This is a genomic window from Roseateles sp. P2_H4 (genome assembly GCF_056403315.1).
Window position 1 is genome coordinate 1 of the sequence record NZ_JBFUFR010000004.1, and the last position, 56,740, is coordinate 56,740.

The 56,740-nt window shown below is 65.1% G+C and carries 50 protein-coding genes (1 of these 50 cut by a window edge); 25 read left to right on the forward strand and 25 right to left on the reverse strand.

Features of this window, described 5'->3' with window-relative positions:
* Window positions 1-134: 134 nt before the first annotated feature.
* Both AC1DW3_RS03950 and pbpC read right to left on the reverse strand, forming a co-directional pair.
* Window positions 135-353, reverse strand: coding sequence for a SlyX family protein (locus AC1DW3_RS03950; protein ID WP_477928783.1), 219 nt, complete (start codon window positions 351-353; stop codon window positions 135-137).
* A 4-nt stretch (window positions 354-357) separates the two neighbouring features.
* Window positions 358-2,688: a penicillin-binding protein 1C gene (pbpC, locus tag AC1DW3_RS03955; RefSeq protein ID WP_477928785.1), complete on the reverse strand. Its 2,331-nt coding sequence runs from the start codon at window positions 2,686-2,688 to the stop codon at window positions 358-360.
* A gap of 158 nt (window positions 2,689-2,846) precedes the next feature.
* Here pbpC and fic point away from each other — a divergent pair, with 158 nt between their 5' ends.
* The 3 genes from fic to AC1DW3_RS03970 all read left to right on the forward strand — a co-directional run bounded on the left by fic (window position 2,847) and on the right by AC1DW3_RS03970 (window position 6,186).
* Window positions 2,847-3,941, forward strand: coding sequence for a protein adenylyltransferase Fic (gene fic / locus AC1DW3_RS03960; RefSeq protein ID WP_477928787.1), 1,095 nt, complete (start codon window positions 2,847-2,849; stop codon window positions 3,939-3,941).
* 134 nt (window positions 3,942-4,075) lie between these two features.
* Window positions 4,076-5,632, forward strand: a complete 1,557-nt coding sequence (locus tag AC1DW3_RS03965; protein ID WP_477928789.1) for a DUF4331 domain-containing protein — start codon at window positions 4,076-4,078, stop codon at window positions 5,630-5,632.
* Between the two features lie 20 nt (window positions 5,633-5,652).
* The gene (locus AC1DW3_RS03970; RefSeq protein WP_477928791.1) at window positions 5,653-6,186 is read left to right on the forward strand and encodes a PEP-CTERM sorting domain-containing protein; all 534 of its coding nucleotides are present in this window, start codon (window positions 5,653-5,655) and stop codon (window positions 6,184-6,186) included.
* Between the two features lie 18 nt (window positions 6,187-6,204).
* On the opposite strand, the gene AC1DW3_RS03975 is transcribed toward AC1DW3_RS03970, so the two are convergent.
* Window positions 6,205-6,588 (reverse strand): DUF5329 family protein, encoded by a 384-nt coding sequence (locus AC1DW3_RS03975; RefSeq protein WP_477928793.1) that lies wholly within the window; start codon window positions 6,586-6,588, stop codon window positions 6,205-6,207.
* A gap of 95 nt (window positions 6,589-6,683) precedes the next feature.
* On the opposite strand from AC1DW3_RS03975, the gene AC1DW3_RS03980 reads away from it, so the two are divergent.
* The 5 genes from AC1DW3_RS03980 (at window position 6,684) to AC1DW3_RS04000 (ending at window position 13,860) form a co-directional block, all read left to right on the forward strand.
* Window positions 6,684-7,274, forward strand: coding sequence for a TIGR02466 family protein (locus AC1DW3_RS03980; protein ID WP_477928795.1), 591 nt, complete (start codon window positions 6,684-6,686; stop codon window positions 7,272-7,274).
* A gap of 7 nt (window positions 7,275-7,281) precedes the next feature.
* Window positions 7,282-8,409: an aromatic ring-hydroxylating oxygenase subunit alpha gene (locus tag AC1DW3_RS03985; protein ID WP_477928797.1), complete on the forward strand. Its 1,128-nt coding sequence runs from the start codon at window positions 7,282-7,284 to the stop codon at window positions 8,407-8,409.
* A gap of 120 nt (window positions 8,410-8,529) precedes the next feature.
* Window positions 8,530-9,645, forward strand: a complete 1,116-nt coding sequence (gene dnaN, locus AC1DW3_RS03990) for a DNA polymerase III subunit beta (protein WP_477928799.1) — start codon at window positions 8,530-8,532, stop codon at window positions 9,643-9,645.
* A 94-nt stretch (window positions 9,646-9,739) separates the two neighbouring features.
* The gene (gene gyrB, locus AC1DW3_RS03995; RefSeq protein WP_477928801.1) at window positions 9,740-12,289 is read left to right on the forward strand and encodes a DNA topoisomerase (ATP-hydrolyzing) subunit B; all 2,550 of its coding nucleotides are present in this window, start codon (window positions 9,740-9,742) and stop codon (window positions 12,287-12,289) included.
* 461 nt (window positions 12,290-12,750) lie between these two features.
* Complete coding sequence (locus AC1DW3_RS04000) at window positions 12,751-13,860, forward strand: DNA cytosine methyltransferase (protein WP_477929161.1); 1,110 nt, start codon at window positions 12,751-12,753, stop codon at window positions 13,858-13,860.
* Between the two features lie 3 nt (window positions 13,861-13,863).
* Here AC1DW3_RS04000 and AC1DW3_RS04005 read toward each other — a convergent pair whose 3' ends face one another.
* Window positions 13,864-15,081: a PP_RS20740 family protein gene (locus AC1DW3_RS04005; RefSeq protein WP_477928803.1), complete on the reverse strand. Its 1,218-nt coding sequence runs from the start codon at window positions 15,079-15,081 to the stop codon at window positions 13,864-13,866.
* Window positions 15,078-17,087, reverse strand: coding sequence for an ATP-binding protein (locus AC1DW3_RS04010; RefSeq protein WP_477928805.1), 2,010 nt, complete (start codon window positions 17,085-17,087; stop codon window positions 15,078-15,080). The genes AC1DW3_RS04005 and AC1DW3_RS04010 overlap by 4 nt, the downstream gene beginning before the upstream one ends.
* Before the next feature lie 462 nt (window positions 17,088-17,549).
* Between AC1DW3_RS04010 and AC1DW3_RS04015 the strand changes: the two genes are divergently transcribed.
* The 3 genes from AC1DW3_RS04015 to tnpB all read left to right on the forward strand — a co-directional run bounded on the left by AC1DW3_RS04015 (window position 17,550) and on the right by tnpB (window position 18,858).
* The gene (locus tag AC1DW3_RS04015; protein ID WP_477928807.1) at window positions 17,550-17,984 is read left to right on the forward strand and encodes a hypothetical protein; all 435 of its coding nucleotides are present in this window, start codon (window positions 17,550-17,552) and stop codon (window positions 17,982-17,984) included.
* 140 nt (window positions 17,985-18,124) lie between these two features.
* On the forward strand, window positions 18,125-18,529 hold the full coding sequence (tnpA, locus tag AC1DW3_RS04020; RefSeq protein WP_477928809.1) for an IS66-like element accessory protein TnpA: 405 nt from the start codon (window positions 18,125-18,127) through the stop codon (window positions 18,527-18,529).
* Window positions 18,526-18,858, forward strand: a complete 333-nt coding sequence (gene tnpB / locus AC1DW3_RS04025; protein ID WP_057295914.1) for an IS66 family insertion sequence element accessory protein TnpB — start codon at window positions 18,526-18,528, stop codon at window positions 18,856-18,858. The genes tnpA and tnpB overlap by 4 nt, the downstream gene beginning before the upstream one ends.
* Window positions 18,859-19,442: 584 nt before the next feature.
* Here tnpB and AC1DW3_RS04030 read toward each other — a convergent pair.
* The 9 genes from AC1DW3_RS04030 to AC1DW3_RS04070 form a co-directional block, all read right to left on the reverse strand.
* Window positions 19,443-21,767 (reverse strand): NACHT domain-containing protein, encoded by a 2,325-nt coding sequence (locus AC1DW3_RS04030; RefSeq protein WP_477928811.1) that lies wholly within the window; start codon window positions 21,765-21,767, stop codon window positions 19,443-19,445.
* An 876-nt stretch (window positions 21,768-22,643) separates the two neighbouring features.
* Complete coding sequence (locus AC1DW3_RS04035) at window positions 22,644-25,841, reverse strand: type I restriction endonuclease subunit R (protein WP_477928814.1); 3,198 nt, start codon at window positions 25,839-25,841, stop codon at window positions 22,644-22,646.
* A 36-nt stretch (window positions 25,842-25,877) separates the two neighbouring features.
* Complete coding sequence (locus AC1DW3_RS04040) at window positions 25,878-27,053, reverse strand: McrC family protein (RefSeq protein WP_477928816.1); 1,176 nt, start codon at window positions 27,051-27,053, stop codon at window positions 25,878-25,880.
* Between the two features lie 116 nt (window positions 27,054-27,169).
* A complete protein-coding gene (locus AC1DW3_RS04045) occupies window positions 27,170-30,448 on the reverse strand; it encodes an AAA family ATPase (protein ID WP_477928818.1) in 3,279 nt (1,092 codons plus the stop codon).
* Complete coding sequence (locus AC1DW3_RS04050) at window positions 30,445-31,821, reverse strand: restriction endonuclease subunit S (protein ID WP_477928820.1); 1,377 nt, start codon at window positions 31,819-31,821, stop codon at window positions 30,445-30,447. Before AC1DW3_RS04050 ends, AC1DW3_RS04045 begins: the two co-directional genes overlap by 4 nt.
* Entirely contained in the window at window positions 31,811-33,379 is a 1,569-nt protein-coding gene (locus tag AC1DW3_RS04055; RefSeq protein WP_477928822.1) for a class I SAM-dependent DNA methyltransferase, read from the reverse strand. Before AC1DW3_RS04055 ends, AC1DW3_RS04050 begins: the two co-directional genes overlap by 11 nt.
* A 27-nt stretch (window positions 33,380-33,406) precedes the next feature.
* The gene (locus AC1DW3_RS04060) at window positions 33,407-34,195 is read right to left on the reverse strand and encodes an NYN domain-containing protein (RefSeq protein WP_477928824.1); all 789 of its coding nucleotides are present in this window, start codon (window positions 34,193-34,195) and stop codon (window positions 33,407-33,409) included.
* A 161-nt stretch (window positions 34,196-34,356) separates the two neighbouring features.
* Entirely contained in the window at window positions 34,357-34,542 is a 186-nt protein-coding gene (locus tag AC1DW3_RS04065; RefSeq protein WP_477929168.1) for a hypothetical protein, read from the reverse strand.
* A gap of 171 nt (window positions 34,543-34,713) precedes the next feature.
* Window positions 34,714-34,971, reverse strand: coding sequence for a helix-turn-helix domain-containing protein (locus tag AC1DW3_RS04070; RefSeq protein ID WP_477928826.1), 258 nt, complete (start codon window positions 34,969-34,971; stop codon window positions 34,714-34,716).
* Between the two features lie 112 nt (window positions 34,972-35,083).
* Here AC1DW3_RS04070 and AC1DW3_RS04075 point away from each other — a divergent pair, with 112 nt between their 5' ends.
* The 7 genes from AC1DW3_RS04075 (at window position 35,084) to AC1DW3_RS04105 (ending at window position 40,361) form a co-directional block, all read left to right on the forward strand.
* A complete protein-coding gene (locus AC1DW3_RS04075) occupies window positions 35,084-35,689 on the forward strand; it encodes a transposase (RefSeq protein WP_477928827.1) in 606 nt (201 codons plus the stop codon).
* A 24-nt stretch (window positions 35,690-35,713) separates the two neighbouring features.
* Window positions 35,714-36,187, forward strand: coding sequence for an RNA polymerase sigma factor (locus AC1DW3_RS04080; protein WP_477928829.1), 474 nt, complete (start codon window positions 35,714-35,716; stop codon window positions 36,185-36,187).
* A 190-nt stretch (window positions 36,188-36,377) separates the two neighbouring features.
* Complete coding sequence (locus AC1DW3_RS04085) at window positions 36,378-36,710, forward strand: FecR family protein (protein ID WP_477928830.1); 333 nt, start codon at window positions 36,378-36,380, stop codon at window positions 36,708-36,710.
* 467 nt (window positions 36,711-37,177) lie between these two features.
* Window positions 37,178-37,864, forward strand: a complete 687-nt coding sequence (locus tag AC1DW3_RS04090; RefSeq protein WP_477928832.1) for a hypothetical protein — start codon at window positions 37,178-37,180, stop codon at window positions 37,862-37,864.
* A complete protein-coding gene (locus AC1DW3_RS04095) occupies window positions 37,861-38,865 on the forward strand; it encodes a relaxase/mobilization nuclease domain-containing protein (RefSeq protein WP_477928834.1) in 1,005 nt (334 codons plus the stop codon). Before AC1DW3_RS04090 ends, AC1DW3_RS04095 begins: the two co-directional genes overlap by 4 nt.
* Window positions 38,866-39,203: 338 nt before the next feature.
* On the forward strand, window positions 39,204-39,572 hold the full coding sequence (locus tag AC1DW3_RS04100) for a hypothetical protein (protein WP_477928835.1): 369 nt from the start codon (window positions 39,204-39,206) through the stop codon (window positions 39,570-39,572).
* Between the two features lie 81 nt (window positions 39,573-39,653).
* Complete coding sequence (locus AC1DW3_RS04105; RefSeq protein ID WP_477929163.1) at window positions 39,654-40,361, forward strand: S1C family serine protease; 708 nt, start codon at window positions 39,654-39,656, stop codon at window positions 40,359-40,361.
* Here the strand turns inward: AC1DW3_RS04105 and AC1DW3_RS04110 are convergent.
* The 3 genes from AC1DW3_RS04110 to AC1DW3_RS04120 form a co-directional block, all read right to left on the reverse strand.
* Window positions 40,330-42,342, reverse strand: coding sequence for a hypothetical protein (locus AC1DW3_RS04110; protein WP_477928837.1), 2,013 nt, complete (start codon window positions 42,340-42,342; stop codon window positions 40,330-40,332). The two genes, AC1DW3_RS04105 and AC1DW3_RS04110, sit on opposite strands and share 32 nt — an antisense overlap.
* A complete protein-coding gene (locus tag AC1DW3_RS04115) occupies window positions 42,339-42,890 on the reverse strand; it encodes a PEP-CTERM sorting domain-containing protein (RefSeq protein WP_477928839.1) in 552 nt (183 codons plus the stop codon). The genes AC1DW3_RS04110 and AC1DW3_RS04115 overlap by 4 nt, the downstream gene beginning before the upstream one ends.
* Window positions 42,891-43,168: 278 nt before the next feature.
* Window positions 43,169-44,125, reverse strand: coding sequence for an alpha/beta hydrolase (locus AC1DW3_RS04120; protein WP_477928841.1), 957 nt, complete (start codon window positions 44,123-44,125; stop codon window positions 43,169-43,171).
* A 373-nt stretch (window positions 44,126-44,498) separates the two neighbouring features.
* Here AC1DW3_RS04120 and AC1DW3_RS04125 point away from each other — a divergent pair, with 373 nt between their 5' ends.
* The gene (locus AC1DW3_RS04125; RefSeq protein WP_477928843.1) at window positions 44,499-45,755 is read left to right on the forward strand and encodes a D-alanyl-D-alanine carboxypeptidase family protein; all 1,257 of its coding nucleotides are present in this window, start codon (window positions 44,499-44,501) and stop codon (window positions 45,753-45,755) included.
* Window positions 45,756-45,880: 125 nt separating this feature from the next.
* On the opposite strand, the gene AC1DW3_RS04130 is transcribed toward AC1DW3_RS04125, so the two are convergent.
* Complete coding sequence (locus AC1DW3_RS04130; protein ID WP_477928845.1) at window positions 45,881-46,144, reverse strand: helix-turn-helix domain-containing protein; 264 nt, start codon at window positions 46,142-46,144, stop codon at window positions 45,881-45,883.
* A 102-nt stretch (window positions 46,145-46,246) separates the two neighbouring features.
* The gene (locus tag AC1DW3_RS04135) at window positions 46,247-47,026 is read right to left on the reverse strand and encodes a ThuA domain-containing protein (protein WP_477928847.1); all 780 of its coding nucleotides are present in this window, start codon (window positions 47,024-47,026) and stop codon (window positions 46,247-46,249) included.
* A 133-nt stretch (window positions 47,027-47,159) separates the two neighbouring features.
* Here AC1DW3_RS04135 and AC1DW3_RS04140 point away from each other — a divergent pair, with 133 nt between their 5' ends.
* Window positions 47,160-48,023, forward strand: a complete 864-nt coding sequence (locus AC1DW3_RS04140; protein ID WP_477928849.1) for a GNAT family N-acetyltransferase — start codon at window positions 47,160-47,162, stop codon at window positions 48,021-48,023.
* Here AC1DW3_RS04140 and AC1DW3_RS04145 read toward each other — a convergent pair.
* Window positions 47,989-48,864: an alpha/beta hydrolase family protein gene (locus AC1DW3_RS04145; protein ID WP_477928851.1), complete on the reverse strand. Its 876-nt coding sequence runs from the start codon at window positions 48,862-48,864 to the stop codon at window positions 47,989-47,991. The two genes, AC1DW3_RS04140 and AC1DW3_RS04145, sit on opposite strands and share 35 nt — an antisense overlap.
* 58 nt (window positions 48,865-48,922) lie before the next feature.
* Window positions 48,923-49,873, reverse strand: coding sequence for a DMT family transporter (locus AC1DW3_RS04150; RefSeq protein ID WP_477928853.1), 951 nt, complete (start codon window positions 49,871-49,873; stop codon window positions 48,923-48,925).
* A 133-nt stretch (window positions 49,874-50,006) separates the two neighbouring features.
* Here AC1DW3_RS04150 and AC1DW3_RS04155 point away from each other — a divergent pair, with 133 nt between their 5' ends.
* Window positions 50,007-50,888, forward strand: coding sequence for a LysR family transcriptional regulator (locus AC1DW3_RS04155; RefSeq protein ID WP_477928854.1), 882 nt, complete (start codon window positions 50,007-50,009; stop codon window positions 50,886-50,888).
* On the opposite strand, the gene AC1DW3_RS04160 is transcribed toward AC1DW3_RS04155, so the two are convergent.
* Entirely contained in the window at window positions 50,889-51,911 is a 1,023-nt protein-coding gene (locus AC1DW3_RS04160) for a hypothetical protein (protein WP_477928856.1), read from the reverse strand.
* Between the two features lie 90 nt (window positions 51,912-52,001).
* Complete coding sequence (locus AC1DW3_RS04165; protein ID WP_477928858.1) at window positions 52,002-52,685, reverse strand: hypothetical protein; 684 nt, start codon at window positions 52,683-52,685, stop codon at window positions 52,002-52,004.
* 183 nt (window positions 52,686-52,868) lie between these two features.
* Here AC1DW3_RS04165 and AC1DW3_RS04170 point away from each other — a divergent pair, with 183 nt between their 5' ends.
* Both AC1DW3_RS04170 and eutC read left to right on the forward strand, forming a co-directional pair.
* The gene (locus AC1DW3_RS04170) at window positions 52,869-54,251 is read left to right on the forward strand and encodes an ethanolamine ammonia-lyase subunit EutB (protein ID WP_477928860.1); all 1,383 of its coding nucleotides are present in this window, start codon (window positions 52,869-52,871) and stop codon (window positions 54,249-54,251) included.
* Window positions 54,252-54,324: 73 nt separating this feature from the next.
* Window positions 54,325-55,113 carry an ethanolamine ammonia-lyase subunit EutC gene (gene eutC, locus AC1DW3_RS04175; RefSeq protein WP_477928862.1) on the forward strand — a complete coding sequence of 263 codons (789 nt, stop codon included), beginning with the start codon at window positions 54,325-54,327 and terminating at the stop codon, window positions 55,111-55,113.
* Here eutC and AC1DW3_RS04180 read toward each other — a convergent pair.
* Window positions 55,110-55,307, reverse strand: coding sequence for a hypothetical protein (locus tag AC1DW3_RS04180; protein ID WP_477928864.1), 198 nt, complete (start codon window positions 55,305-55,307; stop codon window positions 55,110-55,112). The genes eutC and AC1DW3_RS04180 overlap by 4 nt on opposite strands.
* 70 nt (window positions 55,308-55,377) lie before the next feature.
* Complete coding sequence (locus tag AC1DW3_RS04185; RefSeq protein WP_477928866.1) at window positions 55,378-55,728, reverse strand: PRC-barrel domain-containing protein; 351 nt, start codon at window positions 55,726-55,728, stop codon at window positions 55,378-55,380.
* 277 nt (window positions 55,729-56,005) lie between these two features.
* Between AC1DW3_RS04185 and AC1DW3_RS04190 the strand changes: the two genes are divergently transcribed.
* Both AC1DW3_RS04190 and AC1DW3_RS04195 read left to right on the forward strand, forming a co-directional pair.
* Window positions 56,006-56,683: a helix-turn-helix transcriptional regulator gene (locus AC1DW3_RS04190; RefSeq protein WP_477928868.1), complete on the forward strand. Its 678-nt coding sequence runs from the start codon at window positions 56,006-56,008 to the stop codon at window positions 56,681-56,683.
* Window positions 56,680-56,740: the 5' portion of a DUF6036 family nucleotidyltransferase gene (locus tag AC1DW3_RS04195; RefSeq protein ID WP_477928870.1), read on the forward strand. The gene runs 500 nt beyond the window's last position; 61 of the gene's 561 nt are visible here — the first part of the coding sequence; the start codon lies at window positions 56,680-56,682; its stop codon lies off the right edge, out of view. Before AC1DW3_RS04190 ends, AC1DW3_RS04195 begins: the two co-directional genes overlap by 4 nt.

Here is a 56,740-nt window from a genome sequence, read left to right on the forward strand (position 1 = left end):
AGTGCTCGAGCTTGCAGCACGACGCGGCGGCTATCCTCATGGCGGGCTCCCTGTTCCCGAATCCTGTCGGGACAGCGGCAGTGGAGCGCGAGGCGGGTCGCGGCGCCTCACCAAATGTGGGGAGGCCGCCGGCATCAGTAGTGCGGCGGCAATTCGTCGCGCGGGCCGCGCACGCCGTCCGGCTCGGCCGCCGTGGCCCGGTTGCGCAGCTCGACCAGCTCGCGCACCAGCCGGTCGATCTGCTCCTGCTGGCGCACGACGACCTGGTTGAGCTGCTCGACCGTGTCCTCGGCGAAGCTAGCCTTGATCTCGAGATCGGTGATGCGTTGTTCGAGCGCTTGCAGGGTGTCCATGTCGCTATGGTGCCGCAAGCCGGAACTCCACCCGCGCCCAACGTCCCAATCCGTCCATGACCGTCAGGCGATGAGGGCCGGCGCGGTCGACGCGCAGCGTCTGGGCGGCGCCCGCCCTCGGGCTGTCGGCCAGCCACTGCCCATCCAGCAGCCAGGTCGTGCCCTGCTGGGCGCCGACGGCCTGCAGCTTGAGTACGACGTCGCGCTGGCCAGGCGTCGGCCGCAGCACCGTGCCCGGCTCCAGGCCGACGACGCGCAAGCGGTTCGCCACCGGCTGGTTGCCGCCGCAGTCGGCGCGCCAGGGCAGGCGCTCCAGCGGATGCTGCTGCTCGGCGTCGAGGAAGGGCCCCAGCAGGGCCGGCCAGCGCACGGCTTCATGGCGCTCGGCATTGGGCGCGCAGCCGGGCTGCACGCGCTGGCCCGCGGCCACCCAGACGGGCTCCGCCAACGGCCCCGGGCGCAGCCGGTCGGGCAGCGTCGGCGGCACGGCGCCGTCCAGCGTCCAGGCGGTGCGGCGTTGCAGGCAGAGCTCGGGCGCCGTCGCTGCTTCGGCCGTCCCCATGGGCCAGCAGATGGGCACGGCCACGACGCTGTCGGGTCGGCGGCGCGGCGCGAGCTGCTGGCGGGCCTCGCTGGGGCCGAGTGCGGCGGCCAGGTCGCGCAGCAGCGGCGCGGCCGAGTTGGCGCCGAAGTGGCCGGGGTTGGGCGTGCCATCGGGCCGGCCTATCCAGACGCCGAACGTGTAGCGGTCCGTCACGCCCAGCGCCCAGGCGTCGCGAAAGCCGAAGGACGTGCCCGTCTTCCAGGCCACGCGCTGGCCGCTCTCGCGAAACGGCGAACCAGGCCGGCCGCCGTTCTCCAGGATTTCTCTGACGATGAAGGCGGCGCCCGCGCTCATCAGCCGCGCTTCCGTCAAGGGCTCGTCGGGCGTCAACCGCGGGCGGGCGGCGACGCCCTCGCGCGCCAGCGCCGTGTAGGCGCCCACCAGCTCCTCCAGCGTCGTGCTGCCGCCGCCGAGGATGAGGCTGAGGTTGGGCGTCGCATTGGCTGGCATGCGCAGCCGCAGGCCCGCATGGCGCAGCCGGCCGGCGAAGCGCTCGGGCCCGAGCCGGTCCAGCAGGTCCACGGCCGGCACGTTGAGCGAACGCTGCAGCGCCTCGGCCACGCTGACCGGGCCCGAGAAATCGGCCTGGAAGTTGCCCGGCGCATAGCCGCCGAAGTTCTGCGGCGCGTCGATGAGCAGGCTCTCGGAATGGATGAGCCCTTCGTCCAGCGCCATGCCGTAGAGGAAGGGCTTGAGCGTGGACCCGGGCGAGCGCTTGGCGCGCACCATGTCCACATGGGCGCCACGATGTGAATCCGTGAAGTCGGCCGAACCGACATAGCCGCGCACTTCCAGCGTGCGGTTGTCGACGACGAGGGCCGCCAGCGACACGGTGTCGGGCAGGCTGTTGAGCCGGTCCGTCAGCAGCTGCTCCAGCCGCGCCTGCAGGCCGGCGTCCAGCGTGGTCTGGATGACGGCGGCCGTCTGACCCTTGCGTTTGGCCTCCTGCCGCAGCCGCTCGGCCGCCAGCGGCGCCAGCCAGCGCGCGCGCAGCGGCGGCGCGAAGACGCGTTCCAGCTTGGCGTCGGCCACGTCCGCCGCACTCCAGATGCCAAGGGTCTGCATGCGCGTCAGCACCTTGTCGCGCGCCGTTTGCGCAGCGGCCACGGCGCGGTCGGGCCGCAAGCGCGTGGGTGACTGCGGCAGCGCCACGAGCAGCGCCGCCTCGGCCTTGGACAGGTCGGCCGCGCCCTTGCCGAGGTAGGCGCGGCTGGCCGTCTCCACACCCTCCAGCGGCCCGCCCATCGGCGCCAGGTTCAGGTAGAGCGACAGGATCTCGTGCTTGCTGCAGTGCAGCTCCAGCTGCAGCGCGCGGGCGATCTGGCGCAACTTGGCCGGCACGCTGCGGCCGGCGGCGCGCTCGTCCACCAGCCGCGCCACCTGCATGGTCAACGTCGACCCGCCCGACACGATGCGGCCACGCCGCGCCCACTGCCAGGCTGCACGCGCGAGCGCGAAGGGGTTCACGCCCGGATGCCAGCGGAACCAGCGGTCCTCGTAGTGCAGCAGCGCCTGCACATAGTTGGGCGACACGGCCTCGGGCGTCGTCGGGTGGCGCTGCGCGCCGTCGTCGCCCGGCCAGGAACGCAGCGGCGTGCCGTCGACGGCCAGCACGGTCAGCGTGGGCGACTGCGCGGCCGGCTGCGGCAGCGGGCAGGCGAGGTCCAGCACCAGCACGGCGGTGAGCAGGCCGGCGAGCGTGAGTTCGAGGTGGCGGCGAGTGAGGCGCATCGGGGCGAAGACGATAGCCGACCACCTTTGTGGCGCCCGAATCGACGTCATCAGCCAATATGTCGATTGGATTATCAAAAATCGACATGTCGTGACATCATGTCGATTAGACAGACATGTCTTCCAAACAGGTCGATTCTTCCGCACGAGATCTACACATGCCCTTCGACCCCGCCAAGCCTCACAACGCGCTGCCGGCCCTGCCGCCGCCCGTCGAGCTGGAGTCGCGTGCCGTGCTGAAAGCCTGCATCTCGGCGCGCGCCGTGGTGGCCGAACTGAAGGCGGCGGGACAGCTGATTCCAAACCAGGGCGTCCTGATCAACACCATCCCGCTGCTGGAAGCACAGGCCAGCAGCGAGATCGAGAACATCGTGACGACGACGGACCAGATGTTCCTGTTCGACGGCGCGAGCGAGGGGGAGGCCGACCCGGCCACCAAGGAAGCGCTTCGCTACCGCACGGCCCTGTGGGAGGGCTTCCAGGCGCTCAAGGCGCGACCACTGTCCACCAACACCGCGGTGCAGATCTGCCGCGCCATCAAGGGTGTGGACATGGACGTGCGGCGCACGCCGGGCACGACCCTGACAAACGACCGAACGCGGGAAGTCATCTACACGCCTCCCGAAGGCGAAGCGCTGCTGCGGGAGAAGCTGGCGAACTGGGAACTGTGGATGCACGGCGCACTGCCAGGCAGCGACAAGATCGACCCGCTGGTGCGCATGGCCGTCGCCCACTACCAGTTCGAGGCCATCCACCCCTTCACCGATGGCAACGGCCGCACGGGACGCGTCATCAACCTGCTCTACATGGTGGAGCAGGGTTTGATGGACAGCCCGGTGCTCTACCTGAGCCGGCACATCCTGCGCAACCGCGCCGAGTACTACCGCGGCCTGCAGGCCGTCACGCAGCAAGGCGCATGGGAACCCTGGCTTCTCTACATGCTGCACGGCGTGACCGAGACGGCCCGCTGGACCGTGGACAAGATCCACGCGGTTCGCGAGTTGCTGGCGGTCACCACCGAGCGTCTGCGCAAGGAGGCACCCCAGATCTACTCACGGGAACTGGCCGAACTCGTCTTCGAGCGCCCCTATTGCCGCATCGCGCATGTGGTGGATGCCGGGCTCGCAAAACGCCAGACGGCCAGCGTCTACCTGAAGCAACTGGCCGAGATAGGCATCCTGCGCGAACACAAGCTGGGGCGCGAAAAGATCTTCCTGAACCCGGCCTTCATTGCTCTGCTCAAGCAGGATTGACGACCGGCACTCCACCCTCCCCCTAGCTTGATCCGGCTGCCATTGCATCCAGCGCCCACGCGCTGCGTATGAGGTGAGCCGCAGCGCTGGTTGTGTCCATCTGTTTGCGGTTCCACCCACAAACAGGAGCCTTCATGAAACTTGCATCTCGCGCGCCCACCGTAGCGCTCATCACCGCGGCTGTGCTCGCCAGCCTGGCCGCGCTACCTGCCCAGGCCTCCAGCCACCGCGAGGCCCCCTCCATCGGCGGCATGCCGCGCGTCGACGGCACCGATTTCTATATGTTCAACAGCTACGAAGGCGCGGCCGCCAACGGCACCGGCGGGCGCGCCGGCTATGTGACGCTGATCGCCAACTACCTGCCGCTGCAGGATGCCTACGGTGGCCCCAACTACTTCAAGCTGGACCCGAACGCGATCTACGAGATCCACGTCGACAACAACGGCGACGCCAAGGAAGACCTGACCTTCCAGTTCAAGTTCATGAACACGCTCAAGGGCATCGCCCTGCCCATCGGCAACCAGGTCGTGCCCATCCCGCTGACCCAGGCCGGCACGGTCAGCGCGCCCAATGCCGCGGCGCTGAACGTCAACGAGAAGTTCGCACTGACGCTGATCCGCGGCGATCGCCGCACCGGCACGGCCACCGCAATAGCCAACCCGGCCGGCGGCACCTGGTTCGACAAGCCGGTGGACAACATCGGCACCAAGACGATCGCCGACTACCCGGCCTATGCCGCCCAGCACATCTACAGCGTCAACCTGCCCGGCTGCGCCTTCCCGGCCAAGGTCTTCGTCGGCCAGCGCCAGGAGGCTTTCGCGGTCAACCTCGGCCCCATCTTCGACCTGGTCAATGCCGACGTCGGCGTCATCACCAACCGCAGCCTCATCAACGCTGCGGCCGTCAATTCCATCCAGGACAAGAACGTCACCTCGATGGCGCTGGAGGTGCACAAGAGCTGCCTCACGCAGGGCAACGAAACCGTCATCGGCGGCTGGACGACGGCCAGCGTGCGCCAGAGCCAGATCGTCAACGCCGCGCCGCCCAGCGGCTACGACACGGCCGTCAAGACCGGTGGCGCCTGGGTGCAGGTCTCGCGCCTGGGTAACCCGCTGGTCAACGAGGTCGTCATCGGCCTGCCCGACAAGGACAAGTTCAACGCCTCGGTGCCGACGGGCGACGGCCAGTTCGCCACCTACGTGACCAACCCGACGCTGCCGGCCCTGCTGTCGGCCGTGCTGCCGATCGGCAACGCCGCCCCCACCAACCTGCCGCGCCTGGACCTGGTCACCACCTTCCTGACCGGCATCCCCGGCGTGAACCAGCCGGCCAATGTGGTGGGCTCGGAGATGCTGCGCCTGAACACGGCAATAGCGCCGCGGCCGTTTGCGATGCAGAACCGCCTGGGCATCGTCGGCACGCTGCGTGACGGCGAGAACCCGCCCGACCTGGCCGGCTTCCCGAATGGCCGCCGGCCCAAGGACGACGTCGTCGACGTGTCGCTCGCCGCCGTCATGGGCGGCCTGTGCTGGCTGAACAACGGCGGCGCCCTGTTCGGCCCCGCCTGCACCCGCGCCGCGGTGCCGCTGGGCGCCACCTCGCTGGAACTGCACGACGCCGTCGACCAGGCCGTCGTGCCGCTGCTGCCCGGCTTCCCCTATCTCAACACGCCCAAGCCGGGCGCCAAGTGAAACCCCACAGGAGCACAGCCATGAATCGTTTCCTCGGCGCCGTGGCCCTTGCGGCCGCGCTCTGCAGCAGCGGGGCGGCACAGGCCGGCCTCGTCAACTTCGACAACCCTGGTGTCATTGACATCGACAACAACACCGGCATCGCCAGCTACACCGAAGCGGGCTTTGTCATCAGCGGCCCGGCAGCCAGCTTCCTGCCCCTGGACGGCGCCATGGTGGGCGGCTTCGACACCACGCCCTTCAGCTTGAGCCTGCTGAACGGCGGCGTGTTCGGGCTGCAGTCGCTCGACATCGCGGCCTATGACCTGGGCTTCGGCCCCGGCATGCTGGCCCTGGTCGGCCTGCTGGGGGGTGCGCAGGTGGCTTCGCTGAACATCGACCTGGCCAGCGCGGGCTCGGTGCTCTTCGACAGCAGCTGGGCCCAGCTGACCTCGGTCAGCTTCTCGGCCACCAGCGGTTTTGCGCTCGACAACATCGCCAGCGTGCCCGAACCGGGCAGCTTCGCGCTGGCGGGGGCGGCGCTGCTGATGGCGGCAACGCGCCGGCGGCGCTGAGGCGCGTGACCCGGCGCCTCAGCGCGCCGGGCTCGATGCCGCACTCGCGGCTCGCAGCAGCTGCAGCTCCGCCTTCAGCCAATGCGCACTCTCCACCGGCGCCTTGCCGGCGCAGCGCACCAGATAGGCCTTGCCGCTGCTGCTGCTGGCCGACGCGCCGCGTTCGATGAACTGCTCGGCCGTCTTCACCATGTCCTTGCCCTCCAGGTAGTCCAGCTTCTTCAGCAGATGCGCCCGGGCCTCGGCGCCGGCGTACCAGCTGCCGTTGCGGTTGAACTCGCAGCCCGAGGCCTGCAGGCGGGACAGCAGCGCATCGACCTCGGCGCGGGCGGCGGGCGGCAGGGGGTTGGCAAGGGCGGCGGCCGCGGCGAAGGCGAGCAGCAGGGCGAGGGGCGTGCGCATGGCCCGGATGCTAAGGGTTGCACAGGCGGACAAACACGCGGCCGGCACCCCCGGCGCCACCCGCAGAATGGCCGCCAGACGCCACCAAGACCCCCATGCAGAAAGAAGCCTGGAAGCTCTTCCCCACCCTCGTGCACCGCTACACCGAGGTGCTGAGCCCCGACCAACTCGCCACCATCCTCGCGCACTGCCTGCAGCTCGACACGGCCCGCCACGACGCCCTGCTCGGTGACGCGCTGTCGTCCTTCGACCGGCGCGCCCACGTCGTTGCCCAGCTGGAGGAAAACCACGCCAATCTGAAGGGCCTGACCTCGGGCCTGGCGCGGCTGATGGACGCCTACGCCCAGGAGCTGGGCTTCGACGGCGCGCGGCTGTCCAACTCCTGGTTCAATGTGCAGCGACCCGGCAGCCTGCTCAAGCACCACACCCACCCCGACTCGCGCGTCTCGGCCGCGCTGTGCATCGCCAGCGACGAGCGCAGCAGCCAGCTCCACTTCGAGAACCCCAACTCGTTGATCGGCTTTGCCGGCGCCGAGCAGCGCACCGACTTCAACATGGAGATGGCCAAGTTCAAACTCGCACCCGGCGACCTCGTGCTCTTCCCGTCCTGGCTCAGGCACGGCTCGGGCTTCGAGGCCAACCAGTCCGAGCAGCGCGTCGTCATCAGCATCAACGCCGGAGCTTGAGAACGCCATGACCCAAGCGCCCGCTTCCCGCTGGCAGATCCACCCCGAAGTTGCCCGCGCCGAGACGCTGGACAAGGCCTTCTACCTCGACCCCGCCCTGCAGCGCCTGCAGTACGAGCGCGTGCTGGCGCGCAGCTGGCAGTGGCTCGCCGACCTGCACGGCCTGCAGGCACCCGGCAGCCTGCAACCCGAAACCCTGCTGCCCGGCAGCCTGGACGAACCCCTGCTGCTGGCGCGCGACGCGGCGGGTGCGCTGCGCTGCCTCAGCAACGTCTGCACCCACCGCGGCAACCTGCTCATCCAGCAGCCCTGCCAGGGCGCGGCGCAGATCCGCTGCGGCTACCACTCGCGCCGCTTCGAGCTGGACGGCCGCATGACGTTCATGCCCGAGTTCCAGCAGGCGCTGGACTTCCCCCGCCCCTGCGACCACCTGCCGCGCATCCCGCTGCAGGACTGGGGCGGCCAGGGCTTTGTGGCGCTGGAAGACCCGCTGGACAGCTTCGACGCCTTCTTCGGCCCCGCCATGCAGCGCCTGCACTGGCTGCCGCTGCAGGACTTCCGAATGGACGCCAGCCGCAGCCGCGACTACGAGTTCGACGCCCACTGGGCCCTCTATGTCGAGAACTACCTCGAAGGCCTGCACATCCCCTTCGTGCACCCCGGCCTCACGCAGACGCTGGACCTGAGCCAGTACCGCTACGAGCTGCACGAGTGGAGCAACCTCCAGCTGGCGGTGGCCCGCGCCGACGAGGCGGCCTTCGAGCTGCCGCCCGAAGCCGCCGAGCACGGCCAGCGCATTGCCGCCTATTACTGGTGGGTGTTCCCCAACCTGATGCTGAATTTCTACCCCTGGGGGCTGTCGCTGAACCAGGTCACGCCCATCGGCCCGGCCCGCACGCGCGTGCGCTTCCGCAGCTATGTCTGGAAGCCCGAGCTGCTGGGCAGCGGCGCCGGCGGGGCGCTGGATGAGGTGGAGATGGAGGACGAAGCCGTCGTGATGACGGTGCAAAAGGGGCTGCGCTCGCGCTTTTACCAGCGCGGGCGCTATTCGCCGACGCGCGAGCAGGGCGTGCATCACTTCCACCGCCTGATCGCCCGGGCCATGGAGAGCCCGCCGTTCAGGGTTGACCCGTAGCCTCCACGACAGCCCTGCCGGACGGCCGGGCACCGTTTCCGGGCGACAATCGCAGCTTCGCGCGCGCGTTGTGCTTGGGCGCGCCCGGTGACCCCCCAGAGATCCCCCCAAGAGGCCTCCATGATCGTTTTGAAAGCTCCCCAGGATCAGGTGCTCGGCGCGCTGCAAGCAGTGTCCGGCATCGTCGAGCGGCGCCACACGCTGCCCATCCTGGCCAATGTGCTGATCCGCAAGACCGGCAACCAGGTGGAGCTCACGACCAGCGACCTCGAGATCCAGGTCCGCACCACCGTGCAATTCGACGGCGACGCCGGCAACTTGTCCACCACCGTCGGCGCCCGCAAGCTGATCGACATCCTGCGCTCCATGCCGGCCGACCAGGTCGTCAGCCTGACCAGCAACCAGAACAAGATGACGCTGCAGGGCGGCAAGAGCCGCTTCACGCTGCAAACCCTGCCGGCCGACGACTTCCCCCTGGTGCAGGAAGCCGCCGACTTCGGCCCCGCCTTCAGCGTGCCGCAGAAGGCGCTCAAGGGCCTGATCAACCAGGTCCACTTCGCGATGGCGGTGCATGACATCCGCTACTACCTGAACGGCATCCTGTTCGTCGCCGAAGGCAAGAACCTGACGCTGGTGGCCACCGACGGCCACCGCCTGGCTCTGGCGCAGGCCGAGCTGGACACCGACATCCCCAAGCAGGAAGTCATCCTGCCGCGCAAGACCGTGCTGGAACTGCAGCGCCTGCTGAAGGACGGCAAGGACGACGATGCCGCCATCGAGATGCGCTTCGCCGGCAACCAGGCCAAGTTCAGCTTCAGCGGCATGGAGTTCGTCACCAAGCTCGTCGAGGGCAAGTTCCCCGACTACAACCGCGTCATCCCCAAGAGCCACAAGTTCCGCCTGACGCTGGGCCGCGCGCCGCTGCTGTCCAGCCTGCAGCGCGCCGCCATCCTGACCAGCGAGAAGTTCAAGGCCGTGCGCCTGACCTTCGAGCCGGGCCTGCTGTCCATCGCGTCCAGCAATGCCGAGCAGGAAGAGGCCAAGGAAGAGATCGAGATCGACTACGCCGGCGACAAGATCGAGACCGGCTTCAACGTCACCTACCTGATGGATGCCCTGGCCAACATGAGCCAGGACATGGTCTGCATCGACCTCAACGACAGCGCCAGCAGCGCGCTGCTGACCATCCCCGACACCACCGGCTTCAAGTACGTCGTGATGCCGATGCGAATCTGAGTCACGACCTGACTTGGACACAGCGGGCTTCGGCCCGCTTCAGTGCTTTTAAAGGGCGATGAATTTATCGCCCGCGAGTGAGAGAGAGTTCCCGATGAGTGATGTGAATAGCAGCCCCGAACACCCCGATGGTCTGAACGCCAACCAGCAGGCGGCCGCGGCGGCCGAGGCCAAAGCGGGCGAGGCCTATGACGCCAGTTCCATCCAGATCCTGGAAGGCCTGGAGGCCGTCCGCAAGCGCCCGGGCATGTACATCGGCGACACCTCCGACGGCACCGGCCTGCACCACCTCGTCTTCGAAGTCGTCGACAACTCCATCGACGAAGCCCTGGCCGGCCACTGCGACGACATCGTCGTCACCATCCACACCGACAACTCCATCTCCGTCATCGACAACGGCCGCGGCATCCCCACCGGCGTCAAGATGGACGACAAGCACGAGCCCAAGCGCTCCGCGGCCGAGATCGCGCTGACCGAGCTGCACGCCGGCGGCAAGTTCAACCAGAACAGCTACAAGGTCTCCGGCGGCCTGCACGGCGTGGGCGTGTCCTGCGTGAACGGCCTGTCCAAGTTCCTGCGCCTGACGGTGCGCCAGAACGGCAAGGTGCACTTCATCGAGTTCGCCAAGGGCATCCCGCAGGACGGCGAAAGCGTCATGGTCGACGGCTTCGAGACCCGCCCCATGAAGATCATCGGCGAGACCGACAAGCGCGGCACGGAAGTCCACTTCCTGCCCGACACCGAGATCTTCCAGCAGAACAACGACTACCACTACGACATCCTCGCCAAGCGCCTGCGCGAGCTCTCCTTCCTGAACAACGGCGTCAAGATCCGCCTGGTCGACGAGCGCAACAACAAGGAAGACAACTTCGCCTACGCGGGCGGCGTGAAGGGCTTCGTCGAGTTCATCAACAAGGGCAAGACGACGCTGCACCCGAACATCTTCCACGCCCAGGGCGACAAGATCAGCGACCAGAACACCAACGTCGGTGTCGAAGTGGCCATGCAGTGGAACGACGGCTTCAACGAGAACGTCCTCTGCTTCACCAACAACATCCCGCAGCGCGACGGCGGCACCCACCTGACCGGCCTGCGCGCCGCGATGACCCGCGTCATCAACAAGTACATCGACGACAACGACCTCGCCAAGAAGGCCAAGGTCGAAGTCGCCGGTGACGACATGCGCGAAGGCCTGGCCTGCGTCGTGTCCGTCAAGGTGCCCGAGCCCAAGTTCAGCTCGCAGACCAAGGACAAGCTCGTCAGCTCCGAAGTGCGCGGCCCGGTGGAAGACATCGTCTCCCGCCTGCTGACCGACTACCTGCTCGAGAACCCGCTCGACGCCAAGATCATCTGCGGCAAGATCCTCGACGCCGCCCGCGCCCGCGAGGCCGCCCGCAAGGCCCGCGAGATGACGCGCCGCAAGGGCGTGCTCGACGGCCTGGGCCTGCCCGGCAAGCTGGCCGACTGCCAGGAAAAAGACCCGTCGCTGTGCGAGATCTACATCGTCGAGGGCGACTCCGCCGGCGGCTCCGCCAAGCAGGGCCGCGACCGCAAATTCCAGGCCATCCTGCCGCTGCGCGGCAAGATCCTGAACGTCGAGAAGGCGCGCTACGAGAAGCTGCTGACCAGCAATGAAATCATCACGCTGATCACGGCCCTGGGCACCGGCATCGGCCGCGGCGCCGGCAGCGACGACTTCAACCCCGACAAGCTCCGCTACCACCGCATCATCATCATGACCGACGCGGACGTGGACGGCGCCCACATCCGCACGCTGCTGCTGACCTTCTTCTACCGCCAGATGCCCGAGCTCTGCGAGCGCGGCCACATCTACATCGCCCAGCCGCCGCTGTACAAGGTCAAGGTCGGCAAGCACGAGCAATACCTGAAGGACGGCCACGAGTTCGACGCCTTCCTGCTCAAGGTCGCGCTGCAGGACGCCAGCCTCGAAACCGGCACCGGCGACACCCTCAAGGGCGACACGCTGGACACCCTGGCCCGCAAATACGTGGCCGCGCAAGCCGTCATCGGCCGCCTGTCCAACTGGATGGACATCGAGGCCCTGCACGTGCTGGCCAACGGCCTGGCGCTCAAGCTCGACACCCACGAGGAAGCCGACGCCAGCGCCGCCAGCCTCAAGGGCCTGCTGCACGACGCGCTGGTGACGGTGGAGACCGACCCGCGCACCGACAAGTTCTTCCTGAAGATCGCCCGCACCCACCACGGCAATGTGCGCGCCAGCGTCATCCACGCCGACTTCGTGCACGGCGCCGACTACGAAGTGCTGGCCGACGCCGGCCTGAGCTTCCAGGGCCTCATCAAGCCCGGCGCCATGGTGCGCAAGGGCGAAGGCGACAAGGCCAAGGAGGCCAAGGTCGACGACTTCCGCGCCGCCATGGCCTGGCTGATGCAGCAAGCCGAAGGCAGCGTCGGCCGCCAGCGCTACAAGGGCCTGGGCGAGATGAACCCCGAGCAACTCTGGGAAACCACCATGGACCCCAACGTGCGCCGCCTGCTGCGCGTGCAGATCGACGACGCCATCGAGGCGGACAAGGTCTTCACGATGCTGATGGGCGACGAGGTGGAGCCGCGACGCGATTTCATTGAGACGAATGCGTTGAGGGCGGGGAATATCGACGTCTGATGGATGGATGTTTTCCACGGGCCGATTGGCCTGCCCCTCATCAAACGCCCGGGTTGCCCCGGGCGTTCGGCTTTGCGAGGTTCCGATCCGAGGTGTGTTGGTGATGTAGCACACCATGGCGCGGTCAGCATCGTGATGGCGCCGTGTGGGCGCCGAAGGTGAACCGAGCCACCTCTCTGTCGGTTTGCGCTGAGTGACTGTCGGTTTGCGCTTAACTGTCGGTTTGCGCTGAGTTTGGAACTGTTTGCGCTTAACTTGGAACTCGCGTTGGGCTCGCCTCCCCAGCGCCGCTATAGGCGCTTGCGCAGCGTCCTGCCGGCACCCGGAGCTGCAACGCCAGCGAGGGGTGTCAACCTGCCCCGTCTTCAGCCTGAAGTCCGGGAATCTGCGGGACGTCCAGTAGCTTTGCGAACCTACAATCGGGAGTGGCCGGTGTCCCGGCGGGACTATCTGTGCCGATGATGAGCGATGGAAGAAGGCTGCTGAGCGTTTTTTGTGGAGCCGGTGGCTTGGACCTGGGCTTCGAGCAAGCAGGGTTCGACGTCCAACTGGCTTTTGACATCAGGCCCGAAGCTGTTCTTTCGTACAACGAAAATCGACCTGACAAGCCTGCGGCTGCGCACCGCATCGATGTCCGCGACATCACGTTGGCAAAGCTCGATGAGCTAGCAGGTGGTACGTTCAAGCCACTGGGCGTCGTCGGCGGGCCGCCATGTCAGAGCTTCAGTCAGGCGAATCGATCGCCGCTTGAAGATGATCCGCGTCATAAGTTGCCCTTCGTTTATGGGGACCTCATCCAAAAGCTGAACGCCCGCAGTCCTCTGCATTTCTTCGTTTTGGAGAATGTCGTCGCGCTGCGTGAGTCGCCTCACGTTGAGCGTTTTGAGGAGCTTAAGAAGAAGCTTGATAAGGCGGGATTTCGGGTGCATGAGGCAGTGCTGGATGCGTCTTCTTATGGCGTACCCCAGCGCCGCGAGCGGCTGATATTGGTGGGCCTCAACAAGAAGCTGTACCCCGATCTAGTTTGGGAAGCTCCAAAAAAAGTTGAGGTTCCTGCTGAACATCTGACGGTGCGTCATGCGTTCAAAGAATTGCCTGAACCGGTGCAATACAGGAGAGGCCTGACGCGCGCGGACCTAGTTTTCCATCCGAATCACTGGTGCATGGCGCCGAAGTCGAAGAAGTTCACAACGCCGGGAGCACTGGTTGAAGGACGGCGAGGGAACCGTAGTTTTAAGACACTGTCTTGGAACCTGCCCAGCGTCACTGTGGCGTATGGGAACCGGGAGGTTCATGTGCATCCGGACTGCAAGCGCCGTCTCAGTGTTCTAGAGGCAATGCGTCTTCAGGGCTTTCCTGACACCTACGTCTTGGAAGGATCTCTGTCATCCCAGATCACGCAGGTGAGCGAAGCCGTCCCGCCGCCGATGGCCAAGGCCGTTGCGCAGACGCTCAAACAGATTTTGGACCGCGCGTTGGTGGCTAAGCCAACAGGCAAGGCAAAGACCGTCGCCAAAATCAAGAAGGCCCAGCCCAAAGACGCCCGTAAGTCTGAGCGACTCGCAGCGTAGGTGCTAAGGGGTGGGCGGCTGCGCCTTTGCGGCCTCTTTCGAAGCCCATTCGTCGTAGCCATCCAGCAGTGCATCAGGGTAGTTGGCCTGCCTGAGCAGCCCCTTGGTCTCTGCCGCCATCGAATTCATCTTTGCCGGGTCGCTGAGCAGGTGGGAATCGATGTCCAGCAGTTCCCGAGTTTTCTTGAGGGCGCGTAGGGCGATGCGCTGTTCGACGGTCGCAGCACTGTCAGGTGCAACGTCGGTCATAGGGGCGGGCGTGCCGCGATAGCGACATCGGTACACAAGCGAAAGCATGTCATGTTCGCCACCGTCTACGGCGTAGACATACGTGGTCATCATGTCCAGTTCGAACGGCGGGTTCGCTTGCAAGAGCTTCGAGGCCAGCCATTTGGTCAGGCCCACACAGATCGCATCGCGCAACTGTGGACGAGCTAGGCCTGTCGGATTTTTCAAGAAATCCACGCCGACTCCGGCAGCTACCTGCAGCAACTGCTCAAGCTCATTCTTGAACTCAGGGCTAGAGGCACAGTTGTCCTCGATTGCCTGGCGAACGCGCTCGAACTTCTGCGGACAAGTGTTCTCTTCGTCGAATCGGGTCGCTACAAACAGAAGCCAGTCTCCGCCAGGCTGACTGGTCTGCATCTCGATGATGGCCTCCAGCGCATCCAGTACGGTGGCGCCGGTGCCGTTGTCCGGGGCCAGCAAGTAGCCGCACAAGTCAAAGTTGATGACATGGAACGGCGCGTATTCGCGCAGCTTCCGTCGCGCCACCGGGCTGCTACCCGCCGCCAGATCTTCAAGCCGGTAATGCAGCGTGTCAGATGCCGCATGCACCCAGTCCGACTGCGCCTTTAATGTGGCTTGCGCTACACCTAGATGCTGGTCATCTTCTGAGCCACTTCTTTCTGCCGTCATGCCCACGAACTGCACTTGGTACTGGCGATTTTTCGCGGCATCTTCCAGCACGCGGATGTCGAGCATCTCTGGCGCTGGCAGAGTGAAATAGCGCAGCACCTTTGGTGTCCCAGTAGCGTGATGCAACTCTTTCATCAGCCTCGACACGTTGTCGCGCCAACCGTGGCGCACGAGTTGCTTGCGAGGCTTGTGCCAAGGGCGCAGTTCCCGCGCATGCCGCTCCCATGTCTTCGGCGCTACTGCCGGTAGAGCGCCGTCTGCGAACTCGTCGACCAGGCCCGGGGCGTCATCAGTGCCGCTCATTTGACGTTGCGGTCCTTAAGCACTTGAAGGACGTCTTGGAACATGGCCTCTTGATCCTTGTATTCCATCTGATCGAGCACGTTGTAGGCTGCAAGCACCCTGAACACGGCTTTCGCAATTTCCAGCGGCCCAATCGCTGCCACAGTGGTATTAGAGGCCTGTACTGACTTGAGCAGTTCTGGGCTGACTTCATAAGCAAGCACGCCGCTTATGCGCAAATCGAGTCGCTTCTGTTCGGTCGCTTCGATCGCCACCTCCGGCGCTTGTTCGAGCGGGTCGCCGCGTCGTGCCCAGATCTCCGCGATATCTTTGTCAATGGCGGCTAGAAGGCCTGAGCGCTGCTCGTTGCCTGTGGCCTGCCGCCCCTTCTTGCTTGCTTCCTTCAGCAGATTGGTGATTTGCCTTAGGCAGCTGTGGACCCAGTTGCTGAGGTATTGGTAGTGAGGATGGCTGACGTTGAAAGACTCGCGATCAATGTTGAGCGCGGCATCCATACCTGACCTGACGAAGACTTCGCCGGTAATCTGATTGAGACGGTTCAGCTCCGAGACTTGGTAGTCCATGAAGCGGTCGTCATACAGCACACCGCTTGCTCCATTGATGCGAATCAATACGCCCCGGTTCTGCTTGGGAACGATCACCGAGTTCCAGTAGAAGTAGGCGTCAAATTCAAGCGGGCCACCACTATGCGCGGATTCATAGTTGCCAAGCGATGACTTCATCTGCCCGACAAAAAGCAAGGGGACCTTTTGCTGTGAAGGGCGAGCGGATTCAGCTAGTTCGTTAGGCAGCTCTACGGGCCTGAACAGCTTGACGCCATCTACCGTCACCGAGAAGCCGCCGACCGGATCCGCCAATTCCGGCAGCGCCAATGCAGAGGCTACTGTCTGATCGGCAAGGCCTGGCACCTCAGCAGCGCGACCGCGCGCCTTGTTTTCAAGCTTGTACACAGCAATGCCGCCGCCGAGTGCGATCTCAAAAGGGTGCCTTCCAAGGTACTCCAGTGGGGCGGCAAGACTGAGTCGCCAGAGCATTGCAAAGTACTCGTCCAAGTACTCCTCGATGTCCGGATTCTTTGACTGCTCTTTACCTGTCTTGACGGCGTTTTGATAGAACTTGCGGAAGCGTTCTTCGGGTCCATCCTCTGGCGCCCAAGGCAACGCAGGCTCGACCAAAAAGACATTTGTTCTTAGATCGCTGAATCCGACGTGTACTTTTGGTGCCTGCAGGGCGGTTTGCTCCTTCTGGGCCTGCTCATCCTCAGGTTTTGTTAACAGCGCCTCCCACATTTCCTTGCGCCGGAGCAGATCGCGCGTAGCAGGCCGGATATCAAACAGGGTTACCGTAGTGCCGTGCTCATCAGCGCTGTGGGCGGCCTCTCGCTGCATTCGCACCTTGCCGGTGACGAACTGAGGTTTGGCGCCATCCTTTGAAGTCTCCCGGAGATCCGCTTCTGTGTAGGTCATCAGCCAAATTTCGGCGATTAGCCAGTCGCGCTCTCCTCGCGCCTTGGTGATGATCTGAAAGTGGGTCGTCAAGTGCGACACCGCGAACAAGCCAATGCCGATCTTTCCAATGAGTCGCCGCAAGCCGGGGCTGAGATCAGGGTCGTCCGACGATGCCGTGCCGATCTCCGTTCCGCGGGCGGTGCGCTTGCTGCTTCCCCCGATGTGCGTGAGCAAATTCGACAATGCGACTTCGGTCATGCCGTTGCCGTTGTCGGATACAGACATCCGTTCAAACCGCGGCCAGTCCGTAGAGATCGTCACCTCCGTTGCGTCGGCGTCGTAGGAGTTGAAGATCAGCTCTCTAAGTGCTGATGAGGGGCGACGATAGATCCCGTCGGTGATGCGCGCGAAGACGCGGTTATCTACTACGAGTTGCTCTTGTAGCTGTTCACCGTCGGCTAGCGAGCGCATGCGACTGGCGAGCACGTCCGCCTCGTCGACCACTTCGTTGAAGTTCGAGGGTGCTTGACCGCTGCGGGATTTACTTTGCTTGTCCATATAGATGCCGCCAAAACGGATTGGACCCCCTAAGTTCGCCTCAAAAGGGCGTGAAAATTACCTCGCCAACGCGCGTGCCAGGCCGCCGCAGGGTTACGGCCAGAGTATCTGATGATGCTCCCAGTAGCTACGCTGCCAGGCAGCCCTCCGACCAGGAGCTGCACATCGCCCGCCCCTGTGACCTCATCGTCTTGGGCCGCGCGGCGACGTATTGCCGAACAACAGGGAACTGCGAGATGTACAGGCGGCAGAACAAGAACACCAGCAATGTGCTCACCTACGACGATCTGCTGCGTCGGCTGCACCGAGTGCTGGAGCAGCAGCACCGGTCGGGACGCTAAGCGGCCAACGCCCATGAAACCCACGCCTCCTGACCCGCGCAGCCCCAAGTGCGCCTGGGACGAGCAATACCGCCTACTGAAGGGCGACCCTTGGCCATGGCTGCTTAAGGCGGAGTCGCTGATGGCTGCCTTCGAGGCGCTCATCGCGGACGACGAGCATCGAGTGCAAGACGGTAGGCCGCGGCGCGTCCAGGGTGTCGCCTACATGCTGGCTGGTTTTGCGATGGAGAACCTGCTCAAGGGCAGGCTGATCGCCCAACAAGACGCCGCAGCGCGGGCGGGCCCGTTCAAGTTCAAAGGGCATGACCTGCGTCAGCTCGCGCAGGACGCTGGCTGCACGCTTAGCGACGACGAGAGTCGCATGCTGGAGCGGGTTGAACAGTTCGCGGTCTGGACGGGCCGGTATCCGATCCCCATGAATCCAGAAGATATGCGCCCGCGGGAGCTGCCTGGAGGCGGCTTCGCGCCCAGGACGTTTCACCAGTTGGGTGAGGATTGGCCCGCCATCCGCGCATTGGTGACGCGCTTCAACGCTGATTTGCGAGCAATTTGCTGATGCAACCAATGGCCTGACAGCGGCAGGCATCGCCCGGCACCGAGTGAGCTTGGTCACCGGAATGTAGGCGTCCGCCCAAGTCATCTTGAAGTCGCGTGAACGGCCCTGGATGCTTGTGTCCACGAGTAATGCGTGGACACATGAGCACTTCAAATTTCGACATCGACAAACCGGCAACCCCTGCAGGGCGTAGCTGGCGGCGGCACTCGGCCGAGTTCAAGGCACGAGTCATCGAGTTGGCGCGCCAGCCTGGCGTCTCGACGGCGGCGGTGGCTCTGGCCAACGGCCTCAACTCCAACATGCTGCGCCGCTGGGTGCGGGAAGCTGATGAGTGCGTGCTGAGCAGTGCACACAAGGACGCTGCGGCCGTGCCGGCGTTCGTTCAACTGCCCATGCCGCAAGAGGTGCCGGCCTCCTTGGCGCCTGCACCTGCGCAAGTGCACAGCTGCATCTCGGTGGAGATCCGCCGTGGCGGCGCCACGGTGCACGCCGAGTTGCCGATGGACGCACGCAGCGCCGCCTGGCTGCGCGAGGTCCTGGGTTGATCCGCGTCGACGCCGTCTGGCTGGCTGTGCAGCCGCTGGACATGCGACTCGGCTCCGAAGCGGCGCTCGCCCGCGTGGTCGGCATCTTCGGTGCCGCGCATCCCCACCATGCCTACCTGTTCACCAACCGGCGCGCCAACCGCCTGAAGTGCCTTGTGCATGACGGCATCGGCGTGTGGCTCGCCGCCAGGCGGCTCAACGCCGGCAAGTTCGTGTGGCCGCAGGACGGCGCGAGCACGCTGAGCCTGACGCGCGTGCAGCTCGACGCGCTGGTGCTGGGCCTGCCGTGGCAACGCCTGGGCGAGGCCGGTGTCATCCGCACGATCTGAAGTGCAGTGCCCTGGCACGGGCAATTGCTGGATGTGCAGAGTCGTCACGCCGCAAAGTACATCGAGCAAATAGCTCGTGTTAGCGAATGCCTGTATTCCGTGTTGTTCTGCCAGATAGTGGCAAGAGAACCCCATGCCAAAGTCGTCAGACATCACCGTCTTCTGATGCGCGTCAATTTCCGTCCAGATTGGCCTGAGGCTCAGACCCGAATGGTGATCGGAAATCGCACTCGCATATCTAAGCCATGCCCAGAACGTCGAAAGATCGAAGCCTCGGTATCTGGGAGGGGCCGTGACTATTCCGATCCACAGCATCGTCGTTAAAACATTGCATTGCCAAAGCGCGTGTGCTGGAAGACCGGGTAGCAGTCCGGCATCGCCGAACTTTTTGCTTACTTGCACTCGAATCTGTTTCTGCATAACTCCCCCCTGTCGCAGCATGTTATGCGCCCATTGAACTTTATCCCTTGGAGTACCTACTCGTGTGTTTCAGGCGTTTTCTAAGCGCGGCGCCACAGGACCGCATCTGCCGAAGAACTCAGGTAAAAGTACCTGGGCCCCGGAGTGGCGTATCTCGATAAGCGCTATTGCAAGCGCCGCGCTTCCACCGCTAGAACATCTTCGGAAATTAATGGGGAGGAAAGGATCTCCTCGACTCGTCCGCGCTGGCGACGAATTGGATGGACGATCGAACTCTGCACTGTCACGAAATCGTGCTGTTTTAGCAAATCAACAATGGGGGCAATGTACCGCTGAACGTCCCCGTTGATACCTCGACTTAGCGCGCCAAGCTTTCTTCCGCCGCCCGCCTGCTTGTACAGCTTCCGCAAAACCGTGATCAGTGCCTTCAACTGCGGAGAAATATCTAGTTTTAATACGGCGCTGTTCGTCGAAATGTTGTCGTAAGCGTCAATTTCCGAGTCTTCAGAGATGAAGCCCGCAGGTAGCGCCCGTCGGTCGCTCACGCCAGAAATCTTGTCTACTAAGCAAGACTTAAATCTAATTGACCCAAGATCAGTGCTCTCGCCAATTACGAGTTCACGAACTGTGCAGTTGTGAAAGGAAACGTTGTGTAGAGATATTTCGTCTAGCTCAAGTGCGTTTATTGATGCTCCGTCGATGATCGAGTCATGGAGATCAATGGCGCTCCGGCCATCCTGTAGCGACAAATTGATTACGACGCTTAAGCAGTCGGCAGCATGCTGCGCTGCCCCACGAAGCGTGGACCTTCCCCCAACAAGCTGAGAAATTATTGTCAATATTGTTTCGATGCTGGCCTGCTGCGTCTGGAGCACATAAGACGCCATATTGACAGCACGATCATTTAGCGCGGAAAGTGGAGCGTTTACATCAGCTGTGAAAGCACTAAGTACGAAGCGAGCGAACGCACTACCCTGAAGCGCCGCTAACAAGTCATCGTCAACAAATGATCGGGCTTCGCCGTGCTCGTCTCTTTGCGCGAGGCCGGGCAACCGTTGCAGTTGCGCTAGAACACCCTCGCCCGCTGGCTGACCAGTTTCGGTGGTGTAGCTGGATGCTAGGTCGGTGCCGGTGATTGGCCCAACGCCGCTTGCTGTCGCCCGAACTCCAAACGCTAGTCGTTCAAGTACTGATCGAACAGTTAGCGCATCCATTACCGCTTGGTCAAGAGACGCTTCACGCTGACAGATCTGTGCCAAGAATTCATTCCAGGCATATCCAAATCCTTTGGATCCGTCAATCGAAAGGATCTGATCTAGTAGGCGCTCCTTGAGTAGGTAGCCTAGGAGTAGCGGCTTTCGTGGCAGCCAATCAGGCAGTGAATTGGAAACGCCGTTTTTCTTCAAGTATTCCTGGGTATTCAGATCATTAAACTCGCCGAGATCAACGATTATGAATTTCCGACCACCGACGCCCAGCGAGCTCGCGAGTTCAGAATCCGTGTCGAAATAATGATCTCGTCCGCAGATAAAAACCCCGACGTCCGGAGGGAGCTTTTGTGTGAAGTCACGCACGCCAGTTAAAGCTTTGCGTCTGGCTTCCCGCATAAAGCTCTTATTGTCATTCCGACCAACGGCTTGCGCCGCGACTTCATCGAAGCCATCAAGCAATAGGGAGCACATGCCTGCTCGCCAAGCTATCACAAGATCTGTTCTAGGGTCATATCCAATCATTCGCGCGTGGCGTTCAAGCACTTCGTCGCAATATTCCGCCCCCCAATGCTCGCGGAGGTTCAATGCAAATGGTGTGGGCTCGCTTGCATTGGCAACATGCTTTTTTGCGAGGATGCGGAAAATTTCGCGCGTGGTCAGACTCTTCCCAGATCCAAAAGGGGCTCTTAGAACTACAGTTTCTCCGCGGTTAATTCGATTGGAGATGTCATCCAGAGAAATAGACTTGCCAGTAATCTTTCTTTTTGGATCATCGGCGGCAAAGGAAATTCTCATCGGAAGCGCAATGTAAGCGTCTTCCGAGAGGTTTATTGAATTGTTGCGCGGGTCTCTGGCGGAGCCAAAGGCGGCATTATTCCTGAGGCGGAGATACTTCGATGAATCAAAGAAGCGCCGCTTGAAGTCGGAGAAGGTGATTGCCTGAACATTATTTCGTCGAGCATGATCAACATGTTGTGCGTCTAACTGTTTCTCCGTAACGATCCACTTCGAAATTGCTGAAGCCCGGCCTTTTTCAATATTCTCCGCGGCGTTTAGCTTTTTGCAATCGTCCTTTACTTTGTCTAGACGCGTGCTCGTAGTCACCATAAGTAGATGCGTAACGTCGCGCATTCGCGCCATACCATCAAGTTCGCGCACCACGGGGTCATCCGCATAGTGCATAGGCTGACATTCGCCCGGAAGGAGCCCCCAAACTGCTTCAGCAATGCGTCGGACCTCCGCCTCAAACGCCATGTTCTTGTCGCGTTCTGCTCCCACCTTCGGACTCCCCACTGATTCGTGTTGTGCAATTATTTGGAAGAATACGGCGCCTGGTGCCTTGCGTGTAGCGCTCCGTGCTCATTTTGTGAACGAATTTAGCGCTGTCAAAAGCTGCTTCCTCTCACGGCCGATTAGCTACGCAGACTACGCATGCTGGCTGTAGCGCCTGACCAGTACGTTGCGCAGGCCAGCAAATCGCTGTCAGACCCGGCCTGTGTGTTCAATGACGCGATGAAGCAGCGCTACAGCAGGCCCAACGGAGGATGTCTTGTTCTGGTTCTGCCGCCATGGCGAACCAGTGACTGACCAATCAAAACAAGTTTCCGCGGCCCACGACGTATCCTGAGCCGCTGGCCGGCGCCTTCGCATGAACGCGCCGTTGTTGCCCCAGATCCTGCTTCGTCAGGGCCACTCTCCCCCAAACCGATCTAGACCTTGCGACCGAAGGCGTGCTGCGTCACTTCATCCGATCTGATGTCGGCCGGACACTGGTATCCAGAGTGGGTCTGAACATGGGCGACGTCTGTCTTGCCTAGGGCGGTCACTTCAGCGGGCCATGTGATCACGACCATTCAACTCGTTGTGCGCGGCACTGGATCATCTGATCAGCCGCGCCGGAGTACGCATAGCCAGCCATGCGCAAAACGAAGCCCTGCGCACGGCGGTGGCCTACCGAAAAAAATTGGAGGCCTTGTTTCGAGCCAATCGGCAAGCTGCGCAACTTGACCCCCTTGCCCCTGCCGAGTGCAGCAACGCGCGCGGCCGCGCTGGCGCTGTTGGACACCAGCGCCGGACCAAGCCGCAGAATGAAAATCTATGGTCGTCCCGTTTTTGCAAGAGCTGAGGGCAGGCTGAAGTGAAGGTGGCAGAGCCTCACGACCAGCTTTCGCCCAGCGCTTGCGCCTGCTGCAGCACCAGTTCCACGGCGGCATCCTGCATATCCGGCGGGTACTTGTACTTGCGCAGGATGCGCTTGACCATAAGACGCAAGCTGGCGCGCACGCTCTCGCGCTCGGACCAATCCACGCTCAGGTTCTTGCGCAGGTTCTCGGTCAGCTCGTGGGCGATCTTCTTCAGGGTCTCGTCGGTGAGTTCCTTGACGGCCGACTCGTTGTTGGCCAGCGCGTCATAGAAGCGCACCTCGTCGTCGGTCAGCCCTAACTCCTCGCCGCGTGATGCTGCCTCCCGGAACTTCTTCGCCATTTCGACCAGCTCTTCCATGACCTGCGCGGTCTCGATCGAGCGGTTCTGGTAGCGGGTGATGACGTTGCCAAGCAGCTCGGAGAACTTCCTCTGCTGCACGACGTTGCTGGCGAACTTGGACTTGATCTCGCCTTCCAGCAGCCGCTCCAGCAGCTCCACCGCCAGGTTGCGCTCGGGCAGGTTCTTCACCTGGGCCAGGAATTCGTCATCTAGCAGACCGATGTTCGGCTTGTCCAGGCCGACCGCATCGAAGATGTCCACGACGGCGTCGGACACGACCGCCTGGTTGATGATCTGGCGGATGGCCTGCTCTCGTTGCTCGTCGGTCTTCTTCTGTTGAGAGATGTCGCGCTTGGTCAGGATGACCTTGACGGCCTGCAGGAATGCCACTTCCTCCCGCACGGCCTTGGCCTCGTCCAGCGTGCAGCACAACGTGAAGGCCTTGCTCATCGCCAGCACGGTGTCGGCAAAGCGCTTCTTGCCGTCGCGGTTGCCTTCAGCCTTCAAGCCGAGCACATGGTTCGCCGCGCCGGCCAAGGTCTTGTGGCCACCGGTCAGGAAGCTGCTCCAGTCATAGCCATGCAGCATCGCCCGCAGCACGTCCAGCTTCTCGGCCAGCACCGCATAGGCCTCGTGCGCGTCGACGGTCGGCCGGCCGCGGCCCTGGCTGGCCGTGTACTCGCGCATGGCCGCCTTCAGTTCGTTGCCGATGCCGATGTAGTCGACTACCAGCCCGCCCTGCTTGTCCTTGAACACGCGGTTCACGCGGGCGATCGCCTGCATGAGGTTGTGGCTCTTCATCGGCTTGTCCACGTACATGGTGTGCACGCAGGGGGCGTCGAAGCCAGTGAGCCACATGTCGCGCACGATCACGAGCTTGAGCGGGTCGGTCGGGTCCTTGAAGCGCTTCTCCAGTCGCTTCTTGACCTGGCCGCTGTAGATGTGAGGCCGCAGCAGCGCTTTGTCACTGGCCGCGCCGGTCATGATGATCTTGACGGCCCCCTTCTCGGGATCAGCGTCGTGCCAGTCCGGCCGCAGCTTGACGATCTCGTCGTAGAGGTGGACGCAAATGTCGCGGCTCATCGCCACGACCATGGCCTTGCCTCGCTGCGCGGAATCACGGGCGTCGAAGTGGACCACCAGGTCGGCCGCCACACTGGCCACGCGCGGGCCAGCGCCCACCACCTTCTCCAGCGCCGCCCAACGGCTCTTGAGCTTTGCCTGAGTGCTCTCTTCTTCGTCTTCGGCCAGTTCGTCTACCTCGTCGTCGATGGTGGGCAGCTCTTCGTCCTTCAGGCGCAGCTTGGCCAGCCGCGACTCGTAGTAGATGGCTACCGTGGCGCCATCTTCCTTGGCCTGCTGCATGTCATAGACATGGATGTAGTCGCCGAACACAGCGCGCGTGTCGCGGTCAGCAGCTGACACCGGCGTGCCCGTGAATGCCACGAAGGTGGCGTGCGGCAGGGCGTCACGCAGATGCTGGGCGTAGCCGACCTGGTACTTGGTCTTGTACTCAGGGGACTCAAAATCCCCCGCCGTGTGCGCTGGCGCCTTGCCATCAGTGGTCAACGCAGACGATGCACGATCACCGCGCACCTTGACCTCCTTCAGCTTGGCTTCAAAACCGTACTGCGTGCGGTGGGCCTCATCGGCGATAACGACGACGTTGCGCCTGTCCGAGAGCATGGGGAACAGGTCCTCGTCCTCCCCGGGCATGAATTTCTGGATCGTCGCGAAGACGATGCCGCCCGAGGGCCGATTACTCAGCAGGGCGCGCAGCTCCTGCCGTGTGCTCGCCTGCACGGGCTGCTCGCGCAACAGATCCTGCGCCAAGCTGAACACGCCGAACAGCTGCCCATCCAGATCGTTGCGGTCAGTGATGACGACGATGGTCGGGTTTTCCATTGCCGGCTCCTGCATCACCCGGGCAGCAAAGCAGGTCATGGTGATACTCTTGCCGCTGCCCTGGGTGTGCCACACCACGCCACCTTTGCCGCGAAGCGCAGCGCTGCTGTCTGGCCTTGACGCCGCGACGACGTGCTCGATGGCGGCCCGCACAGCGTGGAACTGGTGATAGCCGGCGACCTTCTTGATCAGCCGGCCGTCATCCTCGAAAAGCACGAAGTAGCGGAGATAGTCCAGCAGCATCGCCGGGGCCAGAGCACCTCGGATCAATGTCTCCAGCTCGTTGAACTGGCCCAGCGGGTCTAGGTCCGTGCCAGTGATCGTGCGCCATTGCTGGAAGCGCTCTTCGTCGGCCGACAGCGAGCCCATGCGGGCTTCGCTACCGTCCGAAATGACCAGCAATTCGTTGTACTGGAAGATGTCGGGGACCTGGGCCTTGTAGGTCTGGATCTGATCGAAGGCCTTCCAGATGTCGGCATGCTTGTCGGCCGGGTTCTTAAGCTCGATCAGCACCAGCGGCAAGCCGTTGACGAAGAGCACGATGTCCGGCCGGCGCGTGTGGTGCGCGCCCTTGATCGTGAACTGGTTGACCGCCCACCATTCGTTGGCAGCAACATCGCCCCAATCGATCAGGCGAACGAAATCGCCACGCGTCTCGCCATTCCTCTGGTACTGCACGGGCACGCCGCTCACCAGCAGCTTGTGAAACGCACGGTTGGCCGAGAGCTGCGCGGGGATGCCGAGGTCCAGCACCTGAGTCAGCGCATCGTCTCGGGCGCTGGGTGGGATGTCGGGATTGAGCTTGTGAATCGCCGTGCTGAGTCGGCCGCGCAGCAGTACCTGTCGGTAGTCGCTGCGTTCGGGCAGGGCGCTATCGGGCGCGATGTCGACACCATGGCGGTGGGTGTAGCCCACTTCGGCCAGCCAAGACAGAACTTCGATTTCGAGTTGGTCTTCGGTCATCGCATCCCCAAGCCGGTCCTTGCTCCCTTACCCCGCCTACGCAGCCAGACGCATCGAACGATGCGTCAGCCCCAACCGTTGAACGCCAAGCAGGAGTTCTTGATCCAAATCGAAGGGCAGCACCTCCAGGCTCAGCCCGCCACCGAAGTCGAAGGGATCGAGCGGGCTCTGGAAGGCCTCCGTCTGCGGATAGATCAAGGCCATGCGTCCAACGCCGGCGAGGTACTTCTGCCCGTAAGCAAAGAGTTGATAGAAGTCCGACTGGCTCAGGCCGTACTTGTCAACGCGCTTGCTGGCATCCAGCAGCTTCCACTTGGTATCGAGAATCCAGTGTTGGCTGCCATCGGCAATGTAGATGTCAGGCTCCAGCTGGAAGATGGGCTTCTGCTGGTGCTGGCAAAGCGACGTGCTGCGAGCCGGCGTGCGCATGTCGACGCCAGGCGCCAGCGATGCTCGCAGCCAGCGAACCACGAAGCGCTCGAACAGCTTCTCCATCGGGAACAGCAAGCTGATGCCCTGGTAGTCACCAGCTACTGCTAGCGGCATGTGCTGGTTCAGGATCAGCTCGCACCATGGTTTGGCGGGTCGATAGTGCGCCAGCAAGCGGTCCTGTCCCCAGGCGCGGAAATCTTGGTCCACCTGCCCGCTGGCCGGGATCTCCGCCAAGCGGAAGCTCAGCTCCTGGGCCAGGCGCCAATGGCGAGCGTCCTGCGTGCTCTGGCGTACCCGGTTCAGTGCAAGCTTCAGCAGTCGGTTCTCGGGCCGGTCGGGCAAGTAGACCTCGTGGCGCACGTGAAAGCGATGCTCGCGCCCGGGCGGCTGCCGCAGTTGTCGGTTGAGGTCGAGCTGTCCGCGCAAAAACGGCAGTTCCTCATCCACCCGTTGGTACTCGAAGCGCAGGCCGCGGCTTACCAGCGTGTCCAGCTCGTGCAGAAACCGCCCCATCACCCACTCGGACAAGGGCGCATCGAACAGCTGCAGCGAGGCCACGCCGACATCGCGCGTGGGCAGATCCAGCAAGGCCAGCAGCAGCTTGCGCAGCAGCGCGCGCGCCTCGGCCAGGCTCCCGCTCTCCGCATGGTGCTTAGGCACGATCTCCAGCACCGTGCCGCAAGGCGTCTGGATCACGCCTACGAAGTTGTCCAGTTTCAACCGCCGCCGCCCCTCCACCTGCAGCAGCCGCGCACCGCCGCGCGAGAAACGCTCGCTCAAGCGGCATAGGTAGTCAAAGGCCGATTCGCTGACCGGCGCGCAATCCAACGTCGCAGCCACTGGCTCCGTGCAGAGCCAGGCATGCTCTCGAACGCTGACCTTGCGCGGCGCCGGCCTCATTCGTCGTCCTGCGCCTCGCGATGGTCGATCACGCCCAGATAACTCTCGGCATACAGAAACGCATCGTCGTTGACTGACCAGACCTGGGGGCTGTGAGCCACGTTGACGTTCGCGCCGAAGAGTTCGTCAATGTCGACGCCCCTAGTGCTCACAAACTGGAACGTTTCCGGCTTGCGGTGGTCGTTGAGCACCCATTGGATGCGCCGCCAGTCATCGAAGAAATACTCCTGCAGCAGCGGCAACACCTGATTGCTGAAGATCTCGGCCAGCTTGTCCAAGGTAGGCGTCTGCCGCAGCGGCATGAAGTAGGCATGGCCCAGGCAGTGATCCCGATCCAGCAGCGCCTCGATACGTTGATTGAGCACCGACAACAGGCTGCCGACCGAAATGCCTTCGACATCCACGCCTTCCAGGAGGTCAGCCCGAGGCGGCATTGCCTTGAACACGAAGCGGCGGCGCAGCGCCACGTCCATTCCGGTCAGCGAGCGGTCGGCTGTATTCATCGTGCCGATCAAGTAGACGTTCTGCGGCACGCTGAACGGCTTCTTGGAATATGGCAGCACCGCCTCAAGGGCCTCGCTGGCCCCGGCCCGTTTGGACGGCTCGATCAGCGTGATCAATTCGCCAAAGATGCGAGATATGTTGCCGCGGTTGATCTCGTCAATGATCAACACGCGTGCGTCGCTTGGTGTGGCTGCTGTAGTGCCGCGCGTCGCTCGCGCGGAGCCGCCCAGCATCTGCTCAACCAGCGGCGCCAACACGTTGGCATAGCCGTTCACAACATACGGTTCCAAGCCCTTGCCTGGCAAACGCGAAATGGCCTGCTTGTCGCGGATGTCCTCCACGCTCAAGACGCCGCCGCGCACAGCGTCTGCCAGTACCAGCAGCATGCTCTTGGCAAAGTGCAGCTTGTTGCCATTGGGCTTGGACAGCTCGACCAGCTCGCCGGTGACTTGCGTGATCTTGTAGTCCGAGCTACCCACCTGCCCGAGGCGCAGGCCGACTGCCTCCACAACGGCCGCCTGCTGTCCACCCAGCAAGCGCTGGAGTTTGTCGAGGTCGATGGACGGCGAGCGCAGCTCGTACAGCGTCATCTGGCTGAACTGGCTGTTCATCAGTTCGCCATGGGGCAGGGATGGCTCGTAGACACGCAGCCACTTGACCGGTCGCATCTGCGCGTAGCCGTCCGGATAGTCGCTGTGAGGCTGAAATTTGTATTCGCCGCTCACCTCGCCAATGGCGCGGAATTTGAAGTTCCCATCGGTGATCACCAGCAGGTCGCCAGGCTTCATGCGGGTGACAAAAGCCGTAACGCTCGTCACCGTGTAGTCGGTCTGCGGGTTCTCCACCGGCAGGCCATTTGCGGTGCAACGCTTGAGCACGTCGTCGCGTGCGGTGCAGCCGGTGAAGTCCACGCCGCCGCCATAGCCCAGCAGCGCGTAGCCCTTCTTGATGCACTCGTCATAAACCGCAGCATCGCTGCCCAGCGTATTGCCCAGCGACATCTTCCATATGCGTCGCCCGCGAATGTCGATAGGCGTCGCTGGTGCTGCAGTTTCTTGCGGGCGTGTCACCTTCGCTGCCGCCGCTTCGCACAGCGACTTGAACACGCCGTCCACCACCTCGTACCGGATCTGCCCGGTGTCCTCGTTCGTCGTTGCACGCAGCCCCTCCACGAAGTCCTCATAGCTGAAGCTCTGGTGAAAGGTCACGAAGCGGATGCGGCGTTGCTGTACCAGCGTGTCGAACCGCGACTTCAGAGCCACACGGTCCGTCCGGTGCTGCTCCAGATAGGCTAAGTCCAGTACGGCTAGCGCAGCGTCGATGGTGGAGTAAGTCTTGCCCGTGCCTGGCGGTCCGAAGAGGATCTGGTTCAACGGAGACAGGGCGGTTCTAGAAGGGGACTCGACAACAGGAGCGGGTGGAGGCGTAGCTACAGCGCCGAACTGACCCTGTTTTGCGAAGCTCAACTGGTAGTGGCGGGCGCCGAGCTTGGTGAGCACGGCGTAGTCGCCGGCCCTTAACTGCTGGTCCTTCATCAGTTTGCCCATCTTGGGCTGGATGCGGTGCCGGTCATTCAAGACCCAGGCTTCAGCCAATCGAGTTCCGTCCGGCAAGTCCAAGGCGAAGGTCTCGGCAGGTCGCTCGCCGACAGCGCAGAAGTTGGCTGCAGCGAACAAGCGCTGCAGCTTCGACACCTTCACTTGGCCATTGCGAACATTGGCGTCGTTCAGCATGACTGTCAGCCGTTCCTCGCCGCGGCCGTAGTCATCTGGCCAGCAAGGTGCCCGATGCGTCACAGGCTTGATGCGGGCATCGCCGGCCGCCTGCTCGACCCACTCGGCCACGCTATCGGTCGTAAGCGGGCGAATCGTCTGGTCTTCAACCTCGCCGATTTGCACGTTGGTTGCGCCATTCACCACGCTCAGCCGCAGGGCTATGGTGGCCCCCCAGATTTCCGGATCCTCCGTGCGTCCGGCGCGCACCATCTCAGCCTTGGTAATCCACCAGTCCAGCCCGCGCTGATGCAGGCTGCGAACGAGTTCGACAAATGCATCGACAGCGCCCTCTGCCTGTATTGCTTCCATCAAGCCATTGGCGGCGGCAAAGTGGTGAAGCACATCGTCGCCATCTGACGCCGAGGTGCGCGCCTGGGCCGCCTCCACCTGCGTAAGGATGTCGTCGGCATAGCTCATCACGGACTTGCCGGCGCGTTGGGCCATGAAGCCTTGGTAGAGCGCGACGGCATCCTTGGGGGGATCGCCCGCACCGGGCCACACTTGCCGCAGCATCGGCCCCATGTAGATCGGCAGGATGCAAGGTTGCTCTCGGTCCTGGTACAGGAAGGCGATCTTGCGGCGGAAGATAGGCCAGAGGTCGATGCGTTCCACCTCATCCAGCCGGCCCGCGCGCGCAGCCTGCGCCGTCTGCACGATCAATTGCTTGATGGCCGCAAAGGCTTCATCGGCCGTGCGCCCGTACTTGCTGTACCAGCCGTAGTTCCCGTCCTGCATCACGCCGCGTTGGGCTGAAGGTTCTTTGGCTGCAGTGCTGCTGCGCGAGTAGATGCCGAACTTCAGTGACGAGCCGCCCCATATCGAGCCCAAGGCCTCGGTGTGCTTTTCTATCCACCGGCAGAAGTGATCATCGTCGCCGGCTTGGTTGTACTCGCGCAGCGTGATGTTCGCGAGCTTCTCCAGCGGCCAACGTTGCAGGAACCGGGTCCAAAGAGTTTCGCGATCAGCGATGCTGAGCGACGGTGTGGTGGCGCTCATGCGAGTGCCTCCTCCACGGCATCAACAATATCCGGGAGGCGCAGCTGGGCGGAGATCAGGCGGGGCAGGAGGGTGTCGCGAAGTTGTGCCAAGCAGCAAGCTTGTTGGCCGTAGAGCCGCGCGTAGATCGCTTTCGCTACCTCCGCAAACGCTTGACGCAGCCTCGATGGCGGCACCGCGACCATCTTGGTTCTCAACAGCAGCTTCTCGTCCAAGTTTGGCACTGATGTCCCGTTGATGTAGTTCCAAATCTCTTTCGACTCACGCATTTCAGCGAGGAACCTATCAACGAAGATCGCCGTCGCAGCGTCGCCGCATTCCAGACGCTTTACGAAGTTCGAAAAGATAACGGGCTGGCCGTACATGGCCGAAAACGGGGCGCCAGCCCAAAGCGGGCGGCCGCAAGGTCCGGCGCCAGATGAAGCAAGCAGTACTTGCGAACTGCTCAACAGACGCTTCTCCATGGCGGAGCCCTTGACCCATCTTGTCGGAGCGTCAGGAGCCCAACCAAGAGATCTTAGTTTTTCCATATCAACGCCGCGCAAGCTAGTTGCCGGCACCAGGTCGGCAGTCGTCTGCTCATCCTCACCCCACAGGCCGCCGATAGTGACGCTGGCAAGTGAGCCTAGCGGTTGAGCTGCCCATCCGCTTGGGATCTGGCCCAACTTGGAATCCTCGAAGCTGTCGGGGAAGAGCGCGGCGGTGGCTTCGTCCATGCCTTCTGGTGCGCAGCCGTCGCGCTTGGCGCGCACGGGGTCGAAGTCCACGAACCACGACTTGAACAGCGCCTGGGCGATGGCTTCTAGCGTGGCGTTGGTTTCGCGGAGGAGGGTGATGCGGTCGTCTAGGCACCCTATGAACGCCGCGATTGCATTCTGGGTTCGCAGGGGCGGTAGGCTTAGTTCAATGCTGCGTAGCGATTTGAGCGGCGTGGCAATGCCCGGCGTTCCGACTTGCGATGCGTTCATCAGCAGAGCCGCGCGGCCAGTGGAGCTCTTGAAAAAGTACATCAGGTACAGCGGGTTGACCCTTTCTCGGTCAACTGAAAGCTTCATGAGGCTGGTGGAGAGCATGTATCTGAGACCGTCATCCGGTGTGATGCCGGTCTCGCCGATATTTCCTCGATGCGGGAACACCAGATCTCCAGGCCGCAAGCAACAACTTGCCAGCGAATCAGCAGTTGCTTCCGATACGTACACGTAAGCGCCTTCCGGTTCGCGAGCGCCAGTGAGGTTGTTGCCCCGAATGACGCGCACACCGGATGGCACATATAGATCTGCCTTCATACGTGAGCCGAATGGCCCCACGGCCATCGAACCGGGCGTGGCCGCAGCTAGCTGCCCGATCGAAACACGTGACCAGTCAGAACTCATACCCGAGCTCCCCCAGCTTCGCCCTAATCAGTGCATCCAGCTCCACCCCCTTGGCCATCTGCTCGCCCAGCTGCTCGGTCAGCCGCGCCATCTTCTCCGCAAAGACCTCGTCGTCGTCTTCGACCTCCTCGGCGCCCACATAGCGCCCCGGCGTCAGCACATGGCCGTGCTGGGCGATCTCGGCCACCGGCGCGCTGCGGCAAAAGCCCGCAATGTCGGCGTACTCGCCCGGCACCTCGCCGGCCGGCGCTTCGCCACGCCAGGCCGCCACCGTGGCTGCGATGCGCTCAATCTCTTCGTCAGCAAACTCGCACTGCACCCGGCTGATCATGCGACCCAGCTTGCGGGCATCGATGAACAAGACCTGGCCTTTGCGCGCGGCTGGCTTCTGCTTCGCCAAGAACCACAGGCATGCCGGAATCTGCGTGTTGAAGAACAGCTGCCCCGGCAGGGCCACCATCACCTCCACCACATCGGCGTCCACCATCGCGGCGCGGATGACGCCCTCGTTGTTCTGGCTGGAACTCATCGAGCCATTGGCCAGCACGATGCCGGCGCGGCCGGTGGGCTTGAGGTGATGCAGCATGTGCTGCAGCCAGGCGTAATTGGCGTTGCCTTCCGGCGGGTCGCCAAACTGCCAGCGTGGGTCGCCCTCCATGCTGCCATGCCACCAGTCGCTGATGTTGAAGGGCGGGTTGGCCAGGATGAAGTCCGCGCGCAGGTCGGGGTGCTGGTTGCGCGTGAAGGTGTCGGCTGGCTCGCGGCCCAGGTTGAAGTCGATGCCGYGGATGGCCAGGTTCATCGCGGCCAGGCGCCACGTGGTGGGGTTGGCTTCCTGGCCGTAAATCGACGCATCGCCCAGCTTGCCGCCGTGCGCCTCGATGAAATGCTCGGACTGCACGAACATGCCGCCCGAGCCGCAGCAGGGGTCGTACACCTGCCCATGATGCGGCGCCAGCACAGCGACCAGCGTCTTGACGATGCTGGCCGGCGTGTAGAACTGCCCGCCCCGCTTGCCCTCGGCGCTGGCGAACATGCCGAGGAAGTATTCGTACACCTGGCCCAGCACGTCGCGGGCGGCGCTGGGGTTCTGACCAAAGCCGATGGTGGACACCAGGTCTACCAACTCGCCGAGCTTGCCGTCGGGAAGCTGCGCTCGGGCATAGCGCTTGTCCAGGATGCCCTTGAGCTTGGGGTTCTCGGTCTCGATCAGGCTCAGTGCYTCGTCGATCACCTTGCCGATCTCTGGCCGCTTCGCCTGGGAGCGCAAGGCCTCCCACCGGGCCGCCTCTGGCACCCAGAACACGTTGACGGCCGTGTAGTAGTCGCGGTCATCGGCTTCGGCGGCCAGGTCTTCGGGGCTGGCGTTGCCGTAGAAGTACTCGTCGGCCGGGTCAGCCAGCCGCGCCACCACCTCTGCGCGGCGAGCGGCAAACGTGTCGGAGATGTACTTCACGAAGATGAGGCCCAGCACCAGGTGCTTGTATTCGGCCGCGTCCAAGTTGGCGCGCAGCTTGTCGGCCGTGGCCCAGAGAGTCTTCTTGATGTCGTCGAGCATGGGAACGGGATGCGGAAATTTGTGTAGTCAGTTGGCTGCCGGCAGCGCGGCGCTGGAGGTGTCGGGCTTCGGCTTCAGGCTCACCCAGTAGCCGGAGCCGTTCTCAACGGACACGACCAGGTCGGGATAGGCGCGGACCATGTCGGACAGCGCCGTGTGGCCGAAGGCCTTGGGTGAGAAGCCGGGGTCAGTGCGCTTGAGGTATTGGCCCAGGGCTCCCAGCCCGACGCGACCATCGGGCGCATCGGCCGCCAGCAGCGTGACCGCGTTCAGGACTGCCTTGGGACGCTTCTTGGGCGCCGGCTTAGGCGCGGGAGCAGGAGCCGGTTTGCTGGCGGATTTGGTGTCTTCGGCCGATGCCGCAGGCTCGGGTGGCGCCCACTCAAAGAACTGGTCGCTGGCGTTGCGCAGCGCATCCGGCGTCTTGGCTTCGCCCACGATATGCACCGTCGCGCCGCGCTCGCGCAGCTTGCGGCACAGGTAGGCGAAATCGGAGTCGCTGGTGACCAGGCAGAAGGTGTCGGCCCGCTGGTCGAACAGGGCTTCCATGGCGTCAAGCGCCAGGGCGATGTCCGAAGTGTTCTTGCCAGCCGCGTACTGGTACTGCAGGCAGGGCGTGAAGGCCAGCCGGACCAGCGCTTCTTGCCACTTGTTGGCTAGGGTGGCGTGGTTGCCGTAGCCCCGGCGCAGCACTACGCGGCCAAACTGCGCCACCATGCGGAGCGCAAAGTCCAAGGCCTCCGGCTTGATGTTGTCGCAGTCCACCAGGACTGCAACGCGCGCGTCTGCGCCCACGCCTGCATTCGTGTGCAGCATTTCTCCCCCTAGAGCGAGGAGATGATAGTGGCGCGGTAGGCAGAACCTTTTTCCTCCAGCAGATGCGCAATCGTGACAGCAGTGCGGGCCGCGCCAGTGGCTTACGTTGCCTTCCAATGCCACGAAAATCACCGCATGCACATCCTCGACGAGGTGCGCCGCTAGACCGGCCTGCCGTGCTGACGAACGTGCACGACGCGCAGTTCCCGGCTCTGGTCGTACTCGCGGTACCAGGTCTTGAGCGCGTTCTTCGTCGGATATCCCAGCTGCCGAATGGTCAAGCCGATGCGCTTGCCCAGCTTGATGTACAGATGCACGGCTCGAAGCCGATCCTCGTATGGGTACATGAACTACCTCCAGGTAGTCCAAGAAATCGCCCGCATCCCCAAAAGCCGAAAGTTCAGACTTGAGTGAGACACGGGTTCAAAGCCCGCCGACTCGCTCAGCGCCAAGTGGCTGATCAGGGCCGGTTTTCAGTTTTGAGTTGTGCGCAAACCGACATTGGCTCTTGAGCTGAGTCAGCCGTCCACGGCCGAGGGGCTATTCACCTCCCGGACATGCTCAAACAGGTCGAAGACGGAAAGACCCAGGCTGTTCGCAATCACCTCAACGGCGTTGAGCGTCGGGTTCGCCTGGCCAGTTTCGACGCGGCTCAAGTAGGTCTGATAGAAGCCGCAGTGCTCCGCGAACTCCACCTGCGTAAGCCCAGCAGCAATGCGCAGCTGGCGTACACAGTCACCAAATTGTTTGCTCAGACCTATAGACACGACCACCACTGTCAGTGCTATGCTCTGATTCGCATAAACACTAATTCATATATTTGTGCCTCCGTGACTTGAAACGGCCTGCCAGGTCTTCGTCCGCAACTTCCTTTTCCAGGAGCAAGCGATGAACATCTCCCTGATCAACGCCGGGTCTGAACTCAACCCGCTTTGCCGCTCGTACGTCTGCGCAGTGTTCGACGTGCTCAAGCTCCAGATTCAGGCCGATGCCGGCGTTCACGCCACACAACTCCTCTGGGCAGTCGGCGTCCTGTCGGACCACAGGCCTCACTATCTGGGCGCATGGCACGTGCACGACCCCAAAGACGCCTGGTGGCGCGCCATCGCCGGCGACCTTCTGGACCGCGGCGTCGAGCGTCTTCGCATCGTGATCGGCCCGGACCTCGATGAAATCCAAGCCGCCATGGCGCCCCGATACCGCTATGCCGCGGTATTGCCGGCGTCCGCAGCCCTTGCCCATCCCGAGATCGAATCGACCCTGGCTGGCCATCGCCAGTACATCGAGCGCGCCCTGGACGTCACCAGTTGCCTGAGCCTGGTCCTGAAGCGGGCCGCAGCTCGCCACGGCCCCTTCGCCAACGCGGCTGCCGCCGCTGCGCTGCTCCGTCGATCGGCCGAGCGCTGCATCTCTCGCGACTGGCCGGAGCCCTCTGCGCCCATGCGCGCGCTGCGCTCGCCCGCCTCCACGGCGCTGACCGCGGCATTCAGCTGACCAGCCTCTTCGCAAGGCCTGGCCATGAACATCAAGAAGACCCTCGCCAGCATCCGTGCTGCCCTGCTGCGCCGAGGGAACTCGGCGCAGGACGCCGAGGACCTGGTTCAGGAAGCGTGGATTCGCCTGGCGGGATACCAGCGCGAACAGGTCGTGGCGCAGCCCGAGGCATTCATGATGCGTACCGCGCTGAACCTCTCCATCGACGCCCACCGTTCCCGAATGACGCGTGGCGACGAGGTGCTCGTGGAGGAAGCGGTCATCATCGATCTCGCGCCCACGGCCGAGGATTCGATGCTCGCCAAGGAGCGCCTCGCACGGCTCAGCGAGGGGCTCAGCCGCCTGAGCGAGACCACCCGCGCCATCTTGCTGTCCCACCGCCTGGACGGCCTCACATATGGCGAGATCGCGCGGGCTCGTGGCGTGAGTATCACCACCGTGCATACGCACATTGCCAAGGCCACCTTGCAGCTCACCAGTTGGATGGAAGGCTGGTAGCCGTGCCGTCAGACGGAGCGTCCGACGCGCCGGGGAAAGCGATAGAAGCGCAGCCGCTTGTGACGCCAGAGATCGCGTCCGAAGCTGCTGTCTGGGTTGCACGCCTGCACGGACCCGACAGGTCAGTCGCCGTGGACCGCGAGTGCCTCGAGCTGGCGCTGCGCATGTCCGCGTCGACGAGCGCTTCGTGATGAAGCCAGGTGAGCGTCTGCGTATGCAACTTCCAGGCGTGGAAACACGCGAAGTCCGGGGTTCGTGGGTGGACCGGCCGAACATCGAGCACTTGACCGCCTGGCAGCGCGGGGAGGTGGTTCTTGACAACGCCCCGATCAGCGATGCGGTTGCAGAGATGAACCGCTACGGCAAGCCACCCGTGGTCATCGTCAACATGAAAGCGATCGGCGGGCTGCGCATCAGTGGCGCCATGCGCGCGGGAGACAGCGAGGCTTTCGCGCAGGCAGTTGCCAGCCTTCATGGACTGAGCGTGAGAAGGACCGACGGCCGCATCGAGCTCGACAAATAGACGGACGGCACAGGCGGGCGGCGCACTAGGCAACGCGCGCCGCCATCGAAAGGGTGGCGGCCTTGTGCTGCGTGTGCCACGACTCGTGTGCGTTTTGCCGGACAGAGCGCGCCGTCTCGACCGACGAATTTGAAAGCAGTTGAAAAGGCGCTGCCGCTCCGACAAGAGACGGAACCAGTGGACGTTTGAGTCCTTGATATTTTCCTGGTCGCGACGTCGGTGGTTTCCTGGCTTCATGCGAAGCGGTCTCGTCATACCGCTTAAAGCGTTCGGTCGCGGATCCTTCAAGTGGCACTTTCAGCTGGCCGGGAGGTCCGCAGAGCTGTCTGGCAACTACCGGCGCTGTAAATCCGCACATCTAGACAGTTAGAAATCAACGGTCTGCAATCGCCTCCGCAGCCGACGCTGCGAGCCCGCTGATCGAGCGGCGCAGGGTTTTACAGCACGCGCAATTGCGGGAGTGACGCATGAATCCCTGGTTTACACGCACCGGAGTTCGCATGAAGAATTCATCAACGGATCCAGAACCACGGCAGTCCGAGTCCGCGTGCGCGGACTTAGAGGCTGCCGAAAAGGAACTCGCCACGGACGATCCAGCGAAAGTGGACCTCGACCGCGGGCGCGTGTACATCAGACTGGGCGCCTTGGGTCCACGCCTGCGCGCTCTGGCGACACTCGAGCGGACGTCGGTGTCAGCGTTGATGCGGCGCGCCGCCGTGCAGATGCTTCGCGACCGACCGGTCGAAGCCGATGAAGGTGGCAATCTCCCGCGGGCGGATCGCTCCCAGTGGGTGAGAGTCCACCTGAGCTTGCCACAGGCGCATAGTGATGAGCTGGCTGTGCGAGCGCGTGCTGCTGATATGTCGCGCAGCGAATTCGTGTGGTCGCTGCTGCAAGGCAAACAGCCGCCGCCGGTTCCGGCCGATTTCGCGTCGGCAGTTCGTTGCCTGTACTTGTCCACGGATCAAGTCGCGGCGCTCTCCACGGACCTGAGCGTGTTCTTGCGGTTGCTGGAGAAGGCCAGCACGCGTGCACCCGAGCTCCAGCCATTTCGTGAAAGCTTGAGGACGCTGCGTGAAGATGTTCGCGAACACCTGAAACGAGCCTCGACGCTGCTTGCGGCACTTGAGCCCTACCGGAGACCGAGACCATGAGCACCAGCCAAAGCGTTGATGGGATCCTCGTTCATTGGGGTGAGCGGCTGTTCTACCCTGGCAACCGGATCGTCAAGCCGGACTACACGCCGCGGCTGGACGGGTCGCTGAAGTCCAGGGCAGCCGTCGTCCGCGGTCGCATCGCGCTGACCGTACGCCGACCGCCGCAGGCATTCGTGCGGGTCACCGGCGGGGGGCGGGGCATGGGAGCGATCGCAAGCCACCTGGCCTACATCACCAAGGACGGTGAGTTGGCTTTCGAGGACGACCGTGGGGTGATTCGCGAGGGCAAGGCTGCGCTGTCGGACCTGGTGGACCAATGGCGTTACGGCGGCCCCTACATCGCTAAGGTCGAGAGTCGGCGAGAGGCGTACAACCTGGTGCTGTCGATGCCCTTCGGGACTGACCCGGACCTCGTGAAGCAGGCTGTGCGTGAGTTCGGCCGGGCCGAGCTCGCAGGACATCGTTACGTGATGGTGCTGCACAAACACCAATCGACGCCGCACGTCCATCTCTGCGTCAAATTGGAGTCCAGGGATGGCAGTCGTTTGCAGCACGGTCCGCAGGACTTGYACCGCTGGCGAGAGACGTTTGCATATCGGCTCAGAGGTCTTGGCATCGAGGCGGAGGCGACTCGACCGGCATTGCACGGCGAAGTCCGCAATTTCGAGCCGCTCTGGCGGCTCAGTGCCAAGGAGGAGGGACGGCCGCTGACAACGTCGTTCCCTACGGAAAGAGGTCCCGCGCACGAGCGCAAGTGCCGTGAAGCGATGGAGGGCTGGGCAGGAATTCTGAAAGCACTTCGGTCTTCGGACCTGGAGGAGGACCGAAAGCTTGCAAGGCAGGTGATCGACTTCATGGTTCGCACCCCCTTCGCTAGAAAGGTCATCAGCAAGAACCCAGAAAAGCTGCGAGTTGCCGCTCAGTACCTGCAGTCCAGTGACCGTGAGCCGCCGAAGACCGTGACCCTTCAGCGGTCCGGCCCGGAGTGGACGCGTTGACGCCGCATTCCGCACGTCTGCTCGGGAGTGGAGGGGCGGTGCGCCATGAGGCAATCTCGACGGGGTCGAGAATCGATAGCGTCGATGGATGGCAAATGTGGGCCATGTCGATATCTAGGCGGCCGGCACAGCGGCGCGGGTGAGATGAACCGCTAAGCAATCTGACCGTCCGCATCGTCAACATGGAAGCGGTCGGCGTCATGCGCGCGGGGGACAGCGAGGCATTCGCACACCGTTGCCAGCCTTCATACCACGCCATCCTGATCTCAGTTCTACTTCGGCGCTGACAGCGACACTACCCAGCCAACGCCTTGGATCTGCACCAAAGGAGACGGCCCTTGAAATCTCTGCTGCCAAGCGACGAGGACTTGCCTTCCTGGCTGCATACGGCCTTGCTGTTGGGCCTCGTGTCTGTCTTCGGGCTGCCTTTGATCTGGTCTGGAGCCAAGGCGCTGCTGACCGGAACGATGCTCCCCGTAAGCGGCCCGGACTTCGGGACCTGGCTGATCAGCTCACTGCCCTTGCACGGCCGAGCAGCTCGGGTCGGCGGACTGGCATTGGTCGTGCTGGGAGCGGCCTTTCTGGCCCTCGGCCTGGCCTGGACACGTTGGGCTGCCAAGCGGCGCCTCGTGAAGGCGGTGCCATGGGGCTTGCTGGTGCTCGCGCTGCTGCTGATGCGCTGGGCCGGTGCGCTGACCCGGCCTTGAGCCGTGTCCGCCCCGGGGTGGCGTGCATCAGCGGGCCCCTGACGCGCTCCTATAGTCCAAGCCCATAGTCCAACCGTGAGCATGCTTGTGAATGGCCTGCGCGTCCGCACCGCAAACATCCTGCTGGCGGCAGTCGCCATCGGCGTGACGACCGGCTGCGCGCTCAGACCGCCGGCCCAGGCCGCCAGTGATGCGATGGTGGCATTGATACAGGAGGCGTCGCCGGCCGTTGTGGGGGTGGGCAACGGCCGCGAAGTGATCGGCTCGGGCTTCAGGGTGGCCGGCACGCCGTGGGTCGTGACGGCTGCGCACGTGGCGCGCCAGCTCGGAACCCGGCCGACGATCACTTGGAAGGCCGTCAGCTGGCAGGTGCGCTTGTCCATCATCGACGAAGCGACGGACCTGGCCCTGCTGGAACTCGACGAGGCTGTGCCCCTTGTCGGCCTCAAGCTCTCTGAAGCCGACAGCGTTGCGGCTGGCCAGACCATCGTCGTGCTGGGGTGCCCGTTCGGCACCCTGCCCACTGCCACCACGGGCATGGTCAGTGCGCTGCCGGGGGCGGTGCTCCAGCCCCCATCGCTGGCGAATCAGCTGGAACTCAACGCTGCCATCAATCCCGGCAATTCAGGTGGCCCGGTCGTCGACCTGCAGGGCCGTGTCGTCGGGGTGGCCGTTGCCACCTTGTCGGGCGGGTATGGCCTGGGCTTTGCCGTGCCGGTCGACGCTCTCAGGCGCCTGCTGGCACGGCAGGCCGCGCTCAGCCGCACTGGCCCAGGAAGTCTAGGTTGACGGCCACCAGACCGCCGGTCTGCGTGTTCATCACGATCACGATGCCGACGCAGGGCAGCCGGCCCTGGTTGACGCGCGGCCAGCCCTTCGAGAAATACAGCATGTCGTTGGCGAGGCCTATTTCGTCATCGGCGATGTAGTCCGGCACGACCACGGCGCCCACCCCGCCCTGCTGCTGCAGGGAATTGCTGATCGAGATCACCTTGTTGATCAGACGGATACCGGCCGCGAGGTTGGTCGGGTTCCGCAGGGTCATCAGGTTGCGGATCAAGTCGCCGCCGATGCAGCCGACGAGTGCCACCTTCATCACGCTCGCGTCACGCCCGAAGCCTGAGCCGCCGATGCGGGTGGGCATGTAGTTGGGGCAGGCGAAGGCGAGCGACGAGCTGGCCAGGCAGTAGTCCAGCGACATGCCGCCCGGGTTGTTCTGGTTGATAACGTTGGCCGCGGCAATGTTGACGAGGCTGTTGGTCAGCGTGATTACCAGCTCGATGATGTTGCCGCGCGCCGTGCCCGACAGGTCAGTCAGGATGCCGAACATCGTCGAGAAGAACGAGAACTGGACGGGCTCGACACCAGCGTACATGGTGGTCACCGAGGCGCTCTGCCCGGAAGCCAGCGACGCGAACCATTCGCTGGACGCAATGGCCGCCGTCTTGGCGCGCGCCGCCGCCGGCGCCGGCGCCACGACAGGGATGCCCAGCATGCTGCCGCCCATCACCTTGATCGCATCCATCAGCTGGGGAATTTCCGTCGCCAACTGCTGGTTGATGGCGCCTTGCTGCTGCGATGCACCCAGCGTGCTGGTCTGGAGCGCATGCAGGGCCTGCAGCGACTGCTTGTACGCGGCCGCACCGTTTTGCAACGCGGTGATGGCGTTCGGATCAGGCGAGGCCACATTGATCGCCGCGATCTGGGCCTTCACCAGGCGGATCTTGGTGACCAGGTCGGCCAGGGCAGCAGCGTACTGCGCATCCTGGTTGCCGGGCGTGAAGCCACGCGCCTGCAGGATGCTGGGCGTCACCAGGTAGCCGTCCGGCGGCGCAGACGCGTTGGTCGCGTTGAGCACGGTGAAGCTGAAATCGCTGTTTCCGTTGACCGCGGTGAAGGCGGCCTTGGCCTGGCTCATCTGGTTGGGGTCCCCGCTCTGGCTGGCCTGCAACGCCAGCGCCATCGCGTTGCCCATCTGGCCGGCGTATTGGCCCGCCGTGTAGCTGACGTTGGCCGTGCCTGCGGGCAGCACCGTCACGTCCTCCGAGGCCGTCAGCGACGAGCCCACGAGGGACACGTTCACGTGATAGCGCCCGCCGGTCTCCTTGCCATAGTTCGGGTCCGTAGGGTCGGTGTCGGCGTAGAGGCCATTCGGGTCGATCGTCGGATTCGGGCTGATGAGCCGTTTGACGAGCTTGGGGAAAGACACGGTCAAGCCGTTGATGACCGGTGCGTTCCCGGTCACCGGCCCGGCTGCGCTGACCGACACGTTGAACTGCAGGCCGGCATTGCTTTGCACGACGCCGTTGCCGTCCTTGACGACCGGCACGACGGTGATGCTGCCGTTCGGTGCCACGAAGGCGTCGGAAAGCGTCACGCTCATCGACGGCGGGCCGCCCACGGGCGTTCCCGTGACGGTCCAGGTCAAGGCGGCCGGATTGAATGGCACCGTGCGGTCCTGGCGGATCGTGAAGGTGTCGGTGCTTGCCGTCGTGGCGCCGGCGGCCAGCGTGCCCAGGCTGACCGCGCCCTTGATGACCTGCGTGGCCGCCGAACTGCTGGTGACCGTGGCCTGCGCCTGGTTCAGCGCCGGCGTGCCGTTCTGGACGGCGATGGTGTAGGTGTAGTCGAAAGTCGTGCGCCCGACGCGCGTCGAACTCACCAGGCTGATGTTGGTGACGGTGGCAGCGGCATGAGCCCACGCCGGCAGCAGCAGTGCCGCGACCAGCAGCCCGAGCGTCGCCGCGAGCGATCGAATGGTGGCTTTCATCGTTGGGCTCCCCGAATGTTTGTGCGGCGACGCAGCAGGAAGGCCAGGGCGGCAACACCTGACACCATCAGCGCAGCGCTGTCGGGCTCCGGCACCGGAGCCAGCGTGGTGGTACCGGAGTACACGACCTGGAACGGGTTGGATGCCACCAGATCGAAGCTCTGAGAACCCGGCTGGGCCCCTGGGGCCACGGTGAAGTCCACGGAGAAACCCGTCAGCACGGTGCCTGCGGGAATGTGTCCGCCAGCATGGACTGCGTCCGCGAAGCCGCTGGCGGGGACGCTCGAGTCCGGCTGAATCGTCAAGGTGTCCCAGCCGGCAGGCGCGGTGAACGACGTGATGGTGGCAGTGACGGGGAGATCGAAATAGATGGTGAACTCATCGAAATCGACCGGTGCCGTCGAGTTGTCCACCACATACGAATAGCGCCAGGCATCGCCGCCCAGAGACACCAAGTTGTACTCAATGCTGGCAGCATTGGCGCCCGGCGCACTGAGTGCTGCGGCCACGACAAGACTCAGGGCTGCGCTCGGGAACGGCTTGTTCATCAATCCTCCAGACAGCAACAGACAGCGTTTCTCACGCGCGGCGGGCACGGGCGCCAGCCACCGAACCGAGTGTGCATGACCCATCCTTGCGGTCGTGTGACCGAAACCAAGGACATGCGCGGTCCATGCCGTCAAGCTAGGGGTGTCGCGGCCGCCGACCTGGGGTCAGGCCTTGCTTTCTCCTCCAGGATTCGTTGAGAGTGGCCTGCAGAACCAGACGGGTCAGTCAGTCGCGGGCGTCAACAGATCAACGGCCAGGGCCAGCAGTTCACGGCGCTTCATCGCGCTTGCCCCTTGTCCAGCAGGCCCCGCTGCCGCAGCCATTCCTCCACCCGCCTCGGCCAAGCCGACGCCGTGCCCAGCCCGTCCCGCATGCCGATCCCATGCCCGCCCTGCTCGAACAGGTACAGCTCAGCCGGCACGCCGGCGCGGGTGAGGGCCTGGTAGTACAGGATGCTGTTCTGCACTGGCACGGACTTGTCGCCCTGCGTGTGCAGCAGCACCGTGGGCGGGGTGGCGGCCGTGACCTGCTGCTCCAGGGAGGCGAGTACCAGCAGCGCGGGCGCGGGGTTGGCACCGAGCAGCGCGCGGCGCGAGCCGGCGTGGGCGGCGGGGTCGGTCATCGTGATGACGGGGTAGACGAGCACGGCGAAGTCGGGCCGGGCGCTGACGCTGTTGTCCAGCGCGGCGCCAGTGCGGCCGTCGGCATGGTCGAACAGCGTGCTGGCGCTGGCCGCCAGATGGCCGCCGGCGGAGCTGCCCATCACGCCGATGCGCTGGGGGTCGACGCCGAACTCGGCCGCGCGCGAGCGCACCAGGCGCAGCGCGCGCAGCACGTCCTGCAGCGGCGCGGGGTGGCCCCACTCCTGCAGCCGGCTCTTCAGGATGAAGGTGGTGATGCCCAGCGTGCTCAGCCAGGCGGCGTACTGCAGGCCCTCGCGCTGCCACGACAGGTAGCGGTAGCCGCCGCCCGGGCACAGGATGACGGCCGTGCCGTTGGGTCTGTCCACGGCGGGCGGCACGACGGTGAGCGTGGGCACCGACACGTTGGCGATGGCGCCGTTCGCGTCCACACTCTCGGGGCCGAGGTCGCCGCGCGCTGCTGGCGCATCCGCCCGCACGGCGGCGGGCACGCCTTCGGGCCAGAGCGGCAGCACGGTCGGCGTGGGCACGGCCCGGCTGAGCGGCGGCAGCAGGGTCAACCAGGGCGACAGGATCAGTGGGCGGCGCTGCATGCGTTCGGCGGGCCGGTGCTCGGGCCCTTCAGAGGCGTTGCGGTGCAGTTTGCCCGTGGAGGGCGCTCACGGCGGTGAGTGATTGCGGCGGCGCGGTCACCCACCGGAAGTGGCCCCGCAGGCCGGGTGCAGTTGTAGAGATTCGTGAGATCGCCGTCGCCGGCCCGGCGGGTGCACGGTCAAGCGGCCACAATTGGGCCCCGAATCGCCTGGCGCGATCTCGTGACCAGGGCATCCCGGGCGCGGTTCCGCCGTCCCTGGCCCGTCCAGCGGATGGCAAACCCTGGGTGCGCATCGCGCCAGCACACAAACTGCCCGTCTCTGAGCGCCCGTCTCTGAGCCATCTACCGGCTTCTTCAGCAAGCATCTTTCCATGCCCCGCACCCTGCGCATTTCCCCTCTGCTCCCTTCCCTTCTTGCCAGCGCGATCCTGATCGGCATGGCCGGGGCCGCCAGCGGCGCGGCGCATGCCAAGTCCAAGCCCCACGCGGCTGCAGCCCGCAAGGCCAAGGCCGCCCCCGCCGAGCAGGCGATGACGACCGACGCCAGCGGGCAGTCGGTGCCGGTGCTCGAGAACAAGGCGTGGGTGCTGATGGACTTCAACACGGGCCAGCTGCTGGCGTCGTCCAACCCGGACGAACCGCTGCCGCCCGCGTCGCTGACCAAGATGATGACCAGCTACCTGGTGGAGCAGGGCCTGAAGAGCGGCAAGTTCARGCCCAACGAGATGGTCACCATGAGCGAAAGCGCCTGGTGCCGCGGCGGCAAGGACGGCGACAGCTGCATGTTCGTGCCGCTCAACGAGAAGGCCTCCTTGATGGACATGCTGCGCGGCGTGGTCATCGCCAGCGGCAACGACGCCTCCAAAGCGCTGGCCGAACACGTCGGCGGCTCGGAGGCCGGCTTCGTCACGCTGATGAATGCCGAAGCCGCCAAGCTCGGCATGACGAAGACGCACTTCGCGAACGCGGCCGGCCTGCCGGACCCCAACAACAAGGCCTCGGCGAAGGACCTGGCCGTGCTGGCCGCGGCCATCATCCGCAACAGCGCCGAGTACTACCCGATCTATGCCGAGCGCGAGTTCACGTACAACAAGATCAAGCAGGGCAACCGCAACGCGCTGCTTTACACCGACTCGACCGTCGACGGGCTCAAGACGGGGCACACGGACGACGCCGGCTATTGCCTGACCGCCTCGTCCAAGCGCAATGGCATGCGCCTGATCTCCGTCATCATGAACGCGAACAGCAAGCAGGCCCGCGCCGACCAGACCCGGGTGTTGTTCAACTGGGGTTACGCCAACTTCGAGGAGGCGACGCCGGCGCAGCCGGGCGTGGCGCTGGCCAACGCCAAGGTGGTGTACGGCGTGGCGCCCGAGGTGGCGGCGGGCATGGCCAAGCAGTGGACGCTGGTGGTGCCCAAGGGCCAGGCCGCCGCAGTGAAGACCGAGGTGACGCTGAACCCGGGCCTCGAGGCACCCATCGCCAAGGGCGCCGTGATCGGCAAGCTGGTCGCGGTGGCCAACGGCAAGGCGCTCGGCGAGGTGCCGGTCGTCGCGCTGGCCGACGTGGAGCGCGCCGGCTTCTTCCTGCGCATCAAGCAGCGCATCGTCGGCTGGTTCTCGAAGTAACGCGTAGCCCAGGTACCGCGCCTCGCGGTACATCTCGAAATTGTGCCCCGGCGCTGTGAGCGAGCGGCGCACCATGCCGCCCAGAAGGTAAGCGCCTTGGCATGCGAGGAGAGGCGCCAGCCATGTCACCACTGCGCCGGCGTGGCGTCTGCGGGAGGACTGGCGGCACTGTCGGCATTGGCTATGAAGATTTCCAAACCCAGTGCCTGGGTCAGCTCGAACATGCGCTGCACACTCAGCGCGCCCAGGTCCGATTCCAATTCAGAGAAGCGGTTGGCGCTCAGGCCTATCCGCGCGGCCAATTCGCCCTGGGTGAGCCGACGCGCCTTGCGGGTGGTCTTAAGCAGCACGGCAAGTTGCTCGAGCGAGTAGATAAGGCGGTGCGTCATGGGGCGATCTCGATCTGGCCGGTTTTGCGTCGTATCGATTTGGTCGATGTAAGCCAAATATCGACTTGGCCGATAAAGCGTAAATATCGGCTGGGTCGACTTTCAGGGTTTGGGTGAGACGCCCAAACCCGTCGCCGCCCACCACACCCCACCCCACAGGTGATCCAGGTACCGCGGATCCTTGTACACCTCGACGTTGTGCCCCAGCGCCGTGACGAACACGCGGCCCTTCTCGTAGGAGTGCCACCAGCTCACCGGATGGTCGGCGCCCATGCCTTTGGCGACCTGGCCGGGCCAGATCCTGGTGGGGTCGTAGGTGCGCTCGTCCACGGCCAGCACGGGGTTCACTTTCACGCCATGCGGGTTGCTGAACTCGTACCACTCGTCGCTCCAGATCCAGCGGTCCGGCAGGCCGAAGGTGGCGGGGTGGGTGGCGTCGGCCTTGGTGACGACGGCCGTCTGCAGCATGGGGTGGATGACGAATGAACGGCCCACCAGCTTCTCGTACCAGGGCCACAGGCCCGGCTTGCTGATGATGGCGCGATGCACGACAACCGCGTTGCCGCCGGCCTTCATGTAGCGCTCCAGGCCGGCGCGCTGGGCCTCGTTGAATTCCTCGCCCGAGCTGTTCAGCAGCACGACCGCCGCGTACTTGCTCAGGTCGCCCTCGAAGGCGCCGGGCTGGGCCGTCCAGGTCAGCTCGAAGGTGTGCAGCTTGGCGAGCTTCTCGAAGCTGTCCCGCGCGATGGGGATGTACTCGTAGTGGTACTTGGTGGGCATGGCCAGCACCAGCAGCGAGAACTGGCCGTCGCCGGCCTGGGCGGGTACCGAGGCCGTGGCAACGGTGGCGGCCACGGCGAGGGTCTGCAGCGTCTTCTTCATGATCATGTTGCGGCCGATTCTTCCACCGGGGAGCTACGGGCGGCGCTCAAGCTATTGAGCAAGGTCTGCATGACTTTGAGGCCGAAGGCAAGGCATGGCCAGAATGCCCAGGCCGTTCCCGCTCGATGCTCCCATGACCGCCTTCTCCCTCGTCCCCACCGACCAGCTCGCCCCCGAGGCCCTGCACGCGGCCTTCGTGCGGGCCTTTGCCGACTACCTGATCGGCCCCTTCAACCTGGCCTTGGACCAATGGCCGGGCTTTGTGCTGCGCCAGGGCGTGGACCTGGGCCTGGGGCGCGCGGCGGTCAGTGCCGACGGCAGCGTGCTCGCCTTCGCGCTGGTGGCGCCGCGGCCGGCGCTCCAGCGGTGGCGGCTGGGCACCATGGGCGCGGTGCCGGAGGCGCGAGGCAGCGGCGCGGCGGTGCAGTTGCTGGAGGACTTTGTGAATCGGGGCCGCGAGGCCGGCTTGAAGGCGGTGGAGCTGGAGGTGTTCGTGCAGAACGAGCGCGCCGCCCGCCTGTACCGCCGCCATGGCTTCGTGGAGCGGCATGCCTTGCAGGGCTACCAGCGCATGGCCGAAGCCGGCGAGGCCCGCCCGCCGTTGGCCGAACTGGCCTGCACCCCCGCCGAGGCGCTGGCTTGGCTGCGCGAGGCGGAGGGAACCATAGTCGACCTGCCGCTGCAGGTGTGCGCCGATGTCGTGGGCGTGCTGACGGTGCCCTGGACGGCGTGGCGGCGCGGCAGCGCGCAGCTGGTGTTCACGGGCGACGTCGAGACCGGCGTCATCGTGCGCTCGCTCATCGCCCTCAACCCTGCCCAGCAGGACGCCGAGACCCTGATGCAGGCGCTGCTGGCGGCCTACCCCGGCGCCAAGGTCAGCGTGCCGGCCCTGCAGCGCGGCGACCTGGGCGGCGAGGCGCTGCTGCGCTGCGGCTTTGCCGTGGAGGCGCTGCACCAAGCCATCATGCGGCTGGATCTGGCGCCGGCTCTTCCGTAAGCAGCCAGCCACCCAGGCGCTGCATCGCCGCCGGCGTGCGCGCCAGGCTCCGGTGGTTGGTGCCGGCGAACTGGTGCACGGTCACGGCCGCGCCGGCGCGCTGCAGGGCGCGCACGAGGGTGTGCGAATGCGCGAGTGGCACCTGGCGGTCGCGCTCGGCCAGCAGCACCAGCACGTCGCCGCCCTTCACCGCCTGCGCGGCGGCGACGCTGTCCAGCGGTGAGCGCAGCCACGGCGTCAGCGGTGCGATCAACAGGTTGCGCCGCAGCACCGCGCGCAGGCTCTTGAGCGGGCTGATCAGCGCGACGCTGGCCACCGGCCGGCCCGCCGCAGCCAAGCGAGCGGCGAGCTGCATGGCCACGCCGGTGCCCAGGCTGCGGCCGGCCAGGTGCAGGGCGCCGGGCGGCAGATCCAGCCGGGCCAGCCCCCAGGCCGCGGCGGCTTCGGCATCGGCCACGCAGGCGGCCTCGCTGGGCCAGCCGCCGCTCTCGCCGAGGCTGCGGTAGTTGAAGGCCAGCAGCGCGCAGTCGTCGGGCAGCCAGCCGGCGAGGTCGGGCGTCCAGGCTACGTGCTCGTTGCGCCCGCCAAACCACAGCAGCAGGCGGCGCGGTGGCGGCGCATCGAGCGGCAAGGTCAGCCAGCCCTGCAGGCGCACGCCGCCGGGCCGCTCCAGCCAGACGGCCTCGGCGCGGCGCCGCGCGGCGGCGGGGCCGGGGTCGGTGCGGCGGATGACCCAGGTGCGGCCGAACAGCAATTTGCCCTGCAGTGCGGTGATGGCGGCGGCCAGCGCGGCACCGGCGAGCAGGGCCCAGGCCCAGGGTGGAAGGTTGGTGAGCAGCATGGGCGTCGGCGGGTTGAACCGCCGAGCCTAGGCCGCGGGCATGACAGGGCTGTGAGCCTCAGCGCGTGCAGGGCACCGTGCCGAGCGAGCGCGGAGCCACCATCGGCGCGACCTTGGGCGTCCACACCGTCAACGCCAGGCCCAGGCCGACCAGGGCGGCGCCGGCGATCTCGTTGGCATGCGGCGCCTCGCCCATCACGGCGCGCACGGCGATGACGGACACCGGCACCATGTTCAGGAACAGCGTGCCCATGGGCGCGCCGAGCTGCTTGACGCCGGCGTTGAAAGCCAGCACGCCCAGTACGGTGGGGATGAGGGCGATGTAGATGAGCTTGGGCGCCAGGCCCAGCACCAGTTCGGGTGACGGGGCGGGAGCCCAGCCCACGAGGGTGGCCAGCACTGCGGCCACGGCCAGCCAGGGCAGGGCGCCGATCGCCGTCAAGGCGGCGTACTCCAGCGGGCTGTGGTCGGGCAGCTTGGCCATGGAGCGCGTGTAGAACACCCAGCCCAGCGTGCCGGCCAGCGTGATGGCGTCGCCCAGCAGCATGCGGGAGCTAACTTCGCCAGCCTGGCCGATGAGGTTGGCCACGGTGGCCACACCAGCCAGTGCGAGGGCGGCGCCGGCCACGGCGCGCAGCGGCGGGCGTTGGCCGTCCAGCAGCCAGCGCAGGCCCAGCGTCGTGAAGGGCATGGTGGCCATGATGACGGAGCCGTGCGACGGCAGCGACAGGCGCAGCCCGTGGAAGACCATGATGCTGAACACGCCGTAGCCGGCCAGGCCGACGAGGCTGTGGCGCAGCGCGTGGCGGCGCAGCTTGGCCCAGGGCTGGCTGCCGGCAAAGTGCACCAGCAGGGCCAGCACGCTGGTGGCGAGGACGTAGCGCACCAGCGTGAACCAGACCGGGTCGAGCTGGGCGACGACGGGTTTGCCGATCAGGAAGAGGCTGCCCCAGGCCGAGGTGGCGAGCAGCAGGGCGACGATGGCGCGGGGGTTGGAGTTGGCAGTCATGGAGTTGCTCCAGACGGATTTCGATGGGAATCAGTCTGGGCGCCGCGCGCGAAACCATCCATTCGTTTCGGCCGACCGCCCCGTTCGGAAAAACCGCAAGCGCCCCACGGCAGCTGTGCCCAGAATGCAGGCCATGGAGATCTACCAGCTCAAGACCTTTGTCGCCGTGGCCACCGAGGGCAATCTGACGCGGGCGGCCGAGCGCGTGTTCACCAGCCCGCCGGCGGTCAGCGCCCAGCTGAAGGCGCTGGAGGACGAGTTCGGCGTGAAGCTGTTCGAGCGCAGCGCGCGCGGCATGGCGCTGACGCCCGCCGGCGAGCGCCTGCTGGCCGAGGCGCGGCGCACACTCTCGGCCGCCCAGGGCATGCAGGCCGCGGCCGCGCAGATCCGCGGCGAGGCGCGTGGCCAGGTGCGCATGGGCACGGTCAGCGACGCGGTGGCCCTGCGCCTGGGCGAGGTGTTCGTGCACCTGGCAGAGCACCACCCGGGGGTGCAGCTGCAACTGCAGCAGCTGGTGTCGCTGCGCGCGATTGCCGCCGTGCGCAAGGGCGAGCTGGACTGCGCCTGCGTGCTGCACGAGCACGCCGAGATCGAGGGCCTGGAGCTGCGGCGGCTGCAGGCCTGCGAGATCGTGCCCGTGGTGCCGCAGCGCCTGCTGCTGAGCGGCGGCCTGCCGCCCGACCTGGCCGGCCTGGCCGCCCTGCCCTGGGTGACGACGCCGCCCGACTGCGGCCTGCGCATCCACCAGGAGCGCCTCTTCACCCAGGCCGGTGCCGTGCTGGAGGTGGGCTTGCAGGCCGACACCGAGGTGGCCGTGCGCGGCATGGTGGCCGCGGGCATGGGCGCCGGCATGGTCAGGCGCGACCAGGCCGTGCTGATGGAGTCCGCCGGCCAAGCCCGCATCTGGCCGGGCTGGGCCGCGCCGACGTGGTTCTGCTGGATCAGCAGCCCGGCCGCCATGGCCGCACCGGCCGTGGCGGCGGTGCGGGATGCGGTGGCGCAGACCTGGGTCTGATCAGGTTCCGCGCAACTGAGCCACGGCGGCTTCGAACTGCTGGGCAGCCTGCTTCAGCTTGTCGAGCTCATCGTTGGCCCGCGCCAGGGTCTTCTGGGCGGCTTCGCGCGCCGCGGCTTCGCCACCGGCCGGTGCCGCGGTGATGGCGCCGATGCGGGTCTGGGCTTCCGTTAATGCGCGGGCCAATTGTTCGCGCAAGGCGTCCAGGCCGTCCGACTGCTTCTGCGCGGCGTCGAGCAGCTCTCTCTTGGCGGGCTCGATGTCACCCTGTGCGTTGCGCAGCCCGTCCAGGGTCTCGCGATCGCTCTTGATGTGAGCTTCCAGGCCGTCACGCTCGGTCGTCAGGGCCGCCTGCTGCCGCTGCAGGGCGGGGTCGGGCGGCGGCGCGCCACCATCGGCCCGCCCGCGCATGCCGTCGCCGGCGCTCTTGCTGCCGAAGTAGAAGCCGACGACCGTGGTGAGCAAGGTGATGATGGCGGTGAGCAGTTGCTTCTGGGCATCCACGGCCTCCGCCGGCCGGCCGGGCTTCACCGCGTACAGATTGAGCTTGGCATTGCTGCCCGGGTCGCTGCCCGACGCCACTCGGCCAGGTGACACGACGACGGGCAACACGGACGGCACCTCCTTGTAGCGCGCCAGTTCGTCAGCCAGCCTCGCCGCCGCCACCTCGGTCTGCTCGAAGGGCTTGTCGCCCAGGCGGGATTGACTGGCCTGGTTCTCGGGGTCGCCGAAGAACTTGAGGCCGAACACGGCGAACAGCACCATCACACCGACAGCCAGCAGCGTGCGCACCGAGCCCGACGGCAGGCCAAAGGCCTCGCTGGGATCGTTGAGCTTGAGGCCGCCGAAGACGATGGCCGTCAGCGTCAGCGCGGTGGCCGTCAACACCAGCAGGCCGACAAACCAGAGGGCGGAGTCGCTGCTCCTGTTTGGAAACGTCAACATGAGGGCCAGCACCGCGCAGACCGCCAGCAGGCCGATCACGCCCCATTTGACCCGCCGGGAAATCTTGTCGTCGTCCATGGCCGCCTCGCGCTGTGCAGGAAAGTCCGCCACGCTAGCCGGCATGGCCGCGCGGGGCATCCTCAGGCTTGCGGAACCCCGCCGCGGCGTTTAGCGGGTGCGGGGCCTGACGCTGGCCACCAGCGCCAGCAAAGCCAGCAGCACCAGCGCCAGGCTGGCCGGCTCGGGCAGCAAGGCCACGCCCTGGCCGCCCAGGTAGAAGCTGCCGCCGCGATTCCAGTCGTCGAAGGCGGCCTGGGTGGCGAAGCTGAAGTTCAGCGTGATGTCGTAGAGCACGCTGGAGCCAGCGCCGATCTGGCCGAAGTCGAACAGCGGCACGACCCAGTCGGCCTGGGTGGCGATGCCGGCGGCCGTGCCGCCCGGCGTCCAGGGGTTGCCGATCCAGCTGTCGTTGCCGACGTCGCCGAGCTTCAGGCTGCCGGTCGCGCCGCCGATGCTGAGCTTGACGCCGCCGCCGACGAAGGCCTGGTCGGCGTTGCTCCAAAGCAGGGAAGTGGCGGTGCCGCTGGACTCGTAGCTCCAGGCCCAGCCCAGGTACATGCCGAGGTGGGCGGCGCTGGCGCCGGTGTTGGTGGCGACCTGGTCGTGGAAGCTGACCGCGGCGGTGCGGGCGACGGCGTCGGAGGCATAGGTCCAGTTGCTGTCCAGCGTGCTCTGCAGTGCGTTGGATTCGACCCAGGCGGGCGCTGCGCTCGCTGCGGCGGCTACACAGGCCATCAGCCAGCCGGCAAGACCACGACGCAGCCAGGTGGCCAGGGGAGCGGATACCTTCATGAAACCACCTCTTGTTGGAGTGCGGGGCCGGGCATGCAAGTCGCGAGCCCGGTCGGGAAACGCCAACGCCCACAGCCACTTGCACCGGCGCGGTGCGGGCCGCGGCGGCGTGGCGTCAAGTTTCTCGACACCGCGTCACGGCTTGGTCATGCAGCGGCCCCGGCTTTTGCGCACACTCGCGCCATGGGCCATTCGCATACCCTCGCCGGCGAGCGCTTCCAGTTCGCTGATCTGCGCACCCTGCTCGCCAAGGCCAGCCCGCGGCGCTCGGGCGACGAGCTGGCCGGCGTGGCCGCCGCCAACGCGCGCGAGCGGGTCGCGGCGCAGCTGGCGCTGGCCGACCTGCCGCTGACGGCCTTTCTGAGCGAAGCCGTCGTGCCCTATGAAAGCGACGAGGTCACACGGCTGATCGTCGACACGCATGACGCCACTGCCTTCGCACCCATCGCCCACCTGACCGTGGGCGGCCTGCGCGATGCGCTGCTGGCTGAAGGCCTCGAGCCGGCGCAGATTGCTGCCGGCCTGACGCCCGAGATGGCTGCCGCCGTCAGCAAGCTCTGCCGCGTGCAGGATCTGATGCTGATCGCGCGGCGCTGCGAGGTCGTCACGCAGTTCCGCAGCACGCTGGGCCTGCGCGGGCGGCTGGCCACGCGGCTGCAGCCCAACCACCCGACCGACGACGAGGCCGGCATCGCGGCCAGCCTGTTGGACGGCCTGCTGATGGGCGCGGGCGACGCCGTCATCGGCATCAACCCGGCGACCGACAACCTGCCTCAGGTGATGCGCCTCGTGCAGATGCTGGACGCCGTCATCGCCCGCCACGAGATCCCGACGCAGAGCTGCGTGCTCACGCATGTGACGACGACGCTGGAAGCCATCCGCCGCGGTGCGCCGGTGGACCTGGTGTTCCAGTCCATTGCCGGCACGGAAGGCGCCAACCGCGGCTTCGGCATCACGCTGGCGCTGCTGGAGGAAGCGCAGCAAGCGGCGCTGGCATTGAAGCGCGGTGGGCGGCAGGTGATGTACTTCGAGACCGGCCAGGGCAGCGCCCTGTCCAGCGGCGCCCACCACGGCTGCGACCAGCAGACGCTGGAATGCCGCGCCTACGCGGTGGCGCGGCGCTTCGAGCCGCTGCTGGTCAACAGCGTCGTCGGCTTCATCGGGCCGGAGTATTTGTTCGACGGCAAGCAGATCCTGCGCGCCGGGCTGGAGGACCACTGCTGCGGCAAATTGCTGGGCCTGCCGATGGGCGTGGATGTCTGCTTCACCAACCATGCCGAGGCCGATGTGGACGACGTCGACAGCCTGCTGACGCTGCTGTGCGCGGCGGGTTGCAACTACATCATGGGCGTGCCGGGCTCGGACGACATCATGCTGGGCTACCAGAGCACCAGCTTCCACGACGCGCTGGCAATGCGCCGCCTGCTGGGCTTGCGGCCGGCGCCGGAGTTCGAGGCCTGGCTGCAACGGGTGGGCATCTTCGAGGCGGGTGACGTGCCGCGGCTGGCGGACGGATTGCCGGCGCCATTCGCGTCAATGCTGGCGGCGCTGCCGGAGCAGGCATGAGCTCAGCGCCGGGCCGCTCCAAGCAAGCTCGCTCCCGCTTGGCGGGACAGGCCGCAGGCCGAAGGGTGCACCAGTGAGCGTCGCCGAGCAACCCTGGTCCAGTCTGCGCCGCTACACGGCTGCACGCATCGGCCTGGGTCGTGCCGGCGCCAGTGTGCCCACCGCCGCCCACCTCGCCTTCCAGCAGGCCCACGCCGAGGCGCGCGACGCGGTGCACGCGCCGCTGGATGCGCCGGCGCTGCTGGCCGGCCTGCGCGCGCTCGGCGAGGCGCCGCTGCAGGTGCAAAGCCGGGCAGCGGACCGGGCGGTCTATCTGCAGCGGCCCGACCTCGGCCGGCATCTGGCCGACGCCAGCGCCACGGCCCTGGCCGCATTGCAGGCGCCCGAAAGCGATCTGGCCTTCGTGCTGGCCGACGGCCTCTCGGCCCTGGCGTTGCAGCGCCAGGCCTTGCCGCTGTTCACGGCGCTGCGCGAGCGGCTGTTGCAGGAGGGCAGTTGGACCTGGGCGCCGCCCGTGGTGGCGACGCAGGCGCGCGTGGCGCTGGGCGACGAGGTGGGGGCGCTGCTGAAGGCGCGTTGCGTGGTCGTGCTGATCGGCGAGCGCCCGGGCCTGTCGGCACCGGACAGCCTGGGCGTCTATTTCAGCTGGGCGCCGCGCCCGGGGCTGCTGGATGCCGAGCGCAACTGCATTTCAAACGTGCGCCCCGAAGGCCTGGCGCCGCACGCAGCTGCGGCCAAGCTGCACGGCCTGCTGCAACAAGCACGAACACGCCAACTCAGTGGCGTGGGCTTGAAGGACGAGCAGGACGAACGCGCCGTATCGCACGGCGCGTCGCCGCTGATGCGCTTGCTGGGCGGCTAGCGGCCGTGCCGCGGCGTCATGGTGTCGATGCCGGCACCGGGGTCTTCCTCGCCGGCTACCGAGTCATCGAAGGCGCCGTCCTTCACGTCGCGGGCGGGCCGCTGCTTGGCGGTCGGCCTTTCGACGTCGCCGGACTGCGGGGCGGTGGTGGCGGGTTCGGGCGGGATGGGGGGCGAGCGGGTCGGGTCGGGCATGGTGGCCTCCGGGGTCAATGAAAAGGGGCGGCAGCGCCGCCCCTTCAATCAGCAAACGGCAAGGGCCGGCTTACATCCACCAGGTCGAGCCGTAGTAGTCGTAGACCTTGCGGCCGTACTCGTCGTTGTAGGTGGGCGCTTCGTCGTTGGGGTAGCGCGGTGCACGCTCCAGCTGGGCCTTGTCGACGTTGACGACATAGCCGTCCTTGCTGGTGTCGTACTTCAGCTGATCCCAGGGCAGGGGGTAGCGGTCGGTACCCATGCCGAGGAAGCCGCCGAACTCCAGCGCGGCGTAGCGGACCTGGCCGGACTTCTTGTCGATGACGAGGTCGTCGATGGAACCGAGCTTGTCGCCACTGGGGCTGTAGACCTTGGTGCCTTCGACCTTGGAGGAAGAGATGGTGGGGGTGACGCTGGCCATGATGGAACTCCTGACAGGGTTGAACACGGGTCACGGGGCCGGCCTTGGCCTGCTCCGCCAGGTGCTGTGCACCATGGGTCCAATATGCATGGCGGCGCCTGCCGGCACAGTCGGGCCGGGCGCCCCGGTGCTGTAGGAGTGGACCGACCATGAGGTAACTCGGCGCAGCCCTTGCCGACACCGCAACAGCCAGCCCCAGCAAGCTGAAGGGAATCCATTCGATCAGCTGTCCAACAAAGTAGGCAAATTTGCAAGTTTTGCCTAAAATATTGGACAAATGACCACGACCAGTCTCTCGTTGCTGGATCGCCAGCTGCTGCTGCAACTGAGCGACCGTCTCAAGCGCCTGCGCCAGGAAAAAGGCATTGGCACGGTCGAGATGGCGAGCCGCGTCGGCGTTTCTCGCTCCACGCTCAGCGCGGTTGAAGCCGGCGACCCAGGCACTGCCATCGGGACGTATCTGCGGGTCATGGCGGTGCTGGGTGTCAGTGGCGAGCTTGCACTGTTGGCCGGCGATGCGCTGCAGCCGGCCTCATCAGGCTCAGCGGCAGCTCGTTCCAAGCGCAGCAAGCCCGTCGTGCAAGTGCTTGTCTCCGCCGACGAGTCCCGCCACCAGATCCAGGACCTCCAAAGCATCGCTCTGCATGCGGAGGCGGTCCGGGCCGTGAAGCGCAGTCCTGCGCTGCTCGACAAGGCCAAGGCGACGCTGCAACTCTGGCTGAGCACCAAGCCCTCTTCTCTCTCCGCGAGCCTGTGGGAGGAGTGGCAACACATTCTTCAAGGCCGCAACTGGCGCAAGGTGCTGGGTCGCACGCGGCGTGCGCAGGAGTTGCGCCAGGCCTCGCCGCTGCCGACCATCCTGCCTGCGGCAGTGCGACAGAAAATACTGGCAGCAGTCAGCGAACTCAAGAGCGGCGTGCGACTTGGGGGCGACCTCGATGGGGAAGCGCCGTGACCCGCGAGGAGCTGGAACACATCATCCGCGCGAGTGCGGACGTGACCGACCAGTACG

Excerpts from the sequence above, each read along its gene's own strand:
- AC1DW3_RS03950 (WP_477928783.1), bottom strand. The coding sequence starts at position 353 with ATGGACACCCTGCAAGCGCTCGAACAACGCATCACCGATCTCGAGATC.
- pbpC (WP_477928785.1), bottom strand. The coding sequence starts at position 2,688 with ATGCGCCTCACTCGCCGCCACCTCGAACTCACGCTCGCCGGCCTGCTC.
- fic (WP_477928787.1), top strand. The coding sequence starts at position 2,847 with ATGCCCTTCGACCCCGCCAAGCCTCACAACGCGCTGCCGGCCCTGCCG.
- AC1DW3_RS03965 (WP_477928789.1), top strand. The coding sequence starts at position 4,076 with ATGAAACTTGCATCTCGCGCGCCCACCGTAGCGCTCATCACCGCGGCT.
- AC1DW3_RS03970 (WP_477928791.1), top strand. The coding sequence starts at position 5,653 with ATGAATCGTTTCCTCGGCGCCGTGGCCCTTGCGGCCGCGCTCTGCAGC.
- AC1DW3_RS03975 (WP_477928793.1), bottom strand. The coding sequence starts at position 6,588 with ATGCGCACGCCCCTCGCCCTGCTGCTCGCCTTCGCCGCGGCCGCCGCC.
- AC1DW3_RS03980 (WP_477928795.1), top strand. The coding sequence starts at position 6,684 with ATGCAGAAAGAAGCCTGGAAGCTCTTCCCCACCCTCGTGCACCGCTAC.
- AC1DW3_RS03985 (WP_477928797.1), top strand. The coding sequence starts at position 7,282 with ATGACCCAAGCGCCCGCTTCCCGCTGGCAGATCCACCCCGAAGTTGCC.
- dnaN (WP_477928799.1), top strand. The coding sequence starts at position 8,530 with ATGATCGTTTTGAAAGCTCCCCAGGATCAGGTGCTCGGCGCGCTGCAA.
- gyrB (WP_477928801.1), top strand. The coding sequence starts at position 9,740 with ATGAGTGATGTGAATAGCAGCCCCGAACACCCCGATGGTCTGAACGCC.
- AC1DW3_RS04000 (WP_477929161.1), top strand. The coding sequence starts at position 12,751 with ATGAGCGATGGAAGAAGGCTGCTGAGCGTTTTTTGTGGAGCCGGTGGC.
- AC1DW3_RS04005 (WP_477928803.1), bottom strand. The coding sequence starts at position 15,081 with ATGAGCGGCACTGATGACGCCCCGGGCCTGGTCGACGAGTTCGCAGAC.
- AC1DW3_RS04010 (WP_477928805.1), bottom strand. The coding sequence starts at position 17,087 with ATGGACAAGCAAAGTAAATCCCGCAGCGGTCAAGCACCCTCGAACTTC.
- AC1DW3_RS04015 (WP_477928807.1), top strand. The coding sequence starts at position 17,550 with ATGGCTGCCTTCGAGGCGCTCATCGCGGACGACGAGCATCGAGTGCAA.
- tnpA (WP_477928809.1), top strand. The coding sequence starts at position 18,125 with ATGAGCACTTCAAATTTCGACATCGACAAACCGGCAACCCCTGCAGGG.
- AC1DW3_RS04035 (WP_477928814.1), bottom strand. The coding sequence starts at position 25,841 with ATGACCGAAGACCAACTCGAAATCGAAGTTCTGTCTTGGCTGGCCGAA.
- AC1DW3_RS04045 (WP_477928818.1), bottom strand. The coding sequence starts at position 30,448 with ATGAGCGCCACCACACCGTCGCTCAGCATCGCTGATCGCGAAACTCTT.
- AC1DW3_RS04050 (WP_477928820.1), bottom strand. The coding sequence starts at position 31,821 with ATGAGTTCTGACTGGTCACGTGTTTCGATCGGGCAGCTAGCTGCGGCC.
- AC1DW3_RS04060 (WP_477928824.1), bottom strand. The coding sequence starts at position 34,195 with ATGCTGCACACGAATGCAGGCGTGGGCGCAGACGCGCGCGTTGCAGTC.
- AC1DW3_RS04065 (WP_477929168.1), bottom strand. The coding sequence starts at position 34,542 with ATGTACCCATACGAGGATCGGCTTCGAGCCGTGCATCTGTACATCAAG.
- AC1DW3_RS04075 (WP_477928827.1), top strand. The coding sequence starts at position 35,084 with ATGAACATCTCCCTGATCAACGCCGGGTCTGAACTCAACCCGCTTTGC.
- AC1DW3_RS04080 (WP_477928829.1), top strand. The coding sequence starts at position 35,714 with ATGAACATCAAGAAGACCCTCGCCAGCATCCGTGCTGCCCTGCTGCGC.
- AC1DW3_RS04085 (WP_477928830.1), top strand. The coding sequence starts at position 36,378 with ATGAAGCCAGGTGAGCGTCTGCGTATGCAACTTCCAGGCGTGGAAACA.
- AC1DW3_RS04090 (WP_477928832.1), top strand. The coding sequence starts at position 37,178 with ATGAATCCCTGGTTTACACGCACCGGAGTTCGCATGAAGAATTCATCA.
- AC1DW3_RS04105 (WP_477929163.1), top strand. The coding sequence starts at position 39,654 with ATGCTTGTGAATGGCCTGCGCGTCCGCACCGCAAACATCCTGCTGGCG.
- AC1DW3_RS04110 (WP_477928837.1), bottom strand. The coding sequence starts at position 42,342 with ATGAAAGCCACCATTCGATCGCTCGCGGCGACGCTCGGGCTGCTGGTC.
- AC1DW3_RS04115 (WP_477928839.1), bottom strand. The coding sequence starts at position 42,890 with ATGAACAAGCCGTTCCCGAGCGCAGCCCTGAGTCTTGTCGTGGCCGCA.
- AC1DW3_RS04120 (WP_477928841.1), bottom strand. The coding sequence starts at position 44,125 with ATGCAGCGCCGCCCACTGATCCTGTCGCCCTGGTTGACCCTGCTGCCG.
- AC1DW3_RS04130 (WP_477928845.1), bottom strand. The coding sequence starts at position 46,144 with ATGACGCACCGCCTTATCTACTCGCTCGAGCAACTTGCCGTGCTGCTT.
- AC1DW3_RS04135 (WP_477928847.1), bottom strand. The coding sequence starts at position 47,026 with ATGAAGAAGACGCTGCAGACCCTCGCCGTGGCCGCCACCGTTGCCACG.
- AC1DW3_RS04140 (WP_477928849.1), top strand. The coding sequence starts at position 47,160 with ATGACCGCCTTCTCCCTCGTCCCCACCGACCAGCTCGCCCCCGAGGCC.
- AC1DW3_RS04145 (WP_477928851.1), bottom strand. The coding sequence starts at position 48,864 with ATGCTGCTCACCAACCTTCCACCCTGGGCCTGGGCCCTGCTCGCCGGT.
- AC1DW3_RS04150 (WP_477928853.1), bottom strand. The coding sequence starts at position 49,873 with ATGACTGCCAACTCCAACCCCCGCGCCATCGTCGCCCTGCTGCTCGCC.
- AC1DW3_RS04155 (WP_477928854.1), top strand. The coding sequence starts at position 50,007 with ATGGAGATCTACCAGCTCAAGACCTTTGTCGCCGTGGCCACCGAGGGC.
- AC1DW3_RS04160 (WP_477928856.1), bottom strand. The coding sequence starts at position 51,911 with ATGGACGACGACAAGATTTCCCGGCGGGTCAAATGGGGCGTGATCGGC.
- AC1DW3_RS04165 (WP_477928858.1), bottom strand. The coding sequence starts at position 52,685 with ATGAAGGTATCCGCTCCCCTGGCCACCTGGCTGCGTCGTGGTCTTGCC.
- AC1DW3_RS04170 (WP_477928860.1), top strand. The coding sequence starts at position 52,869 with ATGGGCCATTCGCATACCCTCGCCGGCGAGCGCTTCCAGTTCGCTGAT.
- AC1DW3_RS04180 (WP_477928864.1), bottom strand. The coding sequence starts at position 55,307 with ATGCCCGACCCGACCCGCTCGCCCCCCATCCCGCCCGAACCCGCCACC.
- AC1DW3_RS04185 (WP_477928866.1), bottom strand. The coding sequence starts at position 55,728 with ATGGCCAGCGTCACCCCCACCATCTCTTCCTCCAAGGTCGAAGGCACC.
- AC1DW3_RS04190 (WP_477928868.1), top strand. The coding sequence starts at position 56,006 with ATGACCACGACCAGTCTCTCGTTGCTGGATCGCCAGCTGCTGCTGCAA.